This window comes from Kocuria sp. UCD-OTCP, from assembly GCF_000349605.1.
GTDB lineage: Bacteria > Actinomycetota > Actinomycetes > Actinomycetales > Micrococcaceae > Kocuria > Kocuria rosea.
In genome coordinates, this window is the sequence record NZ_AOSQ01000016.1 from 1 (window position 1) to 57,671 (window position 57,671).

At 73.1% G+C, this 57,671-nt stretch carries 41 protein-coding genes and 1 pseudogene (1 of these 42 running past the window's edge); 18 read left to right on the forward strand and 24 right to left on the reverse strand.

Features of this window, described 5'->3' with window-relative positions:
- Nucleotides 1-1,276: 1,276 nt before the first annotated feature.
- The gene (locus tag H488_RS24555) at nucleotides 1,277-2,074 is read right to left on the reverse strand and encodes a helix-turn-helix transcriptional regulator (RefSeq protein ID WP_017832790.1); all 798 of its coding nucleotides are present in this window, start codon (nucleotides 2,072-2,074) and stop codon (nucleotides 1,277-1,279) included.
- Nucleotides 2,075-2,306: 232 nt separating this feature from the next.
- Here H488_RS24555 and H488_RS24560 point away from each other — a divergent pair, with 232 nt between their 5' ends.
- From H488_RS24560 to H488_RS24570, 3 genes are all read left to right on the forward strand, one after another.
- On the forward strand, nucleotides 2,307-3,314 hold the full coding sequence (locus H488_RS24560) for an ABC transporter ATP-binding protein (protein WP_031282652.1): 1,008 nt from the start codon (nucleotides 2,307-2,309) through the stop codon (nucleotides 3,312-3,314).
- The gene (locus tag H488_RS24565; RefSeq protein ID WP_017832792.1) at nucleotides 3,311-4,099 is read left to right on the forward strand and encodes an ABC transporter permease; all 789 of its coding nucleotides are present in this window, start codon (nucleotides 3,311-3,313) and stop codon (nucleotides 4,097-4,099) included. The genes H488_RS24560 and H488_RS24565 overlap by 4 nt, the downstream gene beginning before the upstream one ends.
- Nucleotides 4,100-4,218: 119 nt before the next feature.
- Entirely contained in the window at nucleotides 4,219-5,244 is a 1,026-nt protein-coding gene (locus H488_RS24570; RefSeq protein ID WP_017832793.1) for a COX15/CtaA family protein, read from the forward strand.
- Between the two features lie 5 nt (nucleotides 5,245-5,249).
- On the opposite strand, the gene H488_RS24575 is transcribed toward H488_RS24570, so the two are convergent.
- Nucleotides 5,250-6,167 (reverse strand): dihydrodipicolinate synthase family protein, encoded by a 918-nt coding sequence (locus tag H488_RS24575; protein WP_017832794.1) that lies wholly within the window; start codon nucleotides 6,165-6,167, stop codon nucleotides 5,250-5,252.
- A gap of 71 nt (nucleotides 6,168-6,238) precedes the next feature.
- On the reverse strand, nucleotides 6,239-7,135 hold the full coding sequence (locus tag H488_RS24580) for a heme o synthase (RefSeq protein ID WP_017832795.1): 897 nt from the start codon (nucleotides 7,133-7,135) through the stop codon (nucleotides 6,239-6,241).
- A 408-nt stretch (nucleotides 7,136-7,543) separates the two neighbouring features.
- Between H488_RS24580 and tkt the strand changes: the two genes are divergently transcribed.
- From tkt to H488_RS24620, 8 genes are all read left to right on the forward strand, one after another.
- Nucleotides 7,544-9,679 (forward strand): transketolase, encoded by a 2,136-nt coding sequence (tkt, locus tag H488_RS24585; protein WP_017832796.1) that lies wholly within the window; start codon nucleotides 7,544-7,546, stop codon nucleotides 9,677-9,679.
- A 55-nt stretch (nucleotides 9,680-9,734) separates the two neighbouring features.
- Nucleotides 9,735-10,841: a transaldolase gene (tal, locus tag H488_RS24590; RefSeq protein ID WP_017832797.1), complete on the forward strand. Its 1,107-nt coding sequence runs from the start codon at nucleotides 9,735-9,737 to the stop codon at nucleotides 10,839-10,841.
- Between the two features lie 56 nt (nucleotides 10,842-10,897).
- Nucleotides 10,898-12,514: a hypothetical protein gene (locus H488_RS24595; RefSeq protein ID WP_017832798.1), complete on the forward strand. Its 1,617-nt coding sequence runs from the start codon at nucleotides 10,898-10,900 to the stop codon at nucleotides 12,512-12,514.
- 160 nt (nucleotides 12,515-12,674) lie between these two features.
- Nucleotides 12,675-14,186: a glucose-6-phosphate dehydrogenase gene (zwf, locus tag H488_RS24600; RefSeq protein WP_017832799.1), complete on the forward strand. Its 1,512-nt coding sequence runs from the start codon at nucleotides 12,675-12,677 to the stop codon at nucleotides 14,184-14,186.
- Nucleotides 14,183-15,316 (forward strand): glucose-6-phosphate dehydrogenase assembly protein OpcA, encoded by a 1,134-nt coding sequence (locus tag H488_RS24605; RefSeq protein WP_017832800.1) that lies wholly within the window; start codon nucleotides 14,183-14,185, stop codon nucleotides 15,314-15,316. Before zwf ends, H488_RS24605 begins: the two co-directional genes overlap by 4 nt.
- The gene (gene pgl, locus H488_RS24610) at nucleotides 15,313-16,062 is read left to right on the forward strand and encodes a 6-phosphogluconolactonase (protein ID WP_017832801.1); all 750 of its coding nucleotides are present in this window, start codon (nucleotides 15,313-15,315) and stop codon (nucleotides 16,060-16,062) included. The genes H488_RS24605 and pgl overlap by 4 nt, the downstream gene beginning before the upstream one ends.
- Before the next feature lie 661 nt (nucleotides 16,063-16,723).
- Complete coding sequence (locus tag H488_RS37115) at nucleotides 16,724-17,332, forward strand: hypothetical protein (protein ID WP_150110325.1); 609 nt, start codon at nucleotides 16,724-16,726, stop codon at nucleotides 17,330-17,332.
- A 34-nt stretch (nucleotides 17,333-17,366) separates the two neighbouring features.
- Nucleotides 17,367-18,230 carry a hypothetical protein gene (locus H488_RS24620; protein WP_017832802.1) on the forward strand — a complete coding sequence of 288 codons (864 nt, stop codon included), beginning with the start codon at nucleotides 17,367-17,369 and terminating at the stop codon, nucleotides 18,228-18,230.
- 135 nt (nucleotides 18,231-18,365) lie between these two features.
- Here H488_RS24620 and secG read toward each other — a convergent pair whose 3' ends face one another.
- From secG to H488_RS24680, 12 genes are all read right to left on the reverse strand, one after another.
- Nucleotides 18,366-18,620, reverse strand: a complete 255-nt coding sequence (gene secG / locus H488_RS24625; RefSeq protein ID WP_017832803.1) for a preprotein translocase subunit SecG — start codon at nucleotides 18,618-18,620, stop codon at nucleotides 18,366-18,368.
- Nucleotides 18,621-18,690: 70 nt separating this feature from the next.
- A complete protein-coding gene (tpiA, locus tag H488_RS24630) occupies nucleotides 18,691-19,506 on the reverse strand; it encodes a triose-phosphate isomerase (RefSeq protein WP_017832804.1) in 816 nt (271 codons plus the stop codon).
- A 127-nt stretch (nucleotides 19,507-19,633) separates the two neighbouring features.
- Nucleotides 19,634-20,857, reverse strand: coding sequence for a phosphoglycerate kinase (locus H488_RS24635; protein ID WP_017832805.1), 1,224 nt, complete (start codon nucleotides 20,855-20,857; stop codon nucleotides 19,634-19,636).
- Between the two features lie 40 nt (nucleotides 20,858-20,897).
- Nucleotides 20,898-21,902: a type I glyceraldehyde-3-phosphate dehydrogenase gene (gene gap, locus H488_RS24640; protein ID WP_031282661.1), complete on the reverse strand. Its 1,005-nt coding sequence runs from the start codon at nucleotides 21,900-21,902 to the stop codon at nucleotides 20,898-20,900.
- A 230-nt stretch (nucleotides 21,903-22,132) separates the two neighbouring features.
- Entirely contained in the window at nucleotides 22,133-23,113 is a 981-nt protein-coding gene (whiA, locus tag H488_RS24645) for a DNA-binding protein WhiA (RefSeq protein WP_031282663.1), read from the reverse strand.
- A 50-nt stretch (nucleotides 23,114-23,163) separates the two neighbouring features.
- Entirely contained in the window at nucleotides 23,164-24,243 is a 1,080-nt protein-coding gene (locus H488_RS24650) for a gluconeogenesis factor YvcK family protein (protein WP_017832808.1), read from the reverse strand.
- Nucleotides 24,244-24,274: 31 nt separating this feature from the next.
- The gene (rapZ, locus tag H488_RS24655) at nucleotides 24,275-25,201 is read right to left on the reverse strand and encodes an RNase adapter RapZ (RefSeq protein ID WP_017832809.1); all 927 of its coding nucleotides are present in this window, start codon (nucleotides 25,199-25,201) and stop codon (nucleotides 24,275-24,277) included.
- 273 nt (nucleotides 25,202-25,474) lie between these two features.
- On the reverse strand, nucleotides 25,475-27,523 hold the full coding sequence (gene uvrC, locus H488_RS24660) for an excinuclease ABC subunit UvrC (protein ID WP_017832810.1): 2,049 nt from the start codon (nucleotides 27,521-27,523) through the stop codon (nucleotides 25,475-25,477).
- A gap of 13 nt (nucleotides 27,524-27,536) precedes the next feature.
- Nucleotides 27,537-28,232, reverse strand: coding sequence for an HAD hydrolase-like protein (locus H488_RS24665; protein ID WP_043738772.1), 696 nt, complete (start codon nucleotides 28,230-28,232; stop codon nucleotides 27,537-27,539).
- Entirely contained in the window at nucleotides 28,229-31,234 is a 3,006-nt protein-coding gene (uvrA, locus tag H488_RS24670) for an excinuclease ABC subunit UvrA (RefSeq protein WP_017832812.1), read from the reverse strand. Before uvrA ends, H488_RS24665 begins: the two co-directional genes overlap by 4 nt.
- Nucleotides 31,235-31,278: 44 nt before the next feature.
- Nucleotides 31,279-33,015 carry an MDR family MFS transporter gene (locus H488_RS24675; RefSeq protein ID WP_017832813.1) on the reverse strand — a complete coding sequence of 579 codons (1,737 nt, stop codon included), beginning with the start codon at nucleotides 33,013-33,015 and terminating at the stop codon, nucleotides 31,279-31,281.
- Entirely contained in the window at nucleotides 33,012-33,548 is a 537-nt protein-coding gene (locus tag H488_RS24680; RefSeq protein WP_017832814.1) for a MarR family winged helix-turn-helix transcriptional regulator, read from the reverse strand. The genes H488_RS24675 and H488_RS24680 overlap by 4 nt, the downstream gene beginning before the upstream one ends.
- A gap of 269 nt (nucleotides 33,549-33,817) precedes the next feature.
- On the opposite strand from H488_RS24680, the gene H488_RS37120 reads away from it, so the two are divergent.
- From H488_RS37120 to H488_RS36505, 5 genes are all read left to right on the forward strand, one after another.
- Nucleotides 33,818-34,477, forward strand: coding sequence for an MBL fold metallo-hydrolase (locus H488_RS37120; protein WP_017832815.1), 660 nt, complete (start codon nucleotides 33,818-33,820; stop codon nucleotides 34,475-34,477).
- Complete coding sequence (locus tag H488_RS37125) at nucleotides 34,471-35,454, forward strand: bile acid:sodium symporter family protein (RefSeq protein WP_043738780.1); 984 nt, start codon at nucleotides 34,471-34,473, stop codon at nucleotides 35,452-35,454. Before H488_RS37120 ends, H488_RS37125 begins: the two co-directional genes overlap by 7 nt.
- Before the next feature lie 53 nt (nucleotides 35,455-35,507).
- On the forward strand, nucleotides 35,508-37,700 hold the full coding sequence (locus H488_RS24695; RefSeq protein WP_017832817.1) for a glycosyltransferase: 2,193 nt from the start codon (nucleotides 35,508-35,510) through the stop codon (nucleotides 37,698-37,700).
- Complete coding sequence (locus H488_RS24700) at nucleotides 37,697-38,995, forward strand: glycosyltransferase (RefSeq protein WP_017832818.1); 1,299 nt, start codon at nucleotides 37,697-37,699, stop codon at nucleotides 38,993-38,995. Before H488_RS24695 ends, H488_RS24700 begins: the two co-directional genes overlap by 4 nt.
- A gap of 106 nt (nucleotides 38,996-39,101) precedes the next feature.
- Entirely contained in the window at nucleotides 39,102-42,467 is a 3,366-nt protein-coding gene (locus H488_RS36505) for a DUF3376 domain-containing protein (RefSeq protein ID WP_441295098.1), read from the forward strand.
- 118 nt (nucleotides 42,468-42,585) lie between these two features.
- Here the strand turns inward: H488_RS36505 and H488_RS24715 are convergent, their stop codons facing one another.
- Entirely contained in the window at nucleotides 42,586-44,322 is a 1,737-nt protein-coding gene (locus tag H488_RS24715) for a formate--tetrahydrofolate ligase (RefSeq protein ID WP_017832821.1), read from the reverse strand.
- Between the two features lie 117 nt (nucleotides 44,323-44,439).
- Here H488_RS24715 and H488_RS24720 point away from each other — a divergent pair, with 117 nt between their 5' ends.
- Entirely contained in the window at nucleotides 44,440-47,052 is a 2,613-nt protein-coding gene (locus tag H488_RS24720; RefSeq protein WP_017832822.1) for a DEAD/DEAH box helicase, read from the forward strand.
- 112 nt (nucleotides 47,053-47,164) lie between these two features.
- Here the strand turns inward: H488_RS24720 and H488_RS24725 are convergent, their stop codons facing one another.
- The 3 genes and pseudogenes from H488_RS24725 to uvrB form a co-directional block, all read right to left on the reverse strand.
- Nucleotides 47,165-48,493, reverse strand: coding sequence for a TerC family protein (locus tag H488_RS24725; protein WP_017832823.1), 1,329 nt, complete (start codon nucleotides 48,491-48,493; stop codon nucleotides 47,165-47,167).
- A gap of 510 nt (nucleotides 48,494-49,003) precedes the next feature.
- Nucleotides 49,004-49,993, reverse strand: a pseudogene (locus tag H488_RS24730) (TerC family protein); the annotation flags it as partial.
- Nucleotides 49,994-50,278: 285 nt separating this feature from the next.
- Nucleotides 50,279-52,399, reverse strand: coding sequence for an excinuclease ABC subunit UvrB (uvrB, locus tag H488_RS24735; RefSeq protein WP_017832825.1), 2,121 nt, complete (start codon nucleotides 52,397-52,399; stop codon nucleotides 50,279-50,281).
- Nucleotides 52,400-52,704: 305 nt separating this feature from the next.
- Between uvrB and H488_RS24740 the strand changes: the two genes are divergently transcribed.
- Nucleotides 52,705-53,559, forward strand: a complete 855-nt coding sequence (locus H488_RS24740; RefSeq protein WP_031282667.1) for an SDR family oxidoreductase — start codon at nucleotides 52,705-52,707, stop codon at nucleotides 53,557-53,559.
- Nucleotides 53,560-53,583: 24 nt separating this feature from the next.
- Here H488_RS24740 and H488_RS24745 read toward each other — a convergent pair whose 3' ends face one another.
- The 5 genes from H488_RS24745 to H488_RS24765 form a co-directional block, all read right to left on the reverse strand.
- Complete coding sequence (locus tag H488_RS24745) at nucleotides 53,584-53,856, reverse strand: hypothetical protein (protein WP_017832827.1); 273 nt, start codon at nucleotides 53,854-53,856, stop codon at nucleotides 53,584-53,586.
- Between the two features lie 118 nt (nucleotides 53,857-53,974).
- A complete protein-coding gene (locus H488_RS24750) occupies nucleotides 53,975-54,802 on the reverse strand; it encodes a DUF1206 domain-containing protein (protein ID WP_017832828.1) in 828 nt (275 codons plus the stop codon).
- 122 nt (nucleotides 54,803-54,924) lie between these two features.
- A complete protein-coding gene (locus H488_RS24755) occupies nucleotides 54,925-55,926 on the reverse strand; it encodes a sugar phosphate isomerase/epimerase family protein (RefSeq protein ID WP_017832829.1) in 1,002 nt (333 codons plus the stop codon).
- Between the two features lie 46 nt (nucleotides 55,927-55,972).
- On the reverse strand, nucleotides 55,973-57,142 hold the full coding sequence (locus H488_RS24760) for a Gfo/Idh/MocA family protein (protein WP_017832830.1): 1,170 nt from the start codon (nucleotides 57,140-57,142) through the stop codon (nucleotides 55,973-55,975).
- Nucleotides 57,139-57,671 carry the 3' portion of a sugar phosphate isomerase/epimerase family protein gene (locus H488_RS24765; protein ID WP_017832831.1) on the reverse strand. 337 nt of this gene lie beyond the right edge of the window, so only the last 533 of its 870 coding nucleotides appear in the window; its start codon lies beyond the right edge, outside the window — the gene reads right to left on this strand; it ends in the stop codon at nucleotides 57,139-57,141. Before H488_RS24765 ends, H488_RS24760 begins: the two co-directional genes overlap by 4 nt.

Consider the following 57,671-nt stretch of genomic DNA (forward strand, 5'->3'; position numbering starts at 1 on the left):
GACGTGACTGGAGTTCAGACGTGTGCTCTTCCGATCTTCCTCGCGGATGTCGACGTACGGGTACGTGTCGGAGCGGGAGATCGTGTCCACCAGCAGGGCGTCGCAGACCACGTTGGACCTCGAGCCGTGGGCGCCCTCGCGCACCTGCACGAGACCGCGGTAGGCGGCGCGGCCGCCGTTGCGGGCCACGGACTTCGAGACGATCGACGACGACGTGTTCGGGGCGATGTGCACCATCTTGGACCCGGTGTCCTGGTGCTGCCCCTCGCCGGCGAACGCGATCGAGAGGGTCTCGCCGCGGGCGTGCTCGCCGGTCATGTAGACCGCCGGGTACTTCTGGGTGACCTTCGAGCCGATGTTGCCGTCGATCCACTCCATGGTGGCGCCCTCGTGGGCGATCGCGCGCTTGGTCACGAGGTTGTACACGTTGTTCGACCAGTTCTGGATGGTCGTGTAGCGCACGCGGGCGTTCTTCTTGACGATGATCTCCACGACGGCGGAGTGCAGCGAGTCGGTCTTGTAGATCGGCGCGGTGCAGCCCTCGATGTAGTGGACGTAGGAGTCCTCGTCCGCGATGATGAGCGTCCGCTCGAACTGGCCCATGTTCTCCGTGTTGATGCGGAAGTAGGCCTGCAGCGGGATCTCGACGTGCACGCCCTTGGGGACGTAGACGAAGGAGCCGCCGGACCACACGGCCGTGTTCAGGGACGCGAACTTGTTGTCGCCCACGGGGATGACCGTGCCGAAGTACTCCGCGAAGAGCTCCGGGTGCTCCTTGAGCGCGGTGTCGGTGTCGAGGAAGATGACGCCCTGCTCCTCCAGGTCCTCGCGGATCTGGTGGTAGACGACCTCGGACTCGTACTGGGCGGCCACGCCGGAGACGAGCCGTCCGCGCTCGGCCTCGGGGATGCCGAGCTTCTCGTAGGTGTTGCGGATGTCCTCGGGCAGGTCCTCCCAGGTGGCGGCCTGCTTCTCCGTGGAGCGCACGAAGTACTTGATGTTGTCGAAGTCGATCCCGGACAGGTCCGCACCCCACGTGGGCATGGGCTTGCGGTCGAAGAACTTCAGGCCCTTCAGCCGCAGGTCGGTCATCCACTGCGGTTCACTCTTCTTCGCGGAGATGTCCCGGACGACGTCCTCGTCGACACCGCGGCGCGCGGAGGCGCCGGCCACGTCCGAGTCGGCCCAGCCGTACTCGTAGGTGCCGATGCCCTCGAGCTCGGGGTTCTTCTCCAGGATGTCGGCGATGACAGTGTCGTTGCCGCTGGCGATCTGGTCAGTCATGACGGCCTTCCTCTGTTGTCTGGTCTGTGGCGCGGGCCGCGGTGCGGTCCACGGAAGTCGGTGCCGCGGCGGGTCCCGGCCGCGTGAGGGGCACGTGCGTGGTGCACACGTGCGCGCCGGCGGCCTGGGTCGAGAGCCGGCGGACGTCGGTGCCGAGCAGCCGGGCGATGAGCTCGGTCTCCAGCTCGCAGAACTGCGGGTAGCGGGCGGCCAGCTCGCGCACGGGGCAGTGCCCCTGGCACAGCTGCGCCGAGACGATGGTGCGGGACTCGCCGCGGCCGACGGCCACCTCGTTGGTGGAGGCGGCGAACCCGTCGCGGCTGAGCAGCCGCACCAGGACGGGCAGACGGTCGGCGACGTCGTCCCCGGCGGCCTCGACCTCGGGGCGGTAGGAGGCCTCCAGGCGGTCCACGCGCTCCTGGATGAAGGCGTGCACGGCGTCCGGGCCGGCGATGCGGCGGATGGACTCCAGCGCGTCGGTCGCGATCTCGAGGTAGTCGTCGCCGAGTTTGGCGTGGCCCTCGGGGGCGACGACGTAGCGCCGCGCGGGGCGGCCGGCGCCCCCGCTGCGGCGGCGGACCATGGTGACCTCGATGAAGTGCTGCTGCTCGAGGGCGTCCAGGTGCCGGCGCACGGCGGCCGGGGTCAGCTCGAGCATCTCGCCGAGGTCCGCGGCGGAGACGGGACCGTGCTCCAGGACGGCGCCGAGCACGCGCGAGCGGGTGTTCTCCTCCTGCTCCGCCCGCGGGCCGGAGCGGGACCTGCTCCGGGCGTCCGTGGTCTGAGTCATGGGTGAACCGTTCGCTTCCTGCTCGGGGGTGGAGGCTCTCGTGCTGCAGCGCGCGACCCGCAAGGGACGCTTCTAATACACAACCGGAGTATGTCGTAATTCATTCCGGTCTGACCAGTAAGTGGAGCCTTACCGGGCTCCGTCCAAGAATCACGACTTACTCATAATAACCCCGGGGCGCGGTGGGGCCAAGGGGGCCGGGCCGCGGGCGCGCCCGCACTACACTGGTCCGGTGCCCGCCCAGAGTCCCCCCGCGTCCTCGCCCGCGCTCTCGATCGAGCGCCTCGTGAAGGAGTTCCCGGTCCGCCGGCGCCGCTCCCGGCGCCCGGCCGGACCGGGCGCGGCGCGCGCCGACGTGGTGCACGCCGTCGACGGCCTGTCCCTCACCGCGCGGCACGGCGAGATCACGGCGCTGCTGGGCCCCAACGGCGCGGGCAAGACGACCACCCTGGAGTGCGCCCAGGGGCTGCAGCGGCCCACGGGCGGCACTGTCCGGCTGCTGGGGCAGGACCCGTGGCGGGCCAGCCCGGCGCTGCGCGCCCGCGTGGGCGTGATGCTCCAGGACGGCGGGCTCCCCCAGGCGGTGCGCCCGCTGGAGCTGCTCCGGCACGTGGCGTCCCTCTACCGCAGCCCCCGGGACATGGACGAGCTCGTGGAGCGGCTCGGCATCAGCAGCTTCGACCGCACCGTGGTCCGCCGGCTCTCCGGCGGCCAGCGCCAGCGCGTGGCCCTGGCGGCGGCCCTCGCGGGCAACCCGGAGGTGCTCTTCCTCGACGAGCCCTCGGCCGGGATGGACCCGCAGTCCCGCAACATCGTCTTCGACCTCGTCCAGCAGCTGCGCCGGGAGGGGGTGTGCATCATCCTCACCACGCACCTGCTCGACGACGCCCAGCGTCTCGCCGACCAGGTCTACATCGTGGACCACGGCCGGGTCATGGCCCAGGGGTCCGTGGCGGAGCTGGTGGCCCCCGGCGCCGACGCCCCTGCCGTGCTCGTGCTGACGCTGGCCCCGGAGCAGCTGCGCGCGGGGCCGTTCCCGTGGGACGGCCCCGGGTTCGAGGGCGTCCGGGCGGACCGCGCCGACCGCACCGTGACCCTCACCGGCGTCCTCACGCCCCCGATGCTCGAGACCGTGACCCGGTGGTTCACCGCGACCGGCACGCTGCCCGAGTCCCTGTCCCTCCAGCCGCGCACCCTCGAGGACGTCTTCCTCGACATCTCCGGACGGGAGATCCGATGACCGCCCCCGCCCTGCCCACCGCCACCGCCCCCCGCCCGGAGCCCGCCTCCCTGGCCCGCCGGGTGGCCGCCCAGGCCCGCTACGAGACGCGGGCCGTGCTGCGCAACGGCGAGCAGCTGCTGCTGCTGGTCATCCTGCCGCTCATGGCCCTCGTGGCCCTGACCCTCACCGATCTGCTGGACGCCGCCGTCCCGGCCGGCGCCTCCCGCGTGGACGTCGCCGTGCCGGGCGTGCTGGCGCTGTGCGTGCTCTCCAACGCCTTCTCGGGGCAGGGCATCCAGACCGGCTTCGACCGCCGCTACGGGGTCCTGCGCTTCCTCTCCACCACTCCCCTGGGCCGCGGCGGGCTGATCGCCGGCAAGCTGCTCGCGATCGTCGCGGTGCTCGTGGTGCAGTACGTGCTGGTGGCCGCGCTCGGCGCGGCCCTCGGCTGGCGCCCGGACGCGGCCGTCGTGCTCGTCTCCGTGCCGGTGCTGCTGCTCGGCGCCGCGGCGTTCACCGGGCTGGGGCTGCTCCTCGCCGGCACGGTGCGCGCCGAGGCGACCCTCGCCGTCACCAACCTCGTGTGGGTGCTGCTCGCCGCCGTGGGCGGCACCCTGTTCCCCTCGAGCACGCTGCCGGCGGGGCTCACCTGGGTGGTGGAGGTGCTCCCCTCCGGCGCGCTGGGCACCGCCCTGCGCGAGACGTTCCTCACCGGGGCGCCCACGCCGCTGCCGGTGCTGGTGCTCCTCGTCTGGGCCGCCGCCGCCTGGGCCGGAGCCGTGCGCTGGTTCCGCTGGAGCTGAGCCGCCGGTCCGGACCCGGCCCCGAGGGCCCGTCCCGGCCGGCGGGACCCGGGGGCCGCGGAGGCGGATAAACTGGGCGCGGAGACCCCGCCGCACCGACCCCGTCCGGAAGTGAACTCATGAACCGCGCCAGCGACCCCAGCGACGTCGACGTCCGCGAGCACGGCGGCGGCCTGCTGCCGAGCCGGATCACCCCGTGGGTGCGGTGGCTCGCCGTCGCGTCGCTGGTGGCGAACTCCGTGCTCATCCTCACCGGCGGGCTCGTCCGGCTGACCGGCTCGGGCCTGGGCTGCCCCACCTGGCCCCGGTGCACGGACGAGTCCTGGACCAACACCCCCGAGATGGGCATGCACGGCCTCATCGAGTTCGGCAACCGGCTGCTGACCTTCCTGCTGGCCGCCGTGGCGGTGCTGACGTTCCTGGCCGTGCTCCGGCTGCGCCACGAGCACCGCGACCTCTTCCGGATCGCCCTGCTGCTGGGTCTCGGCATCCCGCTGCAGGCCGTGGTCGGCGGGATCACCGTGCTCACCGGGCTCAACCCGTGGATCGTGGGCATCCACTACCTCATCTCCGGGGCGATGATCGCGCTGGCCACGGTGCTGGTCAACCGCACCCGGCGGCGCTCCCTGCCCGCCGTGCGGGACGCCGAGCGCCCCGGCCAGGCCTACGGGCAGCGGCGGACCGTCCGCGGGCTCATGGTGAGCCTGGGGGTGCTCACCGCGCTGATCCTCTACCTGGGCACCCTGGTCACGGGCACCGGCCCGCACGCCGGGGACGACACCACCGCCCGGCACGCGTTCGACGCCTACCTCGTCACCCGCGCCCACGCGGTCCCCGTGTACCTGATCGTCGCGGCCGTGGTCCTCGGGCTCGTGCTCGCCCGCCGGCACCGGTGGCCCGTGCCGCTGGCCTCGGGCCTCAACGTGCTCCTGACCGCGCTGGTCCTGCAGGCGCTCATCGGCTACTACCAGTACTTCAACGGCGTGCCGATCGTCGCCGTGGCCCTGCACCTGGTGGGCTCCGCGGTGCTGATCTGGGCCACGGCCCGCACCGTGGAGAAGGGCTTCGCGGTCACCCGCACCCCGGCCCCGGTGCTGCGCAGCACCGACCGGGCGCAGCCGGCCGAGGCCCCGTCCCGCGGCTGAGGCCCTCAGGCCCGCTCGTCGGGCGCCTCGTCGAGCAGCTCCTCGACGGCCTGGGCCAGGCGCTGCCGGCTGGCCGAGGGGATCGGCAGCAGCGGCCGCCGCGGCGGGGCCGTGCTGACGCCGCACACCTCGGCCAGGGCGTACAGGGAGCTCAGGGGCCGCTCCTGGCGCAGGATCTCCATCAGCGGGGTCAGCGCCGCCTGCCAGGTGCGCACCGCGCGGTCGTCGCCCGAGACCACCGCGGCCCGGAAGGCGGCGTACTGGCGCGGGAGCACCGCGGCGATCCCGGAGTGCCAGGCCGCGGCGTCCGGTGCCGCCTCGTGGAGCAGCCGCTCCCCGCTGACCCCGTGGGCCGTCCCCGGCTCCGCCAGCTCGGCGAACCGGTGCCGCCGTGCGGCGAGGTCCGCCGGGGAGTCCGCGGTGTCCTTGAACGCGCTGACGTTCTCCAGCCAGGACAGCTCGGCGGCGAGCTCCACCGGGTACGTGAAGCCCGTCGTCGTCGGGTTGTTGTAGATGCACAGCGGCAGGGACACGGCCGCCGAGACCGTCTCCACCTGGTCGGCGATCTCCTGGGAGACGAGCGGGATGTAGGACAGCGGGTTGAGCACGAGCCCGTCCGCCCCGCCGTTCTCCGCGGCGTAGGCCATCTCGAGGACCTCGCGGGTGGTCATCGCGGAGATCCCCGCCCCCACCGGCACCCCGGAGCCGCGGGCGGCCTCCACGGCGACGCCCACGACCTCGGCCCGCTCCTCCCCGGAGAGGTACGCGAAGCTGCCCGAGCTGCCCAGGACCACCAGGGCGTCCACGCCCGATCGGGACAGCCGGCCGACGTAGCGCCCGAAGGACTCCAGGTCCAGGCGGCCACCCTGCTGGAAGGGTGTGATCGGGTAGGCGACGAGCCCGGTGAAGGTCATGCTGAGCATGCGACCATCCTAGGTCCGGCCGGTCCCCCGGCCGGACGCGGGCGCCGCGGGGCCCGCCGGCCCCGTCGGGCTCAGAGGACGGGGCCGCCCACGAACGGGTCGACGGCCAGGGCGAGGAACACGAAGGTGATGTAGGCGATCGAGCCGTGGAAGACGTGCATCGCCTGCTTGTCCGTGGGCCGGCCGGCCACCGCGAGGGCGTGCAGCTTGTGGCTGTGGCCCACGAACCAGGCGCCCGAGGCCAGGGCGGTCACGGCGTAGACCCAGCCGGCGCCGCCGACGGGGACGAGCAGCAGCGAGCACACCACCGTGGCCCACGCGTAGAGGACCACCTGGCTGCCCACGGTGCGGGCCCCGGCCACGGCGCCCAGCATGGGGACCCCGGCGCGGGAGTAGTCGTCGGCGTACTTCATGGACAGCGGCCAGTAGTGCGGCGGGGTCCACAGGAAGATGAACAGGAACAGCACGAGCGCGGGCCAGTCGAGGCCGCCCGTCACGGCGGCCCACCCGATCAGCACCGGCATGCACCCGGCGACCCCGCCCCAGACGATGTTCTGGGCGGTGCGGCGCTTGAGCACGATCGAGTAGAAGACCGCGTAGAGGAAGATGGCCGCCGCGCCCAGGGCGCCGGCGAGCACGTTGACCCCGATCGTGAGCCAGGCGACCGACACGGCCGTGAGGACCCACGCGAAGACGAGGGCCTCGCGGTCGGTGACCTCTCCGGTGACCAGCGGGCGCTTGGCCGTGCGCTTCATCACCCGGTCCTCGTCCCGGTCGATGTAGCAGTTGAAGGCGCCGGCCGCACCCGCCGCGAGCGTGCCGCCCACGAGGGTGTTGAGGATGAGCCAGAGGTTCGGCATGCCCTGCTGGGCGAAGATCATGGTCGGCACGGTCGCCACGAGCAGCAGCTCGATGATCCGCGGCTTCATGAGGGCCACGTAGGCCCGCACCTTCCGGGAGGCCGTCATCCGTCCCTCGCTGCGGGGGGCCGCCGCATCACCCGTGTGCCCGTTGCCGAGGACGGCTCGTCCTGCGGGTCCCGACGTCTCGAGTGAGTTCACAGAATCATTGCTCCCGGTTGCGGTGGTGTTCCCCCGGCTCCGTGCGCGAGGTCGGCCCGGAGACGGTGCGTCGCCGGCACGCAGGAGCGGTCGGCGCGGTGGTCGCGGGCGCGGAAGAAGGTCCTATACAGCATAGCGCGTGGCGGCGTCCGTTCCCGCTCCGGACATGACGGGAAAGACGTCCGGGGCCCCGGGAACCGGTGCCGTCGGTCACACGCCCGAAATGCGCGTGACCTAAGCTGGACCCAAACCGCCGGTCCACGACCGGCACCCGCTGCGCACGGCAGCGGACCCCAATGGAAAGGGCACCGAATCTTGGCGACCGAACTCGATCAGAAGCTGACCTGGACCGAGCAGGACCGGCGTGCCGTGGACACGGTGCGGGTGCTGGCCGCGGACGCGGTGGAGAAGGTGGGCAACGGCCACCCCGGCACGGCGATGTCCCTGGCCCCCGCGGCGTATCTGCTGTTCCAGAAGGTGATGCGTCACGACCCCACCGACGACCGGTGGACGGGCCGTGACCGCTTCATCCTCTCCCCCGGGCACACCTCGCTGACGCTGTACCTGCAGCTGTTCCTCTCCGGCTACGGCATGGAGCTCGAGGACATCGAGTCCCTGCGGACCTGGGGCTCGAAGACCCCGGGCCACCCCGAGTACCGGCACACCACCGGGGTGGAGATCACCACCGGCCCGCTGGGCCAGGGCCTGGCCTCGGCCGTGGGCTTCGCCTACGCCCAGCGCTACACCCGCGGCCTGTTCGACCCCGAGGCCCCCGCGGGCCAGTCCGTCTTCGACCACACCGTGTACGTGATCGCCTCCGACGGCGACCTCCAGGAGGGCGTGACCTCCGAGGCGTCCTCGCTGGCCGGGGTGCAGGAGCTGGGCAACCTCGTGGTGATCTACGACCAGAATCACATCTCGATCGAGGACGACACGGACGTGGCGTTCACCGAGGACGTCCTGGCCCGCTACGAGGCCTACGGCTGGGACGTGGCCCGGGTGGACTGGACGAAGACCGGGGACTACGTCGAGGACGTCGAGGAGCTCTACGCCGCGATCCGCGCGGCGAAGGCCGAGACCGCCAAGCCCTCGCTGATCGCCCTGCGCACGATCATCGGGTACCCGGCGCCGGGAAAGCAGAACACCGGCGGCATCCACGGCTCCAAGCTCGGCGCCGACGAGGTCGCGGCGACCAAGGAGATCCTCGGGTTCGACCCCGAGAAGTCCTTCGTGGTGGAGGACGAGGTCATCGCCCACACCCGCGGCATCCAGGACCGCATGAAGCAGGTCCGCGCCGAGTGGGAGCGGCAGTTCCAGGCCTGGCGGGAGGCCAACCCGGAGCGGGCGGGCCTCTACGACCGGATCCGCGCCGAGGAGCTGCCCGAGAACTACGCCGACGCGTTCCCCGTCTTCGAGGCCGGCAAGGACGTGGCCACCCGCTCGGCCTCCGGCAAGGTGATCAACGCGATCGCCGACACGTTCCCCGAGCTGTGGGGCGGCTCGGCCGACCTGGCGGGGTCCAACAACACGACCATCGAGTCGGCGCCCTCCTTCATCCCCGAGGCGCGCTCCACCGCGAAGTGGACCGGCAACCCCTACGGGCGGGTGCTGCACTTCGGCATCCGTGAGCACGCCGCGGCGGCGATCGTCAACGGCATCACCATGTCCTCCCAGACCCGGGCGTTCTCCGGGACGTTCCTGATCTTCTCCGACTACCAGCGCCCGGCCGTGCGCCTGGGTGCGCTGATGAAGGTCCCCTCGATCTACGTGTGGACCCACGACTCCATCGGCCTCGGCGAGGACGGACCCACCCACCAGCCCGTGGAGCAGCTCTCGGCGCTGCGCGCGATCCCGGGCCTGGACGTGGTGCGCCCGGCCGACGCCAACGAGACCGCGATCGCGTGGCGGACGATGCTGGAGAACCGGCACGGCCCGGCCGGCATCGCCCTGACCCGTCAGAACGTGCCCACCTTCGCCCGGGCGGACCTGCACCCCGAGGCCGAGGGCGAGAAGTTCGCCTCCGCCGAGGGCGTGGCCCGCGGCGGCTACGTCCTGGCCGACACCGAGTCCACCCCGGACGTGATCCTCATCGGCACCGGCTCCGAGGTCTCCCTGGCCGTGGAGGCCCGCGAGCAGCTCAAGGCGCAGGGGGTGGCCGCCCGCGTGGTGTCCATGCCGTGCCGGGAGTGGTTCGACGCCCAGGATGCCGAGTACCGCGAGTCCGTGCTCCCGGCGGCCGTGCGGGCCCGCGTGTCGGTGGAGGCCGGGATCGCGATGTCCTGGCGTGACCTGCTCGGCGAGCACGGGCGGGCCGTGTCCCTGGAGCACTTCGGGGAGTCCGCCGACTACGAGACCCTCTACCGCGAGTTCGGCATCACCGCCGAGGCCGTCACCGCCGCCGCCCAGGAGTCCCTCACCGCCGCGCAGGCCACCGCCTCCGTGGGCCGCTGAGCCGCGGCGCGCACCGACCGACCATCTTCCCCCGAGCACGAGGAGTGACAGACACATGACCACCCCCACCCAGAAGCTCTCCGACGCCGGCGTCTCGATCTGGCTCGACGACCTCTCCCGCGAACGCCTTGCCTCCGGCGGGCTGCAGCGGCTGATCGACGAGAAGGACGTCGTGGGCGTGACCACGAACCCGACGATCTTCGCCGCCGCGCTGGCCAAGCACGACGCCTACGAGGACCAGGTCAAGCAGCTCGCCGCCGCCGGCACGGACGTGGACGAGGCCGTGCTGGCCATCACCACCGACGACGTGCGCGACGCCTGCGACCTCTTCGCCCCCATCGCCGAGGCCACCCAGGGCGAGGACGGGCGGGTGTCCATCGAGGTGGACCCCCGCCTGGCCCAGGACGCCGAGGCGACCGCCGCCATGGCCCAGCGCCTGTCCCAGACCATCGACCGCCCCAACGCGCTGATCAAGATCCCCGCCACCGAGGCGGGCCTGCCCTCGATCACCGCGACCATCGCCGAGGGGATCTCCGTCAACGTGACGCTGATCTTCTCCCTCGAGCGCTACCGCGCGGTCATCAACGCCTACCAGCTGGGCCTGGAGCAGGCGCTCGAGAACGGCAAGGACCTCTCCACCATCCACTCCGTGGCGTCCTTCTTCGTCTCCCGGGTGGACTCCGAGGTCGACAAGCGCCTGGACGCGATCGGCACCGACGAGGCCGCCGCGCTCAAGAGCAAGGCCGGTCTGGCCAACGCCCGGCTCGCCTACCAGATCTACGAGGACGCCCTGGCCACCGAGCGCTGGGAGCGGCTGGCCTCGGCCGGGGCGAACCCGCAGCGCCCGCTGTGGGCCTCCACCGGGGTGAAGGACCCGTCCCTGCCGGACACCCTGTACGTGACCGGGCTGGTGGCCCCGAACACCGTGAACACCATGCCGGAGAAGACCTTGGAGGCCACGTTCGACCACGCCGAGGTCACCGGTGACACCGTCACCGGCACCTACGCGGAGTCCAACGAGCTCCTGGACCGGATCGCCGGCGTGGGGATCTCCTACGACGAGGTCGTCGCCCAGCTCGAGGCGGAGGGGCTCACCAAGTTCGAGGACTCCTGGGCGGAGCTGCTCGACACCGTGCGCGCCGCCCTCGACAACGCCCGCTGAGCCCGTCCCGTCCTGACCCGAGCACCGTCCGTGCCGCCCCACCCGAAGGAGAACCCATGAGCTCCCTGTCCGTCCAGACCTCCGGCGCCGCCCGCGAGGCCGTCGACCGGCACGTGCCCGCGCTGGTGGGCGACAGGTTCGCCTCCAAGCTCTTCGCCCAGGACCCCACCCTGTGGGGCGCTGCGGCCGAGGACGAGTCCGCCAAGCGGCTGGGCTGGGTGGAGGCCGCCGAGGTCTCCCGCCCGCTCGTCGCCGAGATCACCGCGCTGCGGGAGGAGTTCGCGGCGGAGGGCGTGGACCGGTTCGTGCTGGCGGGCATGGGCGGGTCCTCCCTGGCCCCCGAGGTGATCACCCGGACCGCCGGGGTCGAGCTGTTCGTGCTCGACTCCACGGACCCGGAGATGGTGGGCGCGGCCCTCGCCGACCGCCTCGAGCGCACCGCGATCGTGGTCTCCTCCAAGTCCGGCTCCACCGTGGAGACCGACTCGGCGCGACGGGTCTTCGCCCGGGCGTTCGAGGACGCGGGCATCGACGCCGCCTCGCGCATCGTGGTGGTCACCGACCCCGGCTCGCCCATGGAGGCGTCCGCACGGGAGGCCGGCTACCGCCGGGTCTTCACCGCCGACCCGACCGTGGGCGGGCGCTTCTCGGCGCTCACCGCCTTCGGCCTGGTCCCCTCCGGTCTGGCCGGCGTGGACGTCGGGGCCCTGCTCGACGACGCCGACGAGGCCGGCGAGGTGCTGCGCGAGGACGCCGAGGACAACCCCGGCCTGCACCTGGGCGCGGCGCTCGGCGGCACGCAGCCGCTGCGCAACAAGCTCGTGTTCCGGGACCTGGGCTCCGGGATCGCCGGGTTCGCCGACTGGGCGGAGCAGCTGATCGCCGAGTCCACGGGCAAGGAGGGCAAGGGCGTGCTGCCCGTCGTCGTCGGCGCCGGCGACGCCCCGGAGGCCTCCTCGGGGGCCTCCGACGTCCTCGTCGTGGAGCTCGTCGGCGTGGACGAGGAGCAGGCCCCCGAGGGCGACGTCGTGCGGGTCTCCGGCTCCCTCGGCGCCCAGCTCATGCTGTGGGAGGTCGCCACCGCGGCGGCCGGGCGGCTGCTCGGCATCAACCCGTACGACCAGCCCGACGTGGAGTCCGCCAAGAACGCCACCCGCGCCCTGCTCGAGGACAAGCCGCAGCCCACGGCCGCGGACGTCGTGGACGGGCCCGTGGAGATCCGCGGGGCGCAGGAGCTGCTCGACGGGGCGCAGACGGTCGAGGACGCGCTCGCCAAGCTGCTCGCGCAGCTGCCGGAGACCGGCTACCTGTCCGTGCAGGCGTACTTCGACCGGCTCTCGTGGGCCGAGCTGGAGAGCGTCCGCCCCGTCCTCGCCCGGGCCACCGGCCGGCCCGTGACGTTCGGCTGGGGCCCCCGGTTCCTGCACTCCACCGGCCAGTACCACAAGGGCGGACCGGCGGAGGGCGTGTACCTGCAGATCACCGCCGCCTCGGAGACGGACCTCGAGATCCCGGACAGCCCGTTCAGCTTCGGCGAGCTGATCTCCGCCCAGGCCGACGGGGACGCCCAGGTCCTCGCCGACCACGGGCGGCCCGTGCTGCGGCTGCGGCTCGCGGACCGCGCCGCGGGCGTGGACCGGCTGCGCCGGGCCGTCGACGCCCTCGGCGGCTGACCCGGCCGGCGCGACCGGACCGCTGACCTAGAATGGGAGCACGCCACGGTCGGCGCGGGAGTTCCCGCGCCGACCGTTGCGCGTGCAGGCCCCCGTGGGTGCCACGGCCCCGCAGAGACGTGAAGGAGTACCGTTGCCAGACAACAACGCCCGCAATCCCTTGCGGGACCCGAGGGACAGGCGGCTCGTCCGGGTCGCCGCCCCGTCGGCGCTCGTGCTCTTCGGCGTGACGGGAGACCTCGCGAAGAAGAAGCTGCTGCCGGCGATGTACGACCTCGTCAACCGGGGTCTGCTGCCGCCGTCCTTCGCGCTCGTCGGCTTCGGCCGCCGCGACTGGTCCCACGAGCAGTTCCGCGAGGTGGTGCGCGAGTCCGTCGAGGCGCACGCCCGCACCCCCTTCCAGGAGGACGTGTGGCGCCAGTTCGCCTCCGGCGTCCGGTTCGTGCGCGGGGAGTTCGACGAGGACAAGGCCTACGAGGCGCTCAAGTCGACCCTCAAGGAGCTCGACGTGCACTCGGGGACGCGCGGCAACCACGCGTTCTACCTCTCGATCCCGCCGAAGGCGTTCGAGACGGTCTGCCAGCAGCTCGCCGACCACGGCCTGGCCCAGCACGAGAACGCCTCCGGGTGGCGCCGCGTGGTCATCGAGAAGCCCTTCGGCCACGACCTCGAGTCCGCGCAGGAGCTCAACGCCATCGTGGAGCGGGTGTTCCCGGCGGACTCGGTGTTCCGCATCGACCACTACCTGGGCAAGGAGACGGTGCAGAACATCCTGGCGCTGCGCTTCGCGAACCAGATGTTCGAGCCCCTGTGGAACGCGCAGTTCGTGGACCACGTGCAGATCACCATGGCCGAGGACATCGGCATCGGCTCCCGCGCCGGCTACTACGACGGCGTGGGCGCGGCCCGCGACGTCATCCAGAACCACCTGCTGCAGCTGCTGGCCCTCACGGCCATGGAGGAGCCGCTGTCCTTCCAGGCCCACCACATGCGCGCCGAGAAGGCGAAGGTCCTGGCCTCCGTCGTCGTCCCCGAGGACCGGGCGGCGCACTCGGCGCTCGGCCAGTACGAGGCCGGTCTGCAGGGCGGTGAGCGCGTGCGGGGCTTCCTCGAGGAGCAGGACATCCCCGCCGACTCCCGCACCGAGACCTACGCGGCGCTGCGCGTGGACATCAACAACCGCCGGTGGGCGGGCGTGCCGTTCTACCTGCGCGCCGGCAAGCGCCTGGGCCGGCGGGTGACCGAGATCGCGGTGCAGTTCAAGAACTCCCCCAACCTGCTGTTCGGGGACAACGGCCACGAGGACCTGGGACAGAACGTCATCGTGGTCCGGATCCAGCCCGACGAGGGCGTGACCATCCGGCTGGGCTCCAAGGTGCCCGGGACCCAGTCGGAGATCCGGGACGTCACGATGGACTTCGGCTACGGCCACTCGTTCACCGAGTCCAGCCCGGAGGCCTACGAGCGCCTGATCCTCGACCTGCTGCTCGGGGAACCACCACTGTTCCCCGACCACGAGGAGGTCGAGCTGTCCTGGCGGATCCTCGACCCCTTCGAGCAGTGCTGGTCGGAGCAGGAGATCATGCCGGAGCCCTACGCGCCCGGGTCCTGGGGACCCGCCGCCGCCGACGAGCTGCTGGCCCGCGACGGACGCGTCTGGAGGCGACCGTGATCGTTTCGATGGAGAACACCACCACCTCGGCCATCGACAAGAAGCTGAGCCAGCTGCGGGACCAGCACGGCGTCGTCACGCTCGGCCGGGTCCTCACGCTCGTGATCCTCGCCCAGGCCGGGCACTCCGAGGCCGCCCTGGAGGCCGCGAACTTCGCGAGCCACGAGCACCCGTGCCGGATCCTCGTGCACGTGGCGCACTCCCAGGCGGAGAGCACCCGGCTCGACGCCCAGCTGCGCATGGGCGGTGACGCCGGCGCCTCCGAGGTCATCGTGCTGCACGGCTACGGCGAGCTCGCCGAGCCCACCGAGACCCTGTTCTCGGCGCTGCTGCTGCCGGACGCCCCGATCGTCGCCTGGTGGGCGCACACGGTGCCGCCGCCCTCGCCGCACACCTCGTCCATCGCCGGGATCGCCCACCGGCGGATCACGGACTCCGCGCGCAGCGACGACGCCTACGAGGCGCTCGCCGAGCTGAGCACCCGGTACGTCCCCGGCGACACGGATCTCGCCTGGACCCGGGTGACCAACTGGCGGATCCAGCTGGCCGCGGTCCTGGACCAGGCGGAGCCCGCGCCCGTGCGCGAGGTCGTCGTGGAGGGATGCGGCCGCTCCCCCAGCGTGGTGCTGCTCGGCACGTGGCTGGGCACCCGGCTCGACGCCGACGTGACGCTGGTCAACAGCCCCGGGCCCCGCCGCCTCGACCGGGTGACCCTGGTCCGGGACGACGGCGAGATCGTGCTCGAGCGCCCGGGCCGGTCCGTGGCGATGCTGCGGCAGCCCGGTCAGCCCGACCAGCAGATCGCCATGCCCGTGCGGGACCTCAACGCCTGCATCGCCGAGGAGCTCCGGCGCCTGGACCCCGACGAGGTCTACGGCGAGGTGATCACGACCGGCCTGCGGGACGTGCGGATCGCCCAGATCGTGGACACCGCCGGCGAGCTCACCCCCGGCGCCGCACGGTTCCTCGCCGAGCACGGCGGCCGCCTCCCCGACCGGGACCGGACGACGCCCGACGACGCCCCGGCGGACGAGCCGGCGGAACCGGACTCCGGTGCGGTCCCGGCCGCCGAGGCATCCGTCCCGGCACCCGAGACGTCCGTCCTGGCCCCCGGGGAGGAGCGCGCATGAGCGCCGAGCTGGAGACCGTCGCCCACCCGGACAAGCAGTCGCTCGCCGCGGACACCGCGGACCGGGTCCTCGACGTGGTCGTGGCGGCGCAGGAGGAGCGCGGGGAGGCGAGCCTCGTGCTCACCGGCGGGAGCATGGGCACCGCGGTGCTCGCGGCCCTCGCCGCCTCCGCCCGCCGGGACGAGGTCGACTGGACCCGCGTCGACGTGTGGTGGTCGGACGAGCGCTTCGTGGCCGGCGACAGCGCCGATCGCAACTGCGTCCAGGCCGTCGAGGCCGTGGGCGGGGCCCTGGACCTGAACCCGGACCGGGTGCACTACATGGGCAGCGCCGACGACTTCGCCACCGCCGAGGACGCCGCCTTCGACTACCGGCGCGAGCTGGCGGCGGCGGCCGACGCGGAGCAGCGGACGGAGGCCTTCCCCCGGTTCGACCTCTCGCTGCTGGGCCTGGGCCCCGACGGCCACGTGGCCTCCCTGTTCCCGGGGCTGCCGCACGTGCACGAGCAGGACGCCACCGTGCTGGGGGTGCGGGACTCCCCCAAGCCCCCGCCGGAGCGGGTGACCATGACGCTGCCGATGATCAACAGCGCGGAGCGGGTCTGGTTCCTCGTGGCCGGGGCGGACAAGGCAGGGGCGGTCGCGGCCGTCCGCGGCGGCGCCCCGATCGAACGCACGCCCGGGGCCGGGGTGCGCGGGACCGAGGAGACGCTGCTGCTGGTCACGCAGGACGCCCTCGACGGCTGACGCGTCGGGCCGCCGGGGCGAAGCACCCCGAGTGACCGGACGGTAGTCACGCCGTAGTGACGCCTGTGCCGTCATGCTCACCGATGAGAGTCGGCACCCGAGCGCCTGGCGAAGAGAACGGGATCCATGACCATGGAGATCCTGCGTACCTGTGGCGACATCCGGACGAGCGCGGACGGCCGGTGAGGTCGTGTTCCCGGCACGTCCCGTCCGCGCCGGCACCGTCCTGGCCGCCGGCGTCCTCGTGGTGCTCACGGCGTGCGGCCGGGGCGGGCCCGACGACGGCGCCGAGCCGGCGAACGGATCCCCTGCGGCCGAGCAGACCACCGAGCCGGAATCGGACCTTTCCGCGCGGACCTCGGACGGCTCCACGGACCTTCCGAGTGCCGAGCCCGGCTCCGAGGACGCCGCCGGGCCCGGGCGTGACGGCTCCGCCCGCGGCCGATCCGACGGTGCCGCTCCCGACGGTGCCGCTCCCGACGGTGCCGCTCCCGAAGGTGCCGCTCCCGGCGGTGCCGCTCCCGGCGGTGGGAGCAACGGCGGTGGGGGTCCCGGCGGCGGGAGCGGCGGCGAGGGCAGCACCCCGGCCCCTCCTCGCGTCGCTCCCGTGATCGGCGGTCTGCCGATCGGACCCGTCGGTCCCGGAGAACCGGGATGGTACGTGGCCCTGCGCGCCGGCACGTGCGACCACGACAGTCTCGCCGGCGCGAGCGCGCAGGACGCCGCCTCCCTGTTGTGCCGGGCGGCCGTGACCAACGACGAGGCGCTCTGGTCCCAGGGGGCGGCGGCACTGGCTGCCGCCCCGCTCCCGCAGAGCTGTCACGACGTTGCGGCGGTCGCCATGCTGCAGCGTCTGGTGCAGTTCCACCGGGACCACCCCGAGGACGTGCCCGTGCTCGTCGACACGCCGGGCACCGCCTGCCCCCTGTCCATCACGGGGCTCGCGAGCGCGCCGGACGAGGCCGGCGAGTCCGCCGTGCCCGTGCCGCCGTGCGGAGGCGTGCCCGTCCACCTGCGCGGAAACGTGCAGGACCGGGCACTGCCCGTGGGCAGCGTGCAGTTCGTCACCGTGGGGCCGACTCCCGTGCCGATCCAGTGGGCATCGACCGGACCGTTCTTCGTGGCGCCCCCGGCACCGGTCCCGGAGGCGGGTGGTTCGCTGCCGGTGGCCCTCTCGGGCTCCGGCTACGTGCTCGAGGACCCGGCCCTCAGCACGGTCGCCCTGGACTACGCCCCCGGCACGACGGCATGTCCGGCCCCCGGCTCCTGACGGGCCGCTGCGGCTGCGGTACCGGGCGGCAACGATGACGGAGACCGCTGCCCCGCCCGGCTCCGTGTGGTCGCACGTCCTGGGCTACGTGTCGGTCATCGGGCCGCCGGCCACCGTGGTCACGGCCCTGGTGTTCTACTTCGGCTGGGCTCGCGCGAAGGCGCAGGCCGAGTGGATGGGACTGCATGTCAACCTGTTCGGCTACACCACGCGGGACTTCGCGCTGCTGAGCATCAGCGCGCTGTACCTGCCGCTGCTGCTGCTGATCGCGCTGGCGATGCTGTGGGTCTGGCTGGACCGGCTGCTGCGGAGACGCATCGACCGGGGAGCGGCCGGCAGGTGGGCGACCGCACTGCCGCGGGCGGCTCTGCTCGGTGCAGGGGCCCTGATCGGCCTCATGGTCGTCCTGCTGTTCGCCGAACGCGTCTACAGCCCCCTGTACGCCCCGTACCTCGTCACCGCCGGCGTGCTCGTGGCCGCGTGGGCCGTCCGCATCCGCCGCTGTGCCGCTGCCGTGGAGGGCCCTCGACGGCCCGCCGAGCAGCAGGCCGTCGAGGCGACGCTGCTCCTGGTCCTCGTAGCGCTGCTGCTCTTCTGGGGAACCTCGAACTTCGCGGAGGCCCGTGGACGGGGGCTCGCGGAGGATCTCGAGGTGAACCTGCCGTGGCTGCCCCGGGCGCAGGTCTACAGCCAGGAACCACTGGGCCTCGACGTCCTGGGGGTCACGACGCACGAGCTGGGCACGGCCGAGGCCCCGCTGTACCGCTACGACGGGCTGCGCCTGCTCACCGTCAGCGGGGAACGGTACTTCTTCCTCCACGAGGGGTGGTCCGTCGAGGAGGGAACGGTGGTGGTGCTACCCGACGACGCCTCGTTGCGGGTCCAGTACGGGCGCTGATCCGGGGCGCGGGGACCGCACGTCGCCGGGCGCATGCGGCGGCCCCTCAGCGCGGACGACCCCCGGCTTCCCCGGCCGAGCACGGACTTCCGTGGTCGGCCGGGGAGGCCGGGGGTCGTTCGACCAGCCGTCGGCTCAGACGGCCACTTCGGCGAAGCGCATGGTCAGCGCGTAGGCCGCGATGGACAGGGCCCAGACCACGGCCGTGGTGGTGGTGAGGCGGACCAGGTTCTTCTGCGCCACGCCCGAGGTGTTGAGGGACTGGGTCATGCCGCCGCCGAACATGTCGGAGAGGCCCCCGCCCTTGCCCTTGTTGAGCAGGACGAGGAGAACGGCCAGGAGGCTCGCGAGCACGATGATCGCCAGGAGCACGTTCTGCAGAATTTCCACTGGGGCCTTCCCTCGGGGGTGTCCGTCGAGCAGCCGCGCCCGGCGGGCGCGGACGGTCAGGGGGTCGTGATCAGTCGGTCACGAGGTGCTGCTCGAACCTGGCAATGCTAGCAAACTCCTCGGCGTCGAGGCTGGCGCCGCCGACGAGGACGCCGTCCACGTCCTTGCCCTTGAGGATCGAGCCGGCGTTGGCAGCCTTCGCGGAACCGCCGTAGAGGATGCGGGTCTTCGCGGCGGTCCCGTCGTCGTAGAGCCCGGCCAGCTCGGCGCGGATGGCGGCGGCCATCTCCTGGGCGTCCTCGGGACCGGCGACCTCGCCGGTGCCGATCGCCCAGACGGGCTCGTAGGCCACCACGAGCTCGGCCACCCGGTCCGCCTCGAGGCCGGCGATGGAGCCGCGCAGCTGCTCGAGCGTGAAGGCGACGTGCTCGCCGGCCTGCCGGACCTCGAGGCCCTCGCCGACGCACAGCACCGGGACCAGGCCGTGGCGGTGGGCGGCGGCGATCTTGGCGTTGCACAGCTCGTCGGACTCGCCGTGGATCGTGCGGCGCTCGGAGTGGCCCACGAGCACGTAGGTGCAGCCGAGCTTGGCCAGGAACTGGCCGGAGATGTCGCCGGTGTAGGCGCCGGAGTCCTGGTCGGAGAGGTCCTGGGCGCCGTAGACGACGCGCAGGTCGTCACCGTCCACGAGGCTCTGGACGGAGCGGAGGTCGGTGAACGGCGGGAAGACGGCCACCTCGGCGCGGGAGTAGTCGTGCTTGGCGTCGTCCAGGGTCCACGCCAGCTTCTGCAGCAGGGTGATCGCCTGGGCGTGGTCCATGTTCATCTTCCAGTTGCCGGCGATCAGCGGCGTGCGGTCGAACTGACCGTTGGTCTGCGAGGTCATGGGGACTCCTGTCCGCGGCGGGTGCGCCGCTCGTCGTGCGGTTCGGCAGTGGTGCGCTGGGCGGCAGGGGCGCCCCGGGCCGTGCGGCCCCGGGGCGCCCCCGGCGCCGTGGCGGGGAGCGTGCGGGTCAGGCGCCCAGGGCCACGACCCCGGGGAGCTCCTTGCCCTCGATGAACTCGAGGGAGGCGCCGCCACCGGTGGAGATGTGCCCGAACTGGTCGTCGGAGAACCCGAGGTTGCGCACGGCCGAGGCGGAGTCGCCGCCGCCGATGACGCTCATCGCGTCCGAGGCCACCACGGCCTCGGCGACCGCCCGGGTGCCCCCGGCGAAGGCCTCCATCTCGAACACGCCCGCGGGGCCGTTCCAGAACACGGTCTTCGCGCCGCGGATCCGTTCGGCGAACAGCTTCGCGGACTCGGGGCCGATGTCCAGGCCGAGACCGGTGGAGCCGATCTCGCCGTCCTCGATGGCGTCGACCGGGCGCACCTCGTGCGCGGCGTCCGCGGCGAACTCCGCCGCGTAGACGATGTCCACGGGGAGGACGATCTCGGTGCCGGCCGCGGAGGCCTTCTCGAGGTAGTCCTTGACCGTCCCGATCTGGTCCTGCTCCAGGAGGGAGCCGCCCACTGAGTGCCCCTGGGCGGCGAGGAACGTGAAGACCATGCCGCCGCCGATGAGCAGCGAGTCGGCCTTGCCGATGAGGTTCTCGATCACGGCGAGCTTGTCGGAGACCTTGGACCCGCCCATGACCACCACGAAGGGGCGCTCGGGGGCGGAGACCACCTTGGTGAGCACGTCCAGCTCCCGCTTGACGAGATCGCCCAGGTAGGCCGGGAGCCGGTGGGCGATGTCGAACACGGAGGCGTGCTTGCGGTGCACCGCGCCGAAGGCGTCGTCCACGTAGGCCCCGTTCTCGCCCGTCAGGGCGGCGAGCTCGTCCGCGAAGGCGCCGCGCTCGGCGTCGTCCTTCGAGGTCTCGCGGGGGTCGAAGCGGACGTTCTCGATCACGAGCACCTCGCCGTCGGCGAGGGCCTCGGCCTTGGCCCGGGCGTCCTCCCCGACGACGTCGGAGGCGACCGCCACGGGGAAGTCGGCCAGCTCGGCCAGCTTCCGCGCGGCGGGCGCGATCGAGTACTTCGGGTCGACCTGCCCCTTGGGCCGGCCCAGGTGCGCCATCACGATGACGCGGGCCCCGGCGTCGGCCAGCTTCTTCAGGACCGGCAGGGACGCGCGGACGCGCCCGTCGTCGGTCACGGTGGAGCCGTCCAGGGGGACGTTGAGGTCGGAGCGGACCAGGACGCGGCGCCCGGCGACGCCGTCGGCGATCAGTTCGTCAAGTGCATGAGCCATGCCACTCACCCTACCCCGGCGGCGTCGCGCGGCGACGGGCTCAGAGCTGCGCGCCGACGTGGGAGACGACGTTGACGAGGCGGGAGGTGTAGCCCCACTCGTTGTCGTACCAGGCGATGACCTTGACCTGGTTGCCGATGACCTTCGTCAGCGGGGCGTCGAAGATCGTGGAGATGCTGTCGCCCTGGATGTCCGAGGAGACGATGGGGTCCTCGGTGTACTTGACGATGCCCTTCATGGGGCCCTCGGCGGCCTCCTTCATGGCGGCGTTGACCGACTCGACGGTGACCTCCTTCTGGGCGTCGAAGGTGAGGTCCACGACGGAGCCGGTGGGCACGGGCACGCGCACGGCGAAACCGTCCAGCTTGCCCTTGAGCTCGGGCAGCACGAGGCCCACGGCGGCGGCCGCGCCGGTGGTGGTGGGCACCATGTTGAGGGCGGCGGCGCGGGCGCGGCGCAGGTCGCTGTGCGGGCCGTCCTGCAGGTTCTGGTCCGCGGTGTAGGCGTGGATGGTGGTCATCAGACCCCGCTCGATGCCGAACGCGTCGTTGAGGACCTTCGCCATGGGCGCGAGGCAGTTCGTGGTGCAGGAGGCCGCGGAGACGATGTTCATCGACGCGGCGTCGTAGGTGTCGAGGTTGACGCCGGGCACGAACGTGCCGTCGATCTCCTTGCCCGGGGCGGACAGGACGACCTTCTTGGCGCCGCCGTCCAGGTGGGCCTTGGCCTTGGAGCCGTTGGTGAAGCGGCCGGTCGACTCGACGACGACGTCCACGCCGAGCTCGCCCCAGGGCAGCTTGGCGGGGTCGGGCTCGGCGAGGAACTTGACCTCGTGGCCGTCGACGCTCATGGTGTCGCCGTTGAGCGTCACCTCGCCGGGGAACCGGCCCATGATGGAGTCGTACTTGAAGAGGTGGACCAGGGCCTCCGGGTCCGTGAGGTCGTTCACGGCCACGACCTCGATGTTCTCGCCCTGCTCGCGCGCCGCGCGGAGGAAGTTGCGTCCGATGCGTCCGAAACCGTTGATGCCCACTCGAATGGTCACTGGGTACTCCTGTGTTGGTCGGGGTCTGGATCGTTGAACCAGGTCCCATTCTACGTGGTTATCCCTGGGATGTCTTGGGGTCGTGAAAGATTCACCCGGTATTCATCGCCAAACCCATACAATCCCACATCGAGGGATGCGGACCCTCGGAAACCCACGCGGGACCAAAGCCCTCTCCCGGCGCGGCCCCGGAGTGACCGCGCCGGCGCAGCGGCGCCGGCGCGCCCCGCTCAGGAGGGCAGGGCCTCCGCGGCGACACCGGCGTCGGTGCCCGGGAGGTTCAGCTCCTCCGCCCGGCGGTCCGCCATGGCCAGCAGCCGGCGGATCCGGCCCGCCACGGCGTCCTTGGTGAGCGGGGGGTCGGCGAGCCGGCCCAGCTCGTCGAGGCTGGCCTGCTTGTTGGACAGGCGCAGCTCCCCCGCCTGCCGCAGGTGCTCCGGGACCTCGTCGCCGAGGATCTCCAGGGCGCGCTCCACCCGGGCGCCGGCGGCCACGGCGGCCTGCGCGGAGCGGCGGAGGTTGGCGTCGTCGAAGTTGGCGAGGCGGTTGGCGGTGGCGCGCACCTCCTTGCGCATCCGCCGGTCCTCCCACTGGAGGAGCGTCTGGTGGGCGCCCATCCGGGTGAGCAGCGCGGCGATCGCGTCCCCGTCCCGCACGACCACCCGGTCCACGCCGCGCACCTCGCGGGCCTTCGCGAGGACGCCGAGCCGGCGGGCCGCGCCCACGAGCGCGAGGGCGGCCTCCGGGCCGGGGCAGGTGAACTCCATCGCGGCGGAGCGGCCGGGCTCCGTGAGGGAGCCGTGGGCCAGGAAGGCCCCGCGCAGCACCGCCTCGGCGTCGGCCACGGCCCCGTTGACCACGGCGGGCGGGAGCCCGCGCACGGGGCGCCCGCGCGAGTCGAGCAGTCCCGTCTGGCGGGCGAGGGCCTCGCCGTCCTCGACGACGCGCACCACGTAGGAGCTCCCGCGCCGCAGTCCCCCGCCGGAGACGACCACGATCTCGCTGTCGTGGCCGAAGACCTCGTGGACGGCGCGGCGCACCCGGCGCGCGGTGGCGCCGAGGTCCACCTCCGCCTCGACGACGATGCGTCCCGAGACGATGTGGAGCCCGCCCGCGAAGCGCAGCAGGGCGGAGAGCTCGGCGCGGCGCTCCGAGGACCTCTTGATCTCGAGGCGGGACAGTTCTTCCTTCACCGATGACGTCAGGGCCACGCGGTTCCTTTCCTGGGGATGCTGGGGTGTGTGGGGGTGGGGCGGCAGGCTCAGCGGTGGCGCTCGAAGATCTCCTGGTAGGCGGCCGCGAGCCGGAGCGTGTTGTGCACGGCGGTGCCGGGGTGCGCCCGGACGTCGGCGTAGAAGACCTCGGCGCCCAGGCCGCGGGCGACCTCCTCGAGGTCGGCGCCGTCCTCGGTGGCCGAGGGGTCGGCGAGGACCACGTCCAGGGTCAGCTCGGGACAGTAGTCGTGCAGGACCCGCAGGTGGTCGGCGGCGGTCTTGCCGCGCGTCTCGGTGTCCGGCGAGAGGTTCAGGGTGACGCAGCGGCGCGCCGGCGAGCCGCAGATCGCCTGCCGCAGTTCGGGCAGCAGCAGGTGCGGCAGCACGGAGGTGTGCCACGAGCCCGGCCCCATGATCACCCAGTCGGCGAGCCCGACCGCCTCGACCGCCTGCGGGCAGGCCGGGGCGTCCGGGGGCACGAGCCGCACGTTGCAGACGTCGGCCTGCTTCGCCAGGACCGCCTGCCCGGTGATCGTGCGGACCGTGCCGGCCTCGCCCGCGCAGCCGCTCGCGCTCCCGCCGGACAGGGCGCCGGGGACGTCGCCGGCGATGACCAGCGGCTGCGTGGACATCGGCAGCACCCGGCCGCGGGCGCCCAGCAGGGCGCCCGCCCACTCGAGCCCCGCCACCGGGTCCCCCAGCAGCTCCCACAGCGTGACGATGAGCAGGTTGCCCAGCGCGTGGTTGTCGAGGGTCGTGGTACGCCCCTCCGAGGAGCTGAACCGGTGCTGCATGACGTCGCGCCACGTCCGGCCCCACTCGGAGTCGTCGCACAGCGCGGCGAGCGCCATCCGCAGGTCCCCCGGGGGCAGGACGCCGAGCTCGTCGCGCAGCCGGCCGGAAGAGCCGCCGTCGTCGGCCACCGTCACGACCGCCGTGAGCACCGGGGTGATCCGGCGCAGCGCGGCGAGGTTCGCCGAGAGCCCGTGCCCGCCGCCGAGGGCGACCACGGAGGGGCTGGCGCCGCCGGGCCGCCGGGCGGAGGGGTCGGGCGAGTGGTGGGGGTCGGCATCGGCGCCGCTGCTGAGGGGCAGCCGGGGGAACGCGCCGGTGGGCGGAAGGGTCATCGGGGGTCCCATCGCGGTGAGGGCGAGCCGGTCACTCCCGGCCCATGTCCCGGTGCTGGATGTTGACCGTCACGAGCGGCAGCTTGGCGAGCCTGCGGGCCACCTCCTCGCTCACGGCCACGGAGCGGTGCTTCCCGCCCGTGCAGCCGATCGCGATGGTGGCGTAGTGCTTGTTCTCCGTACGGTATCCCGCGAAGACGGGTTCGAGCATGGCGACGAACCGGTCCACGAACTGCCGGGGGCCGTCGTCCTGGAAGACGTAGTCCCGGACCTCGTCGTCCTTGCCGGTGCGGGGGCGCAGCGACGGGACCCAGTGCGGGTTGGGGATGAACCGGACGTCGGCCACGTAGTTGGCGTCCGCGGGGACCCCGTACTTGAAGCCGAAGCTGAGCACGGTCAGGCGCAGGACCACGGGCCCGTTCGTGGAGAACAGGTCGGCCACGGCCCGGGACAGGGCGTGCACGTTGAACCCGGAGGTGTCCAGGACCACGTCGGCCGACTCCCGCAGGTCGGTCAGCAGGGCGCGCTCGGCGCGGATCCCGTCGAGGATCCGCCCGCCGGCCTGCAGCGGGTGGGGCCGGCGCTGGTGCTCGTAGCGGGAGACCAGGACCTCGTCGGCGGCGTCCAGGAAGAGCACCGAGAAGTCGACGTCGGACGCCTCGAGGGCGGCCAGGGTCTCCTTCATGTCGCTGAACAGGGCCTTGCCGCGCACGTCGATGACGACCGCCAGCTTGGGCAGGGCCTGCGGGGTCCGGGAGACGAGGTCGGCGAGGGTGTGCAGCATCTGCGGCGGCAGGTTGTCGACCACGTACCAGCCGAGGTCCTCGAGGGCGTTGGCGGCCGTGCTGCGCCCGGCCCCGGACATGCCCGTCACGACGAGCAGCTCCGAGCTGGTCGGTTTCGCGTGGTCGGTCCCGTCCGCCGTCCCGACGTCCGCTCCGGCGGTGTGCTCGCTCATGTCCGCTCCGTCTCCCGTCGTGGTGGCCTGCGCCCGTGGTCCCGCCCCAGCCTAACGAAGTCGGTTTTCGAACGACTTTTACCTCTCGATCNGAGCAGCTCCGAGCTGGTCGGTTTCGCGTGGTCGGTCCCGTCCGCCGTCCCGACGTCCGCTCCGGCGGTGTGCTCGCTCATGTCCGCTCCGTCTCCCGTCGTGGTGGCCTGCGCCCGTGGTCCCGCCCCAGCCTAACGAAGTCGGCGGGGCCCCGCCGTGACCCCGGCGGCGCGCCCGGGCTCAGGACAGCACCTCACCGGTGGTCATGTTGACCGCCGGGGCGGTGGTGTCGTCGGAGGCCTGCAGCGCGGCGGCCACCTTCTCGGCGAGGGTCCGTCCGAAGCCGGGGACCTGCTCCAGCTCCTCGACCCGGGCCGCCCGGAGCTTCTTGACGGAGCCGAAGTGCTTGAGCAGGGCCTTCTGCTTGGCGGGGCCCACCCCGGGCAGCTCGTCGAGCACGGAGACCGTCATGGCGGAGGAGCGCTTCTTGCGGTGGAAGGTGATGGCGAAGCGGTGGGCCTCGTCGCGGATCCGCTGGAGGAGGTAGAGGCCCTGGCTCGCGCGCGGCAGGATCACGGGGAACTCGTCGTCCGGCACCCAGACCTCCTCGAGCCGCTTGGCCAGGCCGACCACGTGGACGTCGTCGATCCCGAGCTCGCGCAGCGCCCGGGCGGCGGCGGCGACCTGCGGGGGCCCGCCGTCGACCACCACCAGGCTGGGCGGATACGCGAACCGCGCCCGCTCGGGGGCCTCGGCCCCGGCGTCCACCTGCCCGGTGCGCGGCCCGGCGGCCTCCCGCTCGGCCTGCTCCTCGAGGTGGCGGCGGAAGCGCCGGGAGATGACGTCGTGCATGGACGCGGTGTCGTCCCGGGCGGCCTCGCCGGTGACCGAGAACTTCCGGTAGTCCGACTTCTTGGGCAGCCCGTCCTCGAAGACGACCATGGAGGCGACGACGTTGGTCCCCTGCACGTGCGAGATGTCGTAGCACTCGATGCGCATCAGCGGCACGGGGATGTCGAGGGCCTCCTGCAGCTCCTGCAGGGACGCGGAGCGGGTCGTGATGTCGCCCGCCCGCCGGGACTTGTGCAGCTTCAGCGCCTGCCGGGCGTTCTCCTGCACCGTCTCCATGAGGTGCGCCTTCTCCCCGCGCTGCGGCACGGCGATCGTCACGCGCGATCCGCGCAGCCCCGAGAGCCACTCCTCGAGCCGGTCGGTGCTGTCGGCGGGCTCGGAGAGCAGCACGGTGCGCGGGATGGCGTCCTCCCGGTAGGCGAGCTCCGCGGAGGGCCGGTGCTTGGACCCGCCCGGGGACGGGGACGCGGCGGCGTGGGCGCTCTCGGCGGCGTCCGCGGCGGTGTCGCCGTAGACCTGCTCGAGCAGCTGCTCCAGCAGGCGTCCGCCGTCGGCCTCCTCGACCTTCTCGGTGACCCAGCCGCGCTGGCCGCGGATCCGGCCGCCCCGGACGTGGAAGACCTGGACGGCGGCCTCCAGCTCGTCCTCGGCGAGCGCGAAGAAGTCGGCATCGGTGCTGTCGGAGAGCACCACGGCGTTGCGCTCGAAGGCCTTCTCCAGGGCGGCGATGTCGTCCCGGCGCGCGGCGGCGGTCTCGAAGTCCATGGCCGCGGCGGCCTCCTGCATCTGCCGCTGCAGCTCCTTGATGAACGGGGTCGCGTGCCCGGCCATGAACCGGCACAGGTCCTCCGCGAGGGCGTAGTGGTCCTCCTCGGAGATCCGCCCCACGCAGGGGGCGGAGCACTTGTCGATGTAGCCCAGCAGGCACGGGCGCCCGGACTGCTCGGCGCGCCGGTAGACGCCCTTGGAGCAGGTGCGCACGGGGAAGACCCGCAGCAGGGCGTCGAGGGTCTCGCGGATCGCCCAGGCCTGGGAGTAGGGGCCGAAGTAGCGGTTGCCCTTCTTCTTCTCCCCCCGGACCACCTGGGCCCGCGGCACGGACTCGGCCATCGTGACGGCGAGGTAGGGGTAGGACTTGTCGTCCCGGTAGGCGATGTTGAACCGGGGCTTGAACTCCTTGATCCACGTGTACTCGAGCTGCAGGGACTCCAGCTCGCTGCCCACCACGGTCCACTCGACCCCGGCCGCGGTGGTGACCATGGCGCGGGTCTTGGGGCTCAGGGCGTGCGGGGGCGCGAAGTAGGAGCTCAGCCGGTTGCGCAGGTTCTTGGCCTTGCCCACGTAGACCACGCGCCCGTACTCGTCGCGGAAGCGGTAGACCCCCGGGGCGGTCGGGATGTCCTGGCGGGCGGGGCGGTAGCTCTCCGGATCGGCCACGGTCCGGTCCCCCTCAGCGGCCGGTCGGGGCCGGGGCGGTGTACCGGGCCAGGAGCTCCCCGAGCTCGGCGGCGTCCCGGGCCACGGCGGCGAAGCCGGTCCCCAGCTCGTCCTCGTCGGCGAAGCCCCAGGCGACGCCCAGGCAGTCGATCCCGTGGGCGAGCGCACCTTCGGCGTCGTAGCGTCGGTCCCCGATCATCACCGTGCGCGCGGGGTCCGGGGCGGCCACGCCGAGCCGGCGCAGTGCCTCGGCGATGATCGCGGGCTTGTCGTGGGCCAGTCCGTCGCGGGGGGCGGCCGCGGCGTCGTCGGCGGCCCCCGAGACGGTCTCGAACCACCGGGAGAGGCCGAACCGCTCGACGGCGAGCTCGGCGGTGGGCTCGGGCTTCTGGGTGGCCACGGCCATCCGCACGCCGGCCCCGTGCAGGCGCTCCAGGAGCTCCTCCACCCCCGGGTAGATCCGCGTCTGCGCGAGCCCCTCGGTGCGGTAGCGGGCCCGGTAGGTGGCGACCACCGCCGGGATGTCCTCCTCCGGGACGTCGGTGAAGGTCCGCAGGGAGAAGCCCACGGGCGGGCCCACGAACCGGCGCAGGTCCTCGGGCACGGCGTGGCCGTGCTCGGCCAGGGCCCGCGCGATGCCGCCGGTGATCGCCCCGGCAGGGTCCAGGAGGGTGCCGTCGAGGTCCCAGAGCACCACGGGGGCGGTCATCGGGCGGCCCCCGCCGGGACGGGGCGCTCGGCGAGCACCTCCGCCAGGAACCGGCCGGTGTGGCTGTTCGTGTTCCGGGCCACCTGCTCGGGGGTGCCCTCGGCCACGACCTGCCCGCCGCCGGAGCCGCCGTCCGGGCCGAGGTCCACGATCCAGTCGGCGGACTTGATGACGTCCAGGTTGTGCTCGATGGTCATCACCGTGTTGCCCTTGTCCACGAGCCCCTGCAGCACGAGCAGCAGCTTGCGGATGTCCTCGAAGTGCAGGCCGGTGGTGGGCTCGTCCAGCACGTAGATGGAGCGGCCGTTGGAGCGCTTCTGCAGCTCCGCGCCGAGCTTCACGCGCTGGGCCTCACCGCCGGACAGGGTCGTGGCGGGCTGGCCCAGGCGGACGTAGCCGAGGCCGACGTCCACGAGGGTGTTGAGGTGCCGGGCGATCGGGCCGAACGCCTTGAAGAACTCGGCGGCCTCCTCGATGGGCATCTCCAGGACCTCGGCGATGGTCTTGCCCTTGTAGTGCACCTCGAGGGTCTCCCGGTTGTACCGGGCGCCCTTGCACACCTCGCACGGGACGTAGACGTCCGGCAGGAAGTTCATCTCGATCTTGATCGTGCCGTCGCCCGAGCACGCCTCGCAGCGCCCGCCCTTGACGTTGAAGGAGAACCGGCCGGCCTGGTAGCCGCGCACCTTCGCCTCCGGGGTCTCGGCGAAGAGCTTGCGGATGTGGTCGAACACGCCCGTGTACGTGGCGGGGTTGGAGCGTGGGGTCCGCCCGATCGGGCTCTGGTCCACGTGCACCACCTTGTCGAGCTGGTCCACGCCGTCGATCCGCTTGTGCCGGCCGGGGACCTGCTTGGCCCCGTTGAGCTTGTTGGCCAGCGCCGTGTAGAGGATGTCGTTGACCAGCGTGGACTTCCCGGACCCGGAAACCCCGGTCACCGCGGTCAGCACCCCGAGCGGGAAGGCGACGTCGATGCCGCGCAGGTTGTTCTCCCGCGCGCCCACCACCTTGAGCATCCGCTTGCGGTCGATCGCCCGGCGCTGCGCCGGCACCCGGATGGCCCGGCGGCCGGAGAGGTAGTCGGCCGTGATGGACTCCTCGTTGGCGAGGAGCTCCGCGTAGGTCCCGGAGTGCACCACGCGCCCGCCGCGCTCGCCGGCGCCGGGGCCGACGTCCACGATCCAGTCGGCCTCGCGGATGGTGTCCTCGTCGTGCTCGACGACGATCAGGGTGTTGCCCATGTCCCGCAGCTTGGTGAGGGTCCCGATGAGCCGGCGGTTGTCCCGCTGGTGCAGGCCGATCGAGGGCTCGTCCAGGACGTAGAGCACGCCCACGAGCCCGGCCCCGATCTGGGTGGCCAGGCGGATGCGCTGGGCCTCGCCGCCGGACAGCGTCGCGGCGGCGCGCTCCAGGTTGAGGTAGTCCAGGCCCACGTCCACGAGGAACGTCAGGCGCGCCTGGATCTCCTTGAGCACCTGCTCGCCGATCTTCGTCTCGCGGGTGCTGAGCTCCAGGTCCCGGAAGAACGCGTGGGCGTCCCGCATGGGCATGCGGGTGGTCTCGGCGATGTTCTTCCCGCCCACGGTCACGGCGAGCATGGTCGGGTTCAGCCGGGCGCCGTCGCAGGCCGGGCACGCCACCTGGCGCATGTACTGCTCGTAGCGGTCCTTGGCGTTGTCCGACTCCGTCTCCGCGTGCTTGCGCTTGATGTAGCCGATCACGCCCTCGAAGCCCTGGGTGTAGCGGCGCTCCCGGCCGAACCGGTTCCGGTAGGCCACGGTGACCTGGTAGTCCTTGCCCTCGAGGATCGCCTTGCGCGCCTTGGCGGGCAGCTTCCCCCACGGGGTGACCAGGTCGAAGCCGAGCTCCTGGCCCAGGCCGGCGAGCAGGCGGTTCCAGTACTCGCTCGTGGCCTTGCCGAGCGACCACGGGGCGATCGCGCCCTCCACGAGGGAGAGGTCCGGGTTGGGGACCACGAGCTCCTCGTCGACCTCGAGCCGCGAGCCGATGCCGTCGCACTCCGGGCACGCGCCGAACGGGGCGTTGAAGGAGAAGGAGCGGGGCTCGATCTCGTCGGCCTGCAGGGGGTGCTCGTTGGGGCAGGCGAGGTTCTCGGAGAACGGGCGGCGCAGCTCCAGCGGGTGGGCGATCTCCTCGTCCGAGCGGGGCACGAGCTCGACGACGACGCGCCCCTCGGCGAGGCCCAGCGCCGTCTCGACGGAGTCGGTCAGGCGCTGGCGGATGCCCTCCTTGACCACGAGCCGGTCCACGACCACCTCGATCGTGTGCTTGTACTGCTTCTTGAGCTTGGGCGGGTCCGAGAGCTGGACCGTCTCGCCGTCCACGGTGGCGCGGGAGAAGCCCTTCGCGGAGAGCTCCTGGAAGAGGTCCACGAACTCGCCCTTGCGCTCGCGCACCACGGGCGCGAGCACCTGGAAGCGGGTCGTCTCCGGCATCTCGAGGAGCTGGTCCACGATCTGCTGCGGGGTCTGCTTCTTGATCGCCTCGCCGCACTCGGGGCAGTGCGGGTGGCCGACACGCGCCCACAGCAGGCGCATGTAGTCGTAGATCTCGGTGATCGTGCCCACGGTGGAGCGCGGGTTGCGGGAGGTGGACTTCTGGTCGATGGACACCGCCGGGGACAGGCCCTCGATGAAGTCGACGTCCGGCTTGTCCACCCGGCCCAGGAACATCCGGGCGTAGGAGGACAGGGACTCGACGTAGCGGCGCTGGCCCTCGGCGAAGATCGTGTCGAAGGCCAGCGACGACTTCCCGGAGCCGGAGAGCCCCGTGAACACGACCATGGCGTCCCGCGGCACGGTCAGCGAGACGTTGTCGAGGTTGTGCTCGCGCGCGCCCTGCACCACGATCTCGGTGAGGTCGGACCGGCGGGCGCTCCGGGCGCCGGCGGCGATCACCGGCCCGTCGAGGGCTTCGGAGGAATCGGTCGACGGGTTCAGGACCAGGGTGGACGTGGGGATCGGCTCAGACACGCCCTCCACTCTAGTACCGGGCCCGGACATCGGGGCCGGGTCCGTGGGCGGGTTCACACCCGGTCCACGGGGCCGGTGGAGGTGTCCTCGCGGACCCGGTCCCGGGCCGCTCCGCCGGTGGCGCCGTCCGCGCCCGGACCGGTCTCCTCGGCGTGCGCACCGGCCGCGGACTCCTGCTGCCGGCGGCGGACCTCGCGGGCGTCGAGGGTGCGGGTGACGACCTTCAGCCGGCCCGTGGCGGGGTCCACCTCCACGATGTCCACGGTGCGCCGCAGCGGCACCTCCTTGATGAGGAGCACCGCGAGCAGGGTCACGAGGGACGCGACGGCGGCGACCAGGAAGACGAGACCGGTGCCCGTGCCGTAGGCCTCGCGCACCACGCCCTCGACGGAGGCGGGCAGCGACTCCAGATCCATCGTGGAGCTGTCCACCGCGGCGGGGTCCCCGCCGCGGGCCCGGGTGCTCTCGGCGAGCTGCCGGGCCAGGTGGGAGCTCATGAGGGCGCCGAACACGGCGACCGCCACGGCGCCGCCCATGGTGCGGAAGAACGCGACCGAGGAGGACGCCGCGCCCATGTCCTTGAGCCCCACGGTGTTCTGCACCGCCAGGACCAGGTTCTGGTTCAGCGCGCCGATGCCCAGGCCCACGAGGAAGATGAAGACGCTCACGGCCCACAGGGCGGTGTCGTGCGTGAGCGTGGCGGCGAGGAACAGGCCCGTGGACATCAGCACGGCGGCGACCACCAGGATGATCTTCCACCGCCCGTAGCGGGTGATCAGCTGCCCGGCGACCGTGGCGCCCACGAGGGAGCCGAACACCTGCGGGAGCATGAGCATCCCGGCCATGGTGGGGCTGAAGCCCTGGCCCAGCTGGAAGTACTGGCCGAGGTAGGTGGTCGAGGCGAACATGGCCGCGCCGGTGGCGATGGCCGCGAGGATGGCCAGCGCGGTGGTGCGCTCGGTGACCACGCGGATGGGCAGCACCGGCTCGGCGGCGCGCTGCTCCACGAGCACGAACAGCACGGAGCCCACGAGCGCGGTGGCCACGAGGGCCGCGGAGGTCGCCGAGACCCACTCGAACATGCCCGGCTGCCCGGCCAGGGACACCCACAGCAGCAGCGCGGAGGCCGAGACGATCAGCAGCGCGATGCCGAGCCAGTCGATGCTCACCTTCCGGGGCGCCTGCGGCGGGATGTGCAGGGTGCGGTGGACGAGCACGGCCGCCAGGACCGCCAGCGGGGCGGGGATGAGGAACACCCAGCGCCAGCCGAAGAGGTCCACGATGAGCCCGCCCAGCAGCGGGCCGGCGGAGGTGGCCACGGCCATGACGGCGCCCATGTAGCCGGCGTAGCGGCCGCGCTCCCGGGGCGGGATGATCGTGCCCATGATCGTCATGGCCAGGGCCATGATCCCGCCCATGGCCACGCCCTGGACCACGCGGGCCAGGATGAGGAACTCGATGGTCGGGGCCAGCCCGGCCATGGCCGAGCCGAGCACGAAGATCACGATGGACAGCTGCAGCAGCTTCTTCTTGTCGAAGAGGTCGGCGAGCTTGCCCCAGACGGGCGTGGTCGCGGCGTTGGCGAGCAGGGTGCCGGTGACCGTCCAGGACAGGGACGTCTGGTCCCCGCCGAGGTCGGCCATGATCACGGGCAGGGCCGTGCCGATGATCGTGAGGGTGACCATCGCCATGAAGAACACCGAGAGGATCCCCGTGAGCGCCCGCATGACCTCCTTGTGGGAGGCGCCGGTCCCCCCGCCCGGTGCGGTGGTCGGTTGCTGTGACGTCATGGTGCGGTCTGCTCCTCGTGCTCTCGGTCTGCGTGCTCTCGGTCCGTGTGGTCCCGGTCCGGCTGGTCCCGGCAGGACGTGGTGCGCTCCACACCGAGGGAGTCCAGGAAGACGGTGGTGATCTCGTTGATGGCCCCGCGGCTGGTGCGGGCCTGCTCCTCGTCCCAGCCCTCGAGCCGCGCGGCGAGGCGCTGGGCGTCCTGCTCCAGCACGGCCCGGACCTGCTCGCGGCCCCGATCCGTGATGGCGACCAGCGCGGCGCGCCCGTCGTCGGGGTCGGGGGTGCGCTCCACGTGGCCCTCCTCCTCGAGGACGGCCAGCTGGCGGCTCAGCCCCGAGGGCCCGAGACCGGTCTCGGCGGCCATCACGGTGGCCCGGCGGGGTCCGTTGCCGTCGAGGTAGTAGAGCAGGGCGATCGCCGTGGGGTTGAGCCGGCGCGGGCCGGCGTCGGTCTTGGTCACGCGCTTCATGACGCGCTGCAGCTCCAGCAGGTCGCGCACGAGCTCCACGGCGGTGTCGTGGGAGACGGGCAACGGAGGCTCCTCCGGGATCGGGGGGGATATTCGGGGCGACAACGACGAAGGGGCACCCGGTCCGCACGCCCCGCTCCTCGCGGGGTCCCGCGTCGACGACGACGCGGGCGTGGTGCCACCCGATGCCCTGATAATTTGTTGCCTCACGCAACTTTATCCGGACGGCGCGGGGAAGCCAACCCCGGCGCCCGTGCCGTCGGACACACCGCCCGGCGCCCCGGAGCGCCCGCGATTGGCCAGTGTCAGGAGTCGGGAGTACCTTCGTCCTCATGATCGCAACGAAGACGGAGGTCACCGACCTCTCCGAGGTCACGATTCGCCGGATCTCCGTGAGCGAGATGGACAACAACGTCTACCTCCTCACGTCCAAGGACGAGGGCACGCAGGTCCTCATCGACGCGGCCGACGACGCCCGGGCCATCGCCGGCCTCGTGGGAGCCGGCAACGGCGACTGCTCGCAGGCCTACGGCAATCTCCAGCTCATCATCACCACCCACTCGCACTGGGACCACGTCCGCGCCCTCGAGGAGGTCCGCTCCCGCTCCGAGGCCATGACGGCGTGCGGCGCCGACGACGAGTCCGACATCGCCGTGCCCATGGACCTGACCTTCGAGGACGGCGACACGGCGGAGTTCGACGGCTTCGACCTCGAGGTCATCGGCCTGCGCGGGCACACCCCCGGTTCGATCGCCCTGGTCTACCGCGACCCGCAGGGCCCGGCGCACATCTTCTCCGGCGACTCCCTCTTCCCCGGCGGCGTGGGCAAGACGAACAGCCCCGAGGACTTCCGGCAGCTGATGGACGACGTCACCGAGCGCGTCTTCGAGCGCTTCGAGGACGACACCGTGGTCCACCCCGGCCACGGGAAGCCGACCACGCTCGGGGCGGAGCGCCCGCACCTCGAGGAGTGGCGGGCCCGCGGGTGGTAGGTCCCGGGCCCGCGGCGGCCGTCACCGCCGCGCCCGACCGCGGCGCCTACACCGCCGTCCTGCTCTTCCCCGTGCTCGTCCTCGCGGGCGGGCTCGTGGGCTTCCTCGCCCCTGGCGCCGTGAGCGGCCTGTCCGGGTGGATCAACCCCCTGCTGGGCGTGGTCATGTTCGGCATGGGCCTGACCCTGCGGCCCGTGGACTTCGCGCTCGTGGCGAAGCGGCCACTGCCGGTGCTGCTCGGCGTCGCGGCCCAGTACGTGATCATGCCCCTCGTGGCGCTGCTCGTGGTGTTCCTGCTGCGGCTGCCGCCGGAGCTCGCCGCGGGCGTGATCCTGGTGGGCTGCGCGCCCGGGGGGACGGCCTCCAACGTGGTCGCCTACCTCGCCCGCGGCGACGTGGCCCTGTCCGTCGCCATGACCTCGATCTCCACGCTGCTCGCACCGCTGCTGACCCCGCTGCTCACCCTGTGGCTGGCCGGGCAGTACCTGCCGGTGGACGGCGGGGCGATGGCATGGTCGATCACCAAGATCGTCCTCCTGCCCGTTGTCGCGGGCCTCGCCGTCCGACTGCTCGCGCCCCGCCTGGTCGAGCGCGCCCTGCCCGCCCTGCCGTGGGTGTCGGTGGCGGCCATCGCCGTGATCGTGGCCATCGTCGTCTCGGGCAGCGCCGACCGGATCGTGGAGGCGGGCCTGCTCGTGCTCGCGGCCGTGGCCCTGCACAACGTCCTGGGCCTGGTCCTCGGCCACCTCGTGGGGGCGGTGACGCGGCAGCCGATCGCCGTGCGCCGCACCACCGCCGTGGAGGTGGGCATGCAGAACTCGGGGCTGGCCGCCGGGCTCGCCGCCCAGTACATGAACCCCCTCGCCGCCCTGCCTGCCGCGGTGTTCTCGGTCTGGCACAACCTCTCGGGCGCCCTGTTCGCCCTGCTCTGCCGCCGTGCCGACGCGCGGGCGGCGCGCCGGCTCCCAGGAGCCTGAGAATCCCCGCGACCCGCTGTGCGCGGCACCGGGCCTCGGCTACGGTGAGGCCCATGACCTTCGCCGCGCCCCGCGCCCCGTCAACGAGCGCAGAGCGCACCGGCGCGGCGACGCACGAGGCCCTCGAGGCCGTCCGCCGCGCCCCCTCGATCCTCGACGGCATCCGTCGCGCCGACGACCTGCTGCAGGCGGTCCGGGAGGATCCAGCCGGGGCGCTGCCCGTGCTCGCGGAGGAGATCCGCCGGCGCGACGACCACGTTGCGGCGATCGCCGCCGTCCATGCCCTCGCCTCCGTGCCCGGGTCCCGGGCGGACACGCTCCTCACCGCGCTCCTCGACGACGAGCCGTGGCTGCGGGAGCACACCGCGGGGGCCCTCGCCGACCGGGCCCCCCTCCCCCGCGCCGTCGCCCCGCTCGCCGACCTCGTGACCGGCGGCGGCTTCCCCGGCATGCTGGCCCAGCGCACCCTGCAGGCCTGGGCCCCGGCGGCACCGGACACGGTCGGGACCGCCCTCGAGCACGCGCTCGCGGGAACCGTCAATTCCGGTCCCCGCGCACGGCTCACCGAGACCCTGGGGCTCGTCCCCGGGGCCGGGCCCGCCGCGCGCCTCCGCGCCCTGGCCGGCAGTCCCGGTGAGGACCAGGACGTCCGCGGGGCCGCCCTCGAGGCCCTGGTCGACCGCGGCCAGACCGGCGCCGAGTCCGTGGCCGACCTGACGGACCTCGCCGGGGCGTGCGCCGACGCGGACGGGCCACTGGCCGCCGTGGCCCGGCTCGCCCTCGCCGACCTCCACGCCGCCGCCGGTCCCGCCCCGGCCTCCCGCGGGGACGGGCTCACGGTCCTGCAGCCGTTCCTGCACGCGGAGATCGACCGGGACCTCACCTTCTCCGGGCGGGGGGACAACGGCGGGATCGCCACGCTGCTCGCCCAGCTGGGCGACGCCCTCAGCGCCCCGGACGGCCCCGGCGGCGTCGCCCAGGTGCTCACGGTGTCCCGCGGCACCCACGACGAGGCGCGGGCGGCGACGGCCCGTCCGGCGGGGGCGGGGCACGTCTTCGGCGTCGTCCCCTTCGCCGGACCCCCGGTGCACATGGCGGACGCCTGGCCGCGGCGGGTGGCCGCGGAACGGGGGCTGCGGCGCGTGCTGCGCCGGGCCGGCCCCGTGGACGTGCTGCACCTGCGCATGGCCGACGTCGGCTCGATGGCGGCCGCGGCGGTGGCCGCGGAGCTCGGCATCCCGTGGGTGCTCACGATGGCCCCCGATCCGCACGCGCTCGTCGCCGCCCGCGAGCGCGCCGGCACCCTGACCCGGGCCGGCTTCGGCGCGGCCGACGGCGTGGAGCACCTGTGGTTCCGCGTGCGCCTGCTCGCCGACCTCGCGGCGCGGGCGGAGCACCTGGTGCTCTTCCCCCGCCCGGACCTGGCCCGGGACGCCCGCGAGCTGCTCGACGTGGACCTGGACGAGCCCGGGCGGTGCACGGTGGTGCCGGAGGGCATCGACCTGGGTGCCGTGGACCGTGCCGCCCAGCAGGTGCGCACCGGTGCCGGAGCGCACCTCGCGGAGCTCGACACCGTGCTCGCGGCCCTGCCCGCCGCCCGGCGCGGACTGCCGCTCGTGGTCACGGTGGGCCGCCTGCACCGGGTGAAGGGCACGGCCACTCTCGTCGAGGCCTGGGCCCGGGACGCCGGGCTGCGGGACCGCTGCAATCTCCTCGTCGTGGGCGGGGACCTCGTCTCCCCCTCCGCCGACGAGCGGGAGCAGCTCACCCGGATCGACGCCGCCCTCCCCCGGGCCGAGGCCGCTACCGCCGGCCTGCTTCTGGCCGGCCACCGTCCCCACGCCACCGTGGCCGCCTGGCTCGCCGCGGTGCGCCGGGGCCGGCCAGGCCTGTCCTCCCCCGCCGGCGTCTACGTCTGCGCGAGCCTCAAGGAGGAGTTCGGCGTGGCGCTGGTCGAGGCCCTCGCCACCGGGCTGCCGGTCGTGGCGCCCGACGCCGGCGGGCCGGCCACCTTCGTGGCCGACGGCGTCACCGGCGTCCTCGTCGACACCGGCGACCCCGCCGCGCTGGCCCGGGCCGTGGCCCGGGCCCTCGACCTGGCGGCGCGCCCCGACGCGGAGCGCACCGCCGACGCGGCCCGCGCCATGGTCCGCGACCGCTTCAGCATCGAGGGGATGGCGACCGCCCTCACCTCCGTCTACGACGACGCCGTGGCGCACACGGCCGACAGGAGCCCCACCCCGTGACCCTGCTCGTGATCAGCCCGGACTACGCCTCCCACCTGTTCCCCCTCGCGACCCTGGCCACCGCGTGGCGGGACGCCGGGGAGCGGGTGGTCGTGGCCACCGGTCCGGCGACCGCCGCCATCGCCCGGGGCTTCGGCTTCGAGGTCGAGATCCTGCCGCTGGGCCGCGGCTCCAACCCCGGGGTCATCCGGGCCGAGGAGCAGCCGCCCGGGGAGGACGACGCCCTGCGCGGGTTCTTCGCCGCCACCCGCCGCGGCCCCGCGGAGACCCTGGCCTTCCAGGCCCGGGCCCGGCGCGACGACCTGCTCTGGGACCCGCTGGGCACGGCACGGCGGGTGCAGGACGTGGTGGACCGCGTCCGGCCGGACCAGGTGGTCGTGGACCACCTGGCCTTCGCGGCGCGTCTGGCCCTGACCGGCTCCGGGATCCGGCACGCCGACGTGGTCCTGGGCCACCCCTCGGCCCTGACGGTGGCCGACGAGGTCTACGGGCACCCGCCCGCGTGGCCCGGCCGGCTGCGCCCGTCCCCGGCCGAGCTGGAGGCGCTGCACCGGCTGTGCTCCTCGGTGCGGGACGAGTTCACGGAGCAGTGGAACGAGGCCCTGCAGCAGATCGCCCCCGGGACCCCGGCGAGCGCCGACGCCTTCGCGGAGACCGGCGACGACCTCCTGCTCAACTACCCGGGCGAGCTCCACGACGAGCACCGGACCCGGGCGCTGCCCGAGCACACGTTCCTGGGCTCGGCCGTCCGGGAGGAGGCCGAGGACCCGGAGGTGGCCGCGTGGCTGGCCGGCTCGGACCGCCCGATCGTCTACATCAGCCTCGGCAGCTTCCTGTCCGTGCGCGGGGACGTGCTCGCCCGGGTCGCGGAGGCCCTCCGCGGCCTGGACGTGCGGGTCGCCCTCGCGGCCGGGGCGACCCGGCCCGCCGAGCTGGGCCCGGTCCCGGAGTCCTGGCTCGTGCGCGGCACCCTGCCGCAGGTCACCCTGCTGCGCCGCGCGAGCGTCGCGGTCTCCCACGGCGGGAACAACAGCGTGACCGAGGCGCTCACCGCCGGGGTGCCCCTGCTGCTGCTGCCGATGTCCACGGACCAGTTCGCCGGGGCGGCGGCCCTCGAGGCGGCGGGGCTCGGGACGGTGCTCGACCCCAACGCCCTGTCGACCGCCGAGGTGCGGGACGCCGTGGCCGGGCTGCTCGACGACGGCCACGAGCGGCGGGGGGCGCTCGAGGACCTCCGGCACGACCTGACCCGCCGGCCCGGGCCGGCGCGGGCGTTCGCGGCCCTTGTCGAGTGAGCCCTCGGGCCTGCCACTGACCGTCCTGCCGCCGTCCCGGGGGCTGGCCGGGGCGACGGCCGGGCAGGCGCCGGCGTTCGGCCGCACCCTCCGCCTCGCCCTCGCCATGCGCGGCGGCGTGAGCCTCGCCGTGTGGATCGGCGGCGCGGTGGCCGAGCTGGACCTGCTGCGCCGGATCCGGATCCACCGGGACCGCCGCGGGGCGCTGCACGCCTACCTCCTGCACCCCGCCGAGACCCCGGACCCGGTGCTCGAGGAGCGGGCGGCGGTGTACGCGCGGCTGCTCGCGGACGCCGGCTACGACAGGGTGGACATCGACCTCCTCGCCGGGGCCAGCGCCGGCGGGCTCAACGGCGTGGTGCACGCCGTGGCCCAGCGCGCGGGCTCCGACCTGGACGCCCTCGGCCGGATCTGGGCGGAGCACGGCGCCCTCGGCCGGCTGCTGCGCCCGCTCGGACGGCACCCCGTGGACTCCCTGCTGCGCGGCGACGACTACCTGTGGCCACGGCTGCTGGAGGCGCTCCTGGCGCTCCGGGGCAGCCCGGAGCACCACCCGGACCTGGTGGCCGAGCACGTCACGGTCGAGCTCTCCGCGACGGTCCTGGACAGCGACCCCTCGCCCTACAGCGCGTCGGCGGAGGGGCGCAGCGACTTCCACTTCTCCTCCCCGGAGCCGGGCTCCCCCGGTCCGTCCCTGGACAACGACATCCCGGGGCGGGACACGGCCCCCGCGCAGGCCGCGGCCGCGCTGTCCCGGCTGGCCTACGCCGCCCGGGCGACGTCCTCCTTCCCCGGCGCCTTCGAGCCGGCCTCGGTGTGGTCCGCCCCGACCCCGGGCCCGCGGGGCGCCCCGGGCCCGGCGGCCGGGCGCCCGGATCTGAGCCACGCGTTCGGCGCCCACCGCGACCCCGCGGAACTGCCCTACCACGTGGTCGACGGCGGGGTGTTCGACAACATCCCCATCGACCGGGCCCTCGAGGCCGCGCGCACCAGGACGTCCCTGCGGCACGCCGACCGGGCCCTGCTGTACCTCGACCCGGACCCGCCCCACCGCGAGCGTGCCGTGCCCTTCGTGCGCGACCTGCCGCGGCTCGTGGGCACGCTCGCCGCCACGGTCTCCCGGCTGCCGCGGCGGGAGTCGGACGACGACGAGGTCCTGGCCCTGTCCGACTACCTGGACGCCCAGCTCGTGGCCGGCGGCCGCCTGCACCCGCTCGCGGCGCTGATCGGGGGCTGGGACGAGGCCTCCCTCGAGGAGCGGCGCCGGGCCTACCTGCGCTACCGGGCCCGGACCGACGCCGACCTGCTGTCCCGCCTCCTGACCCGCCCGGCGCAGTGGCAGCTCACCTCGACCCTGGCCCGGCGCGACGCCCTGCGGGCCCGGCCGCCCCGTGCGCTCGACCCGCTGCGGGCGGAGCTGCTCCGGCGCTACGACGCCCTCTCCCGGGGCCCGCTGGAGGACCCCGCCGCCGCCGCGGTGCTGCGCGGGGCGCAGGCCCTGTTCGACGCCGCCGCCTGCGTGCTGTCATGGGCGCGCGTGCTGGAGGAGCTGGGCCTCGACGGGCCGGCCGGACCGCCCGGGGGATTCGACCGGTCCCTCGCCCGCGAGCGCGCCTACCGGGTGCTGGCGCGCGCCCGCCACGAGCGCGACCGGCGCTTCCACGCCGTGCTGGCCGCCGTCGCGGACCCGGCGGCCGATCTCACCGGGGCCGTGGACCCCTGGCTCGGCGCGGCCGGCGCGGGGCACCGGCCGGCGGACGCCTCCTGGGCCGAGCTCGACGCGGTCGTGGACGGGCTCCGGGGACTGCGCGCCGCGGTGGACGAGCACCTGGACGCCGACGTCCCCGGCCGGGCGGCCCGCCGCGCGGTCTGGGAGGCGTCACCCTGGTCCAGGATCCCCGCCGGGGAGAGGGCGCCGGGCGCGGCGGACCTGCCCCCGCTCCTGGCCGCCGCAGGGATCCCCGCCGCGGTGTCCCCTGTGGCCTACGGGGAGATCCGCGGCGACCAGGCCCCCGCGGCGCCGGACGCGTTCCCCGCGCTCCGGGCGGCGCTGGTCCGTGACCGCCTCCAGCAGGCCCTCGACACGCCGGGGGCGGATCCCCGGGAGCTCGCCCGCCTGCTCACGGACGCCGAGGAGCGGATGCCGGCGGGCGCCAAGCTGGCCGGTGCGGGACTGCTGAACTTCCGGGGGTTCCTGGCCGCGGACTGGCGGGCCCACGACTGGTGGTGGGGACGCCTCGACGCGGCGGCCGGGGTCGCCGGATTCCTGCGCGGGCTGCCGGCGGCCGCTCCGGCGTCTCCCCCGACACCCTCGACGCCCCCGACGGCCCCGCCCAGCGCGCCGAGCGGTTCCCCGGCCGGGGACAGCCCGACGGTCGACCCCGTCGTCGCCGGCCTGCAGGACGCCCTGCTGCGCGACGCCGGGCACGGCTGTCCCGCCCGCGGCCGGGCGGTGGTCGGCGCGAGCGCCGACGGGCTGGACCGGCTGGCCCCGGGGCACTTTTCGAAAGAATTTTATGGCCCTGGANGGCGAGGACACCAAAACGGTTTCGAAAATGCCCCGCCCCGTCTGGGAGGTCGTGCTGCTGGTGCTCCAGCCCCTGCTCGTGCTCGTGCCCGCGGTGGTGACCCCGGTGCGCGCCGCCCTGGCCGCCGTGGCGCTGACGGCCGGGCTGTGGCCGGCCGCGGGCCCGGTCGCCGCGGAGGCACGGGCGTGGTCCTGGCCCGGTGCCGCCCTGCTCGCGGCGGTCGCCGCGGCGCTCGTGCTGTCCCTCCTGCGGACGGGGCGGCGCGCGCTGCGGAGGTGGTCGGCCGTCCGGGACGCCGCCGGGGAGCGGCCGCCTCCTCGCACCGGGGCCGCCTCCGGGGAGCCTGCGGGATCGGCCGTCCCGGCGGTCACTGCCGCGGAGGTCGGCGCCGCCCGCGGCGGCGCGCTGCGGCGGTCCGCCCTCGCGGGTGCGGCCGCCCTGTCCCTGCTGCTCCCGCTCGGGGCGGCCGTGCCGTCCGGGCGCGCGGCCGCGGTCCTGCTGCTGGTGCTCGGCGTGCTCGCCCTGGAGCGCCTGAGCGCGGTGCTCGCGCTGCGCGTGCCGCGCCGCGAGGGCCTGGACGAGATCGGGCGGGCGGTCCTCGTGGTGCCGGCCGCGGTGGCGGTCTGGGCCGTGGCGGCCCTGACCGGCCTCCCGGGGCTCGTGCCGGACGGCGCCGGAGCGCGGGCCGCCGTGCTGGCCGTGGCGCTGCTGGCGGTCGGTGCCCTGCTCCTGGCGGGGTGGGTGCAGCCCGCCTGGGCCCTCGCCGTCGTCCCGGCCGCGGCGGCCGTCGGCGGCGCCGCGTCCTGGGTGCTGTGGTCCTGGGCCGGCGGCCCCGGGTCGCTGTGGACCGACCTGGCGGCCGTGGCCGGGGCCGCCTACGCCTGGGCGGCCGTCCTGTGGTGGGCGCCCGCCGAGGGCATGCTGCGGCGGCACGGCCCCGGTGAGGAGCTGCTGCCCCGCCGGTGAGCCGTCCACTCCGGGTCGGGAACGGGGCGGGTCCCGGATCGGGCAGGTCCGGGACGAGGCGGGTCCCGGATGAGGCGGGTCCCGGAGGGGCGGCCCTCAGAAGAGACCGGTGACGCGCCCGTCGTCGTCGATCCCGATCCGCTCCGCCGCCGGGGAGGTGCCCAGTCCCGGCATGGTGCGCATCGTCCCGCAGATCGCGTAGAGGTACCCGGCGCCCACGGCGGCGCGCAGCTCCCGGACGGGCAGGGACCACCCGGTGGGCGCTCCCTTGCGGGCCGGGTCCGCCGTGGTGGACAGGTGGGTCTTGGCGATGACGACCGGCAGCCCCCCGTAGCCGAGCTCCTCGTAGCGGGCCAGCTGGTGCTCCGCGGCCGGGGTGATCTCGAGGCCGTCCGCGCCGTAGACGCGGGTGGCGACCGCGGTGAGCTTGTCCTCGAGGGACTCGGTGAGCCCGTAGGTCGGGGTGTACCCGGCCGGGTGCTCGCACGCCGCGGCCACGGCGTCGGCGAGCTCGGCCGCCCCGGCGCCGCCCTCGGACACCGCCGTGCACACGGCCACCTCCGCCCCGGTCGCCCGGGCGATCCGGCGGATCGCCTCGTGCTCCGAGGGGTGGTCCCCGGGGAACGCGTTGATCGCCACGACCGGGGAGATCCCGAAGGACCGGGCGATCGCCAGGTGGTGGAGCAGGTTCGCCGCCCCCGCCTCCACGTCCCCGGGGTTCTCCTGGAGCATCTCCGCCGGCAGCGCCCTGCCCGGGCGCACGCTGTAGCGGCCGGAGTGGGTCTTCAGCGCCCGCACCGTGGTCACGAGCACCGCCGCGTCCGGGGTCAGGCCGGAGGCCCTGGCCTTGACGTTGACCAGGCGCTCGAGGCCCATGTCCGCGCCGAACCCGGCCTCGGTGATGACGTAGTCGGCGTGGGCCATGGCCACGTAGTCGGCGACCACGGAGGAGTTGCCGGTCGCGATGTTGCCGAACGGTCCGGCGTGGACCAGCGCCGGGGTCGCCTCGAGGGTCTGCAGCAGGTTCGGCTGGAAGGCGTCCTGCAGCAGCACCGCCATGGACCCGGCGGCCTTGAGGTCCTCGGCGGAGACCGGCTCGCCGTCGTACGTGGCGCCCACCACGATCCGGCCCAGGCGCCGGCGCAGGTCGGCGAAGGACGTGGCGAGCGAGAGGATCACCATCACCTCGGACGCGGCCGTGATGTCGAAGCCCGTCTGGCGGGGGACACCGTCCTGGTGGTCGCCGAGGCCCACCACCACGGTGCGCAGCGCCCGGTCGTTGACGTCGAGGACCCGCCGCCACGTGATCGAGCGGGCGTCCAGGCCCAGGGCGTTGCCGTGGTGCAGGTGGTTGTCGATCATCGCCGCCAGCAGGTTGTGGGCGGCCGTCACGGCGTGGAAGTCCCCGGTCAGGTGCAGGTTCAGCTTGTCCATCGGCAGTAGCTGGGCGTACCCAGCCCCCGCCGCCCCGCCCTTGATCCCGAACGTGGGCCCCATAGAGGGCTGGCGCAGGGTCAGGGCGGCGGAGCGGCCGGTGGCGGCCATGCCCTGGGCCAGGCCCACCGCCGTGGCCGTCTTCCCCTCGCCGAGCGGCGTGGGGGTCAGCGACGTGACCACCACGTACCGCACGCCGCGGGCGTGCTTGCGCGCGGCGGCCTCCTCGGGGGTGGACACCTCGTCCGGGCGCGGGTCGACCTTCGCCACGAAGCGCCCGTAGGGCTCCAGGCGGTCGGCGGCGATCCCGGCGGCCGCCGCGATCTCGCTCACGGGGCGGGGCCGGGCGGCCTGGGCGATCTCCAGGTCCGAGGGCATCGGGTCGGTGACGTGCGTCATGGGGCCAGTCTGCTGGACCCGGGGCGTCCCGGCCAGTGCCCCGCCGTCCTCGCGCGGGCCCCGGCGGCGCGGAACCGGCACGGGCCGGGGCGCGCCGTCCCGATACAGTGGAGGACGATGAAACTCCTCGAAGCCCTCTCCCCCGAGCTCGGCACCCCGGGCCACCCGTACTACCGCGGCGACTTCGCCACCAACGCCCTGTCCGGGGACGAGGTCTACGAGGGGTTCCTCGGCTGGATCGCCTCCCGGGACATGGAGCTCTACCCCGCCCAGGACGAGGCCGTGCTCGAGTTCGCGAGCGGGTCCAACGTGATCCTCGCGACCCCGACCGGGTCCGGGAAGTCCACGGTGGCCGTCGCGGCGCACTACGCGGGTCTCGCCGCCGGGCAGCGCTCGTACTACACCGCCCCGATCAAGGCGCTCGTGTCCGAGAAGTTCTTCTCGCTCGTGGAGATCTTCGGCGCGGAGAACGTCGGCATGGTCACCGGGGACTCCGCGGTCAACGCCGCGGCCCCCATCATCTGCTGCACCGCGGAGATCCTCGCCAACGTCGCCCTGCGCGAGGGCCGGGACGCGGACGTGGGGCCCGTGGTGATGGACGAGTTCCACTTCTACTCCGACCCGCAGCGCGGCTGGGCGTGGCAGGTGCCGCTGCTGGAACTGCCCCAGGCGCAGTTCCTGGTCATGAGCGCCACGCTCGGGGACGTCTCCCGCTTCGAGGAGGGGATCACGGAGCTCACGGGCCGCCCGACCACGACGGTGTCCTCCGCGGAGCGGCCCATCCCGCTGCACCACTACTGGTCCGAGGATCCCATCCACGAGGCCCTCGAGGAGCTGCTGAGCACCAACCAGGCCCCGGTCTACGTGGTGCACTTCTCCCAGCTGCAGGCCATGGACCAGGCCCAGAACCTGATGTCCGTCAACGTGCTGACCAAGGAGGAGAAGGAGCGCATCGGCGAGCTCATCGCCGGGTTCCGCTTCTCGGCCGGCTTCGGCAAGACCCTCAACCGGCTGGTCCGCCACGGCATCGGGGTCCACCACGCCGGGATGCTGCCCAAGTACCGCCGGCTCGTGGAGCAGCTCGCCCAGACGGGGCTGCTCAAGGTCATCTGCGGCACCGACACCCTGGGGGTGGGCATCAACGTGCCCATCCGCACCGTGGTCATCACGGCGCTGTCCAAGTTCGACGGCGAGCGCACCCGCCGGCTCAACGCCCGCGAGTTCCACCAGATCGCCGGCCGGGCCGGACGCGCCGGCTACGACACGGCGGGCACCGTGGTGGTCCAGGCTCCCGAGCACGTCATCGAGAACAACAAGGCCATGAAGAAGGCCCACGCCAAGTTCGGCGACGACCAGAAGAAGCTGCGGCAGGTGGTGCGGAAGAAGCCGCCGCAGGGCTTCGTGTCCTGGGGGAAGCCGACGTTCGAGACCCTGGTCGCCTCCGATCCGGAACCGCTGACCTCGTCCTTCACGGTGACCCACTCGATGCTGCTCAACCTCCTGCAGCGCCCCGGGGACCCGGTGCTCGCGGCGTGGCACCTGCTGACCCACAACCACGAGACGCGGCCGCGGCAGCGCGCCCTGCTGAAGCAGGCCATCGGCATCCTCAAGGAGCTGCGCGCCGCCGGCGTCGTCGAGAAGCTCCCGGAGCCCGACGAGGAGGGCCGCACCTGGCGGCTGACCGTGGAGCTGCAGGAGAACTTCGCCCTCAACCAGCCGCTGTCCCCCTTCGCCCTCGCCGCCCTCACCCTGCTGGACCGGGAGGACCCGGGCTACGCCCTGGACGTCGTCTCCGTGATCGAGGCGACCCTGGAGAAGCCCCGCCAGGTCCTGAACATGCAGGAGAAGAAGGCCCGCGGGGAGGCCGTGGCGTCGATGAAGGCCGAGGGCCTCGACTACGACGAGCGGATGAAGGAGCTCGAGGACGTCAGCTACGCCAAGCCGCTCGAGGAGCTGCTGACCCAGGCGTTCGAGACGTACCGCACCGGCGCCCCGTGGGTGGCGCAGTTCGAGCTGACGCCCAAGTCCGTGGTGCGGGACATGTACGAGCGCGCCATGACGTTCGGCGACTACGTGCAGTTCTACGGCCTGGCCCGCTCCGAGGGCATCCTGCTGCGCTACCTCTCCGACGCCTACAAGGCGCTGCGCCAGACCGTGCCCCTGGACCTGCTCCGGGAGGACCTCGAGGACCTCGTGGAGTGGCTGGGCGAGCTCATCCGGCAGACCGACAACTCGCTGCTCGACGAGTGGGAGAAGCTGGCCGCCGGGGAGGAGTCCCCCATGGGCACCTCCGCTGACTCCCTCGAGGAGCTCATCGACGAGCAGCCCCCCGTGATCACGTCCAACCCGCGGGCGTTCCGGGTCATGGTGCGCAACGCGCTGTTCCAGCGCGTCGAGCTGTTCGCGGACGAGAAGGACAAGGTCCTGGGCGCCCTCGACGGCGAGCACGGCTGGGACCGGGACCGGTGGGCGGACGCCATGGACGCGTACTTCGGCGAGCACGAGGACATCTACACGGACCCCCAGTCGAGGGGGCCGGGGCTGATCCGGATCGACGAGCAGCCCGAGGGCCTGCCGGGGTTCTGGACCGTGGTGCAGGTCTTCGACGACCCGGACGGCCACCACGACTGGGGCATCAACGCCCGCATCGACCTGCGGGCCTCGGACGAGGACGGCTTCCCCGCGGTGGTCGTGGACAACGTGGGGCCCATCACCGAGACGGGCCGCTGAGCCGGGGCCGCCCGGCGGTCCCTCCCACGACGACGGAGCCCCCGGTGCGCACCTGCTCGGTGCGCGCCGGGGGCTCCTGCTCCCGGTGCGCGGGGCACCGGGATGGGGTGGCTCAGACGGCGGAGCTGCCGCCGCCGCGGGGGGCGTCCGGGGTCGTGGTGCCGGCCGACTCCTGGGTCTCGGCCCGGGCACCGGAGAGGGCCTCGGCCTCCGGGGCCGGCACGGCGTCCGGCTCCGGGCCCACCCCGGTGCGCTCGAACTCGCGGTGCTTGCCGCGGGCGCGGTCCAGGAGCTCGTGGAACTGCTTCTCGGACTCGAGCAGCTCCTGGCGGTGCTTGTCGGAGATCTTCGGCATCTGCCGCTGGTACTTCGCGGCCTTCTCCGCCAGCTTCTGGCGCTCCCCGGCGGGGGCGTCCTGCGGCAGGGTCACGTACTTCTCGGCGACGGTCTGCAGGCCGTTGAGCACGCGCAGGGCCCGGCCCTTGGGGCTGTAGAGGGAGGCCAGGACGGTGATGATCAGCACCCCCACGATGACGGTCAGCGAGAGGCTGATGCCGACCTCGACGACCTCCACGTGCTCACCGTTGTTGATGAAGCCCAGGTTGTTCTCGTGCAGGGCGTGCAGGATGAGCTTGACGCCGATGAAGCCGAGGATGATCGCCAGGCCCCAGGAGAGGTAGATGAGGCGGTCCAGGAGACCGTCGATGAGGAAGTAGAGCTGGCGCAGGCCCATGAGGGAGAACGCCACGGCGGTGAACACCAGGTAGGTCTGCTGGGTCAGGCCGAAGATCGCGGGGATGGAGTCCAGCGCGAAGAGCACGTCGGTGCCGCCGATGGCCACCATCACGAGCAGCATCGGCGTCATGACCTTCTTGCCGTTCTCCATGGTGAACAGCTTGTCGCCGTCGTACTCGTCGGAGGTGTGCATGAAGCGCTTGGCGGTGCGGATGATGAAGTTGTCCGCCTCGTCGTGGGCGGACTCGGACAGCTCGCCCTTGATCAGGGAGCCGGCCGTCAGCAGCAGGATGAGGCCGAACAGGTAGAAGATCCAGGCGAACTGGTTGATCAGCCCGGCGCCCACGAAGATCAGGGCGGTGCGGGCGATCAGGGCGAACGTGATGCCGAACAGCAGGACCTTCTGCTGGTCCTCGCGCGGGACCTTGAAGGACGCGATGATGATGAGGAAGACGAAGAGGTTGTCGACCGACAGCGCCTTCTCGGTGATGTACCCGGCGTAGTACTCGCCGGCGTACCGGCCGCCCCACTGGACGAGGACGAACAGGCCGAAGAGGAGGGCGATGCCCACGTAGATCGCGGACCAGATCGCGGCTTCCTTGAGCTGCGGTTCGTGGGCCTTGCGCACGTGGAACACGTAGTCGAAGAGCAGCAGGCCGATGATGGCCGCGATGGTGACGATCCAGACGGTGAGTGAGACTTCCATGGTTCTGCTTTCGGGGTCGAGTACGGGACAGCCGTAAGTCTCTCCGCCGTTCCCGCCGGACCGTTCCGGTCCAGTGCTGGGCTCGACCGCTGCGTCCGGCCGGGTTGTGGCACCCGACGTGCTGACGTCCACAGCGCTGAGGGATACTCCCCTAGGCTCGGCCCAGTCTATACGGACGTCCCGGCCGGCACGGCCAGGGGCCCGGTCCGCCGTGCGGCGGACCGGGCCCCTCCCCGCACGGGCCGTCGAGGACGGTCCCGGGCGCTCAGCCTGCGGTGGTGCTCAGTGCCGGGCCTCCCGGTGCTCCGCGTGCTCCAGGTGCCGGCTCTCGCTGTGGTGCTCCTCCGCGGTCTTGCCCGTGTGCTCGTGGAGGTCGGGCAGCTCCACGGCGGAGCGTTCCGAGGCACCGCGGGCCGCACGGTGCTTCTGCACGAGCTCGGCCTGCACGATGCGGATCTCCTGGGTGGGGGTGCCCTCCGGGATGCCCCGGTAGACCTCGATGGCCCGGTGCAGCTCGGCGACGGCGTGGGCGGACCGGCCCTTCGGGCTGACCATCGAGGCGACCGTGGCGACCACGATGATGGCCACGATCACGCCGAGGGACACGAAGGTGGGGATCTCGGGGGCCCACCCGATGTGCTCGCCGCCGTTGATGAAGGGCACCTCGTTCTCGTGCATGGCGTGCAGGATGAGCTTGACGCCGATGAACGCCAGGATCAGCGACAGTCCGTGCTTGAGGTAGATGAGCCGCTCCATGAGCCCGCCGAGCAGGAAGTAGAGCTGGCGCAGGCCCATGAGGGCGAAGATGTTGGCCGTGAAGACGATGAACGGGCTCTGGGTCAGCCCGAAGATCGCCGGGATGGAGTCGAAGGCGAACATCAGGTCGGTCACGCCGATGGTCACGAAGACGACGAGCATCGGGGTGAAGAGCTTCTTGCCGTCCACGGTGGTGCGCAGCTTGTTGCCGTCGTACCGGTCCGTCATGGGGACCACGGTGCGCAGCCTGCGGATGAGGCCGTTCTCCTCCGACTCGTCCTCGCCGTCGTCCTTGGCCTGGTGGTACGCCGTCCAGAGAAGGAAGACGCCGAAGAGGTAGAAGACCCAGGAGAAGTTTGCGATGATCGTGGCGCCCAGCAGGATGAAGATCCCGCGCAGGACCAGCGCGATGATGATGCCCACCATCAGCACCTCCTGCTGGTACTTCCGCGGCACCGCGAAGCGGGTCATGATCACGATGAACACGAACAGGTTGTCGATGCTGAGGCTGTACTCCGTGATCCAGCCCGCCACGAACTGTGTGCCCTGCTCGGCGCCCGCGAAGGCGAACATCAGGGCGCCGAAGACCAGGGCGAGGGCCACGTAGACGCCCACCCAGATGCCGGCCTCCTTCATGGAGGGCTCGTGGGGGCGCTTGGCGACCATGATCAGGTCGAAGAGAAGGATGCAGCCGAGAACGACGAAGGAGCCGATCTCGAACCACGCGGGTAGCTGTGTGTGCACGCGAGTTCTTTCGCTTGGAGATGGGTGAGCCCGCGGGTCGGCGTCGTCCGGGGAACGGGGCGGACCGGGGCATCACGATGAGCCGCAAGTCTCTCCACCGCCCCCGGCGGGCTGGAGGCCCGGGTGCCGAGGTGCGGTCGCTGCGACCGGCCCGGCTCCGTTGCCCGGCGTGCTGACGACCGCAGCGCTGAGGGATACTCCCCTACGCGGAGAGCACTCTACCCGAACCTGGGAGAACGCCGGGAACGGACGCGGCCCCGGGTCCCGGTCCCGGCCGGAGCGGGCTCAGGCGTGCCCTGCCTGCTGCATCTGCCGCAGCTCCTTCTTGAGGTCCGCGAGCTCGTCGCGGATCCGCCCGGCGAGCTCGAACTGCAGCTCGGCGGCCGCGGCCTGCATCTGCTCCGTCATCTGAGCGATGAGGTCCGTGAGGTCCTCCGCCGGCGCGGCCGCGAACCCGTCCCGGCGCAGCTTGTCCTCCGCGGCCGTCACGGCGTCCCGCCCGCCCTTCGCCCCGGTCGGCGCGGTCTTCTTCCCGGCGGCGGCACGGCGGGCGAGCAGCTCCCGGGTGTCCTCCTCCTCGCGCTGGAGCTGGTCGGTGATGTCCGCGATCTTCTTCCGCAGCGGCTGGGGGTCGATCCCGTGCTCCGTGTTGTAGGCGACCTGGATCTCCCGGCGCCGGTTCGTCTCCTCGATGGCCGTGGCCATGGAGTCGGTGATCCGGTCCGCGTACATGTGCACCTGGCCGGAGACGTTGCGGGCGGCACGGCCGATCGTCTGGATGAGGGACGTCGTGGAGCGCAGGAAGCCCTCCTTGTCGGCGTCGAGGATCGCCACCAGGGAGACCTCGGGCAGGTCCAGGCCCTCGCGCAGCAGGTTGATGCCCACGAGGACGTCGAACGTGCCCATCCGCAGCTCGCGCAGCAGCTCCACGCGGCGGAGGGTGTCCACGTCCGAGTGCAGGTACTGGACCCTGACCCCGTGCTCCATGAGGTACTCGGTGAGGTCCTCGGCCATGCGCTTGGTGAGGGTCGTGACGAGCACGCGCTCGTCCCGCTCGACCCGCACGTTGATCTCGTCGAGGAGGTCGTCGATCTGCCCCTTGGTCGGCTTGACGACCACCTCGGGGTCGATCAGCCCGGTGGGCCGGATGATCTGCTCCACGTAGCCGTCCGCCTGGGACAGCTCGTACTTGCCCGGCGTGGCCGAGAGGTAGACGGTCTGGCCGATGCGCCCCAGGAACTCGTCCCACTTCAGCGGGCGGTTGTCCATCGCCGAGGGCAGCCGGAAGCCGTGCTCCACGAGGGTGCGCTTGCGGGACATGTCCCCCTCGTACATGCCGCCGATCTGCGGGATCGTCACGTGGGACTCGTCGACCACCAGCAGGAAGTCGTCCGGGAAGTAGTCGATGAGGCAGTGCGGGGCGGAGCCGCGGGGGCGGCCGTCGATGTGCAACGAGTAGTTCTCGATGCCGTTGCAGTAGCCCATCTGCTCCATCATCTCGAGGTCGTACGTGGTGCGCATCCGCAGCCGCTGGGCCTCGACGAGCTTGTTCTGGGACTCCAGCTCCTTCAGCCGCGCGGCGAGCTCGTCCTCGATGGACTTCACGGCCGTGGCCATCCGGTCCGCGCCGGCCACGTAGTGGGAGGCGGGGAAGACGTACATCTCCGTCTCCTCCCGGATGATCTCCCCGGTGAGCGGGTGCAGGGTGTAGATCGACTCGATCTCGTCGCCGAAGAACTCCACCCGGACCGCGTGCTCCTCGTACATCGGGATGATCTCCACGGTGTCCCCGCGCACGCGGAACGTGCCGCGGTGGAAGTCGACGTCGTTGCGCGCGTACTGCATGTTCACGAACCGGCGCAGCAGCTCGTCGCGGTCCATCTCCTCCCCCCGGCGCAGCGTGACCATCTGCGCCACGTACTCCTCGGGGGTGCCCAGACCGTAGATGCAGGACACGGTGGCGACCACGACGACGTCCCGGCGGGTCAGCAGCGCGTTGGTCGCGGAGTGCCGCAGCCGCTCGACCTCCTCGTTGATGGAGGAGTCCTTCTCGATGAAGGTGTCCGTCTGCGGCACGTAGGCCTCGGGCTGGTAGTAGTCGTAGTAGGACACGAAGTACTCGACGGCGTTGTTGGGCAGCAGCTCCCGCAGCTCGTTGGCGAGCTGCGCGGCGAGCGTCTTGTTCTGCACCATGACGAGGGTGGGCCGCTGGACGCGCTCGATGAGCCACGCGGCGGTCGCGGACTTGCCGGTGCCGGTGGCTCCGAGCAGCACGACGTCCTTCTCCCCCGCCTCGATCCTCGCGGCGAGCTCCTCGATGGCCCGGGGCTGGTCGCCGGCGGGCACGTAGTCGGAGATGACCTCGAAGGGGGCGACGACACGGTTGATCTTCTGGGCGAGGCTCATGGCACCAGGCTACGCGCCGCCCCGGACACGGAGGCCGGGTTCCTCCGGAGGCGATCGGCCCCGCGGCCGCCGGGGCCGCCCGCCGGAAATACGCCGCGGGCGCCGCCCGTTGCACAGGGCACACCGCCGCGCCGGGCGGGTGCCGGCTTTTCGAAGCGGTTTTTGAACCTCCTCGTCACGCTGATGCTGGTCCTCATCGTGGTCCTCATCATGCTCATGGTGCTGATCTCCGGGGGCATCGCCCAGTGGGTGNCTTCGAAAAGGGCCCCGCCGGCAGCGGCCGGGCCACCACCGGGAGGAACACCGTGTCCATCGTCATCACCGGCGCGACCGGCCGGCTGGGCCGCCACGTCATCAGCTCCCTGCTGCGCCTGGACGTGCAGCTGCCGGACCTCGTGGCCGCCGGCCGCGACGAGGAGAAGCTCGGCGCCCTCCGGGAGCTGGGCCTGGCCACCGTCCGGGCCGACTACACCGAGCCCGCGACCCTCGACGAGGCGTTCGCGGGGGCGGACACGGTCCTGCTCATCTCCAGCAGCGAGGTGGGGATCCGGGTTCCCCAGCACCGGAACGCGGTCGACGCCGCCGTCCGGGCCGGGGTGTCCCGCCTCGTCTACACCAGCGCCCTCGGCGCCGACCGCGGGAAGCTGCTGCTCGCCGACGAGCACCTGGCCACGGAGGAGGCGATCGCCGCGTCCGGGCTCCCGTTCACGATCCTGCGCAACGGCTGGTACACCGAGAACTTCGAGCCGGCCCTGCGGCACGCGGAGACCACCGGCGTGGTCCTGGCCAGTGCCGGGGACGGCCGGGTGGCCAGCGCCACCCGCGAGGACTACGCGGAGGCGATCGCCGCGGTCCTCGCCCAGGACGGCCACGCGGGGCAGACCTACGAGCTCTCGGGGGACGTGGCGTGGAGCTTCGACGAGCTGGCCGCCGCGCTGACCGAGGTCCTGGACCGGGAGGTGACCTACCGGCGGCTCACGCCCGAGCAGCACCTGGCGGAGCTGGAGCGGACCGGCGTGGACGAGAGCACCGCGCGGTTCCTGGTCGCACTGGACGCCAACATCGAGGACGGCGCGCTGGACCTCGTCACCGGGGACCTGTCGCGGCTGCTCGGCCGGCGCACCACGGCACTGGTGGACGCGCTGCGCGCGATGCGCTGACGCGCCGTGCCGCGGGCGGGGCCGTCAGTTGCGGGACGTCCCGGCCCGGGGGCCGCCGCGGGAGTCGTCGCGGTGGTAGAGGTACTCGTTGCCGTGCTCGTCCCGCTCGATCACGAAGTGCTTCTGGCACTCCTCGTACCAGGCGTGGGCCCGTTCGCTCTCCCCGGCGCCGTGGGTCTCCGGCGCCACGCGATCGGCCGCACCGTAGATCTTGAGCGCGATCTGGTTCAACCGGTCCAGGAGGCGGTAGCCCGACGACGGCGCGTCCTCGTTGACGGTGTGCTGCTCTTCAGACATGGCGTCCCCCAGGTGACCGCGGTGCGGATGGGACCATTCTATTCCTCGTGCCGCGCCCCGCGAAGGCCGGTCGGCCGGCAGCCCCGGGCACCCCGGACGGCGTGCCGGGAGGGCGCGGTCACATCCGCTGGTACCTGGCCCGGACCACCATGAAGACCCCGTAGCAGATGAGGCCCAGGGCCACGGCCCCGAGGATCCACGCCCCGAAGGGCTGCTCCTGGAGGGCCCTGAGCGCACCGTCCAGCCCCGACGACTGCTCCGGGTCGCTGCGCACCGTGGCGACGACGACGAGCACCCCGAGCACCGCCAGGGCCACGCCCTTGGCCGCGTAGCCGGCCGTGCCCAGCCACATGACCGCCCTGCCGGCCGTGCCCGGCGGCAGGCTCTTCAGGTTCTCCCGGAAGGACCTCGTCACGCCCCGGTGGACGAAGAAGGCGCCGGCGACGACGAGGCCCAGCCCCACGGCGATCAGCAGGACAGTGCCGGCCGGGTGCGCCATGAGCCGGGCGCTGAGCGACTGGGTGGACCCGCTGCTGTCGCTCGTGCCGCCGAGGGCGTAGGTCCCGAACACGGCGCCGATGGCGCCGTAGACGACCGCCTGGCCGCCCATCTTGACGCGGTGCTTGAGCCGGTCCCGGTCCGAGCGCTGCGTCGCGCCGAAGAAGATCTCGCTGAACAGGAAGACGGCGAGCGCCGCGCAGCCGAGGAAGCACGCCCACAGCAGGACGGTGCCGCCCGGGCTGCCGGCGAGCGCGGCGACCGCCCCCGACTGGTCCGCCGAGCCCGAGCCGCCGGTGGCCACGCGCAGCGCGATGACCCCGATCATGACGTGCAGCAGACCCGCCGCCACGTACCCGGCGCGGGCCGCGAGGACGAACCCGCGGGAGTCCGTCGCGTCGTCCGCGGCGTCGGCCGCCCTCGTGGCCTGCCGGCCGACCTCGCCCATGGTTCCTCCTGCGGTGTGGGTCTCCATCGTGCGCCTGCGGACCGCCGGTGTCCACGACGCCGTTCGGCTGACACCGGGGTACGCCCCGGACCGGGGCCCGCCGGGGTGCCGCCCCGGGCCGGCTACTGCCGGAAGGCGGCGTCGAACGAGGCGCCGGAGGGGGCGAAGTCGAAGCGCTTCAGGAAGGCCAGGGCCTCGGGGGCGCCCCGGAGGCGGTCCATGCCGGCGTCCTCCCACTCCACGGAGATCGGTCCGTCGTAGCCGATGGCGGTGAGGGCCCGGAAGCTGTCCTCCCACGGCACGTCCCCCCGTCCGGTCGAGACGAAGTCCCAGCCGCGGCGGGGGTCGCCCCAGGGCAGGTGCGAGGACAGGACGCCGTTGCGCCCACCGCCGGTCCGCATCTTCGTGTCCTTGCAGTCCACGTGGTAGATCCGGTCCGCGAAGTCGGAGATGAACGCCACCGGGTCGATCTGCTGCCACAGGAAGTGGCTGGGGTCCCAGTTCAGCCCGAAGGCCGGGCGGTGGCCGATGGCCTCCAGCGCCCGGTGCGTGGACCAGTAGTCGTAGGCGATCTCGGAGGGGTGGACCTCGTGGGCGAAGCGCACCCCGCACTCGTCGAAGACGTCCAGGATGGGGTTCCACCGGTCCGCGAAGTCCTGGTACCCGGCGTCGATCACGTCCTGGGAGACGGGCGGGAACATCGCCACGTACTGCCAGACGGAGGACCCGGTGAAGCCGACCACGGTGTCCACGCCCAGTTTCCGCGCGAGCCGTGCGGTGTGCTGCAGCTCCTCGGCGGCGCGGGTGCGCACTCCCTCGGGCGTGCCGTCGCCCCAGACCCGGGGTCCCACGATGGACTCGTGCCGGAAGTCGATCGGGTCGTCGCAGACCGCCTGGCCCTTGAGGTGGTTGGAGATGGCCCAGACCCCGAGGCCGTGGCGCTCGAGGATGTCGAGCCGGTCCTGGACGTAGGCGTCGTCGTCCCACCGCCAGGCGTCGAGGTGCTCGCCGGAGACGGCGATCTCCAGGCCGTCGTAGCCCCAGCCGGCCGCCAGCTCGGCGACCTCCTCGAGCGGGAGGTCGGCCCACTGGCCGGTGAACAGCGTGTAGGGGTGGTGTCCCATCGTCGGTCCTTCGGGTCGGGGAGAGCGGTGCTCCGCTCGTCCGGGGTCAGAGGTGGACGGTGGCGCCGGAGCGCGCCGCGCTGTCCGTCACGGCGGCGAGCACCCGCTGGACCTCCAGGCCGTCCTCGAACCCGGGGGCGGCCGGGGTCCCCGTGTCGATGGACCGCAGGAGCTCGGCGGCCTGGCTGGTGAACGTGTGGTCCCAGCCCAGGACGTGCCCGGCCGGCCACCACGCCCCCACGTAGGGGTGGGTGGCCTCGGTGACAAGGATCCGGCTGCTGCCCTGGGTGTCCGGCGGCGCGGTGGCGTCGAACAGGTGCAGCTCGTTGAGCCGCTCGAGGTCGAAGCGCAGCCCGCCCAGCGATCCGTAGACCTCGATCCCGAGGGCGTTCTTGCGGCCGGTGGCGCAGCGGGAGACCTCCAGGCCGACCACCGCCCCGGAGGCGGTGCGCAGGGTGGCCCAGGCGGCGTCGTCGACCGTCACCGGCTCGGGGCCGTCCTCCCCCGTCCGGGTGGGGACGAACGTGGTGAGCGTCCCGGAGACGGACGTGACCGGCGAGTCCAGGAGGAAGCGCACCTGGTCGACGGCGTGGGAGGCGAGATCGCCCAGCGCCCCGGACCCGGCGGTCTCCCGGCGCAGGCGCCAGGTCATGGGCGCGTGCTCGTCGGCGAGCCAGTCCTGCAGGTAGCTGACCCGGACCTGCCGGACCAGGCCCACGCGGCCGTCCGCGATCAGCTGCCGGGCCAGTGCCAGGGCCGGCACCCGGCGGTAGTTGAAGCCCACCATGGAGTGGACGCCGCGGGTCCGGGCGGCGGCCGCGGCGGCCGCCATCCGCTCGGCCTCGGCCACCGTGTTGGCCAGCGGCTTCTCCACGAGCACGTGCTTGCCGGCCTCGAGGGCGGCCACGGCCATGTCGGCGTGCAGGTGGCCGGGGGTGCAGATGTCGACGACGTGGACGTCGTCCCGTTCCAGCACCGACCGCCAGTCGGTGCCGCTCTCCTCCCAGCCGTACCGCCGGGCGGCCTCGGCCACGTGCCCGGCGTTCCGGCCCACCAGCACCTTCTGCGCCACGCGGGGCGTGGGGTAGAAGGCGTTGACGTTGCGCCAGGCGTTGGAGTGGGCCTTGCCCATGAAGGAGTGGCCGAGCACGGCGACGCCCAGGAGGGCGCTCCCGTGGGCGGGGGGAGCGGCGGGGTCGGGCACGGTGGTGGTCATGGGTGTCCTCCTGGGGACCGGGCGGCGCACGAGCGCAGGAACGCCAGTCCGTCCTCGGCGAGCTGGTCCTGGCTCTCGGCCAGGGGCCGCCAGATCGAGGCGGCGGTGGCGATGCTGGCGTTGCGGGCGGTGAAGCTCTCGATGCTGAGGGCGCCGGTGTAGCCGACGGCGTCCAGGGCGTCGAAGATGCCCGTCCAGTCCGTCTGGTCCCCGCCGGGGGCTCCCCGGTCGTTGCCGCAGACCTGGACGTGGACGAGGTGCCGGCCGGCCGCCCGGACGGCGTCGGCGGAGGAGCGCTCCTCGATGTTCAGGTGGTAGGTGTCCAGGGCCAGTCCCACGCCGTGGCCCAGCAGCGGCCCGAGGGCCTCGAGCGCCTGGGCGGTGGTGTTGAGCAGGGACGTCTCGTAGCGGTTGAGCGGTTCGATGCCGAGGACCACCCCGGCGGCCTCGGCCTCGGCGGCCAGCGGGGCGAGACGGCGCCGCAGCTGCGCGTAGGCGTCCGCGCGCTCCGCCGCGTCCATCCGCCACA

What these genes read in the sequence shown, in the direction of transcription:
- H488_RS24555 (WP_017832790.1), bottom strand. Translation starts at nt 2,074, where the DNA reads ATGACTCAGACCACGGACGCCCGGAGCAGGTCCCGCTCCGGCCCGCGG.
- H488_RS24565 (WP_017832792.1), top strand. Translation starts at nt 3,311, where the DNA reads ATGACCGCCCCCGCCCTGCCCACCGCCACCGCCCCCCGCCCGGAGCCC.
- H488_RS24570 (WP_017832793.1), top strand. Translation starts at nt 4,219, where the DNA reads ATGAACCGCGCCAGCGACCCCAGCGACGTCGACGTCCGCGAGCACGGC.
- H488_RS24575 (WP_017832794.1), bottom strand. Translation starts at nt 6,167, where the DNA reads ATGCTCAGCATGACCTTCACCGGGCTCGTCGCCTACCCGATCACACCC.
- H488_RS24580 (WP_017832795.1), bottom strand. Translation starts at nt 7,135, where the DNA reads ATGACGGCCTCCCGGAAGGTGCGGGCCTACGTGGCCCTCATGAAGCCG.
- tal (WP_017832797.1), top strand. Translation starts at nt 9,735, where the DNA reads ATGACCACCCCCACCCAGAAGCTCTCCGACGCCGGCGTCTCGATCTGG.
- H488_RS24595 (WP_017832798.1), top strand. Translation starts at nt 10,898, where the DNA reads ATGAGCTCCCTGTCCGTCCAGACCTCCGGCGCCGCCCGCGAGGCCGTC.
- pgl (WP_017832801.1), top strand. Translation starts at nt 15,313, where the DNA reads ATGAGCGCCGAGCTGGAGACCGTCGCCCACCCGGACAAGCAGTCGCTC.
- H488_RS24620 (WP_017832802.1), top strand. Translation starts at nt 17,367, where the DNA reads ATGACGGAGACCGCTGCCCCGCCCGGCTCCGTGTGGTCGCACGTCCTG.
- tpiA (WP_017832804.1), bottom strand. Translation starts at nt 19,506, where the DNA reads ATGACCTCGCAGACCAACGGTCAGTTCGACCGCACGCCGCTGATCGCC.
- H488_RS24635 (WP_017832805.1), bottom strand. Translation starts at nt 20,857, where the DNA reads ATGGCTCATGCACTTGACGAACTGATCGCCGACGGCGTCGCCGGGCGC.
- H488_RS24650 (WP_017832808.1), bottom strand. Translation starts at nt 24,243, where the DNA reads ATGACCCTTCCGCCCACCGGCGCGTTCCCCCGGCTGCCCCTCAGCAGC.
- rapZ (WP_017832809.1), bottom strand. Translation starts at nt 25,201, where the DNA reads ATGAGCGAGCACACCGCCGGAGCGGACGTCGGGACGGCGGACGGGACC.
- H488_RS24665 (WP_043738772.1), bottom strand. Translation starts at nt 28,232, where the DNA reads ATGACCGCCCCCGTGGTGCTCTGGGACCTCGACGGCACCCTCCTGGAC.
- H488_RS24675 (WP_017832813.1), bottom strand. Translation starts at nt 33,015, where the DNA reads ATGACGTCACAGCAACCGACCACCGCACCGGGCGGGGGGACCGGCGCC.
- H488_RS37120 (WP_017832815.1), top strand. Translation starts at nt 33,818, where the DNA reads ATGATCGCAACGAAGACGGAGGTCACCGACCTCTCCGAGGTCACGATT.
- H488_RS24695 (WP_017832817.1), top strand. Translation starts at nt 35,508, where the DNA reads ATGACCTTCGCCGCGCCCCGCGCCCCGTCAACGAGCGCAGAGCGCACC.
- H488_RS24715 (WP_017832821.1), bottom strand. Translation starts at nt 44,322, where the DNA reads ATGACGCACGTCACCGACCCGATGCCCTCGGACCTGGAGATCGCCCAG.
- H488_RS24720 (WP_017832822.1), top strand. Translation starts at nt 44,440, where the DNA reads ATGAAACTCCTCGAAGCCCTCTCCCCCGAGCTCGGCACCCCGGGCCAC.
- H488_RS24725 (WP_017832823.1), bottom strand. Translation starts at nt 48,493, where the DNA reads ATGGAAGTCTCACTCACCGTCTGGATCGTCACCATCGCGGCCATCATC.
- uvrB (WP_017832825.1), bottom strand. Translation starts at nt 52,399, where the DNA reads ATGAGCCTCGCCCAGAAGATCAACCGTGTCGTCGCCCCCTTCGAGGTC.
- H488_RS24745 (WP_017832827.1), bottom strand. Translation starts at nt 53,856, where the DNA reads ATGTCTGAAGAGCAGCACACCGTCAACGAGGACGCGCCGTCGTCGGGC.
- H488_RS24750 (WP_017832828.1), bottom strand. Translation starts at nt 54,802, where the DNA reads ATGGGCGAGGTCGGCCGGCAGGCCACGAGGGCGGCCGACGCCGCGGAC.
- H488_RS24755 (WP_017832829.1), bottom strand. Translation starts at nt 55,926, where the DNA reads ATGGGACACCACCCCTACACGCTGTTCACCGGCCAGTGGGCCGACCTC.
- H488_RS24760 (WP_017832830.1), bottom strand. Translation starts at nt 57,142, where the DNA reads ATGACCACCACCGTGCCCGACCCCGCCGCTCCCCCCGCCCACGGGAGC.